At 35.8% G+C, this 56,115-nt stretch carries 65 protein-coding genes (2 of these 65 cut by a window edge); 57 read left to right on the plus strand and 8 right to left on the minus strand.

The window, feature by feature from the left end:
* The 3 genes in view from Q0X52_RS01215 to hemE are tightly spaced (at most 15 nt apart) and all read left to right on the plus strand, a layout consistent with a single transcriptional unit that may run on beyond the window.
* Window positions 1-509: the 3' portion of a hypothetical protein gene (locus tag Q0X52_RS01215; RefSeq protein ID WP_297573787.1), read on the plus strand. 220 nt of this gene lie to the left of the window's left edge; only the last 509 of its 729 coding nucleotides appear in the window; its start codon lies beyond the left edge, outside the window; it ends in the stop codon at window positions 507-509.
* Complete coding sequence (locus Q0X52_RS01220) at window positions 506-1,015, plus strand: YqhA family protein (protein WP_297573789.1); 510 nt, start codon at window positions 506-508, stop codon at window positions 1,013-1,015. The genes Q0X52_RS01215 and Q0X52_RS01220 overlap by 4 nt, the downstream gene beginning before the upstream one ends.
* A 15-nt stretch (window positions 1,016-1,030) precedes the next feature.
* The gene (gene hemE, locus Q0X52_RS01225; protein ID WP_297573792.1) at window positions 1,031-2,053 is read left to right on the plus strand and encodes a uroporphyrinogen decarboxylase; all 1,023 of its coding nucleotides are present in this window, start codon (window positions 1,031-1,033) and stop codon (window positions 2,051-2,053) included.
* 49 nt (window positions 2,054-2,102) lie between these two features.
* Here hemE and sppA read toward each other — a convergent pair whose 3' ends face one another.
* Complete coding sequence (sppA, locus tag Q0X52_RS01230; protein ID WP_297573794.1) at window positions 2,103-2,957, minus strand: signal peptide peptidase SppA; 855 nt, start codon at window positions 2,955-2,957, stop codon at window positions 2,103-2,105.
* Window positions 2,941-4,185 carry an aminofutalosine deaminase family hydrolase gene (locus Q0X52_RS01235; protein ID WP_297573797.1) on the minus strand — a complete coding sequence of 415 codons (1,245 nt, stop codon included), beginning with the start codon at window positions 4,183-4,185 and terminating at the stop codon, window positions 2,941-2,943. Before Q0X52_RS01235 ends, sppA begins: the two co-directional genes overlap by 17 nt.
* Window positions 4,186-4,269: 84 nt before the next feature.
* Here Q0X52_RS01235 and aroQ point away from each other — a divergent pair, with 84 nt between their 5' ends.
* The 6 genes from aroQ (at window position 4,270) to Q0X52_RS01265 (ending at window position 8,997) form a co-directional block, all read left to right on the plus strand.
* Window positions 4,270-4,752, plus strand: coding sequence for a type II 3-dehydroquinate dehydratase (aroQ, locus tag Q0X52_RS01240; RefSeq protein WP_297573799.1), 483 nt, complete (start codon window positions 4,270-4,272; stop codon window positions 4,750-4,752).
* On the plus strand, window positions 4,745-5,767 hold the full coding sequence (locus tag Q0X52_RS01245) for an aminopeptidase P family protein (RefSeq protein ID WP_297573800.1): 1,023 nt from the start codon (window positions 4,745-4,747) through the stop codon (window positions 5,765-5,767). Before aroQ ends, Q0X52_RS01245 begins: the two co-directional genes overlap by 8 nt.
* Before the next feature lie 6 nt (window positions 5,768-5,773).
* Entirely contained in the window at window positions 5,774-6,295 is a 522-nt protein-coding gene (gene folK / locus Q0X52_RS01250; RefSeq protein ID WP_297573802.1) for a 2-amino-4-hydroxy-6-hydroxymethyldihydropteridine diphosphokinase, read from the plus strand.
* Entirely contained in the window at window positions 6,286-6,894 is a 609-nt protein-coding gene (locus Q0X52_RS01255) for a TIGR00730 family Rossman fold protein (RefSeq protein WP_297573808.1), read from the plus strand. Before folK ends, Q0X52_RS01255 begins: the two co-directional genes overlap by 10 nt.
* Window positions 6,891-7,904, plus strand: a complete 1,014-nt coding sequence (gene mnmA, locus Q0X52_RS01260) for a tRNA 2-thiouridine(34) synthase MnmA (protein ID WP_297573810.1) — start codon at window positions 6,891-6,893, stop codon at window positions 7,902-7,904. The genes Q0X52_RS01255 and mnmA overlap by 4 nt, the downstream gene beginning before the upstream one ends.
* 163 nt (window positions 7,905-8,067) lie before the next feature.
* Window positions 8,068-8,997: a ribose-phosphate pyrophosphokinase gene (locus Q0X52_RS01265; protein ID WP_297573812.1), complete on the plus strand. Its 930-nt coding sequence runs from the start codon at window positions 8,068-8,070 to the stop codon at window positions 8,995-8,997.
* Between the two features lie 192 nt (window positions 8,998-9,189).
* On the opposite strand, the gene yedE is transcribed toward Q0X52_RS01265, so the two are convergent.
* The 3 genes from yedE to nadC all read right to left on the minus strand — a co-directional run bounded on the left by yedE (window position 9,190) and on the right by nadC (window position 11,678).
* On the minus strand, window positions 9,190-10,254 hold the full coding sequence (gene yedE / locus Q0X52_RS01270) for a YedE family putative selenium transporter (RefSeq protein WP_297573815.1): 1,065 nt from the start codon (window positions 10,252-10,254) through the stop codon (window positions 9,190-9,192).
* Window positions 10,255-10,319: 65 nt separating this feature from the next.
* A complete protein-coding gene (locus Q0X52_RS01275; protein ID WP_297573817.1) occupies window positions 10,320-10,853 on the minus strand; it encodes a hypothetical protein in 534 nt (177 codons plus the stop codon).
* Entirely contained in the window at window positions 10,854-11,678 is an 825-nt protein-coding gene (nadC, locus tag Q0X52_RS01280; protein WP_297573819.1) for a carboxylating nicotinate-nucleotide diphosphorylase, read from the minus strand.
* Window positions 11,679-11,834: 156 nt separating this feature from the next.
* On the opposite strand from nadC, the gene Q0X52_RS01285 reads away from it, so the two are divergent.
* The 26 genes from Q0X52_RS01285 (at window position 11,835) to Q0X52_RS01410 (ending at window position 30,784) form a co-directional block, all read left to right on the plus strand.
* Window positions 11,835-12,017, plus strand: a complete 183-nt coding sequence (locus Q0X52_RS01285) for a hypothetical protein (protein WP_297573820.1) — start codon at window positions 11,835-11,837, stop codon at window positions 12,015-12,017.
* A 166-nt stretch (window positions 12,018-12,183) separates the two neighbouring features.
* Window positions 12,184-12,492 (plus strand): 50S ribosomal protein L21, encoded by a 309-nt coding sequence (gene rplU, locus Q0X52_RS01290; protein WP_297573829.1) that lies wholly within the window; start codon window positions 12,184-12,186, stop codon window positions 12,490-12,492.
* Window positions 12,493-12,502: 10 nt separating this feature from the next.
* The gene (gene rpmA / locus Q0X52_RS01295; RefSeq protein WP_297573839.1) at window positions 12,503-12,760 is read left to right on the plus strand and encodes a 50S ribosomal protein L27; all 258 of its coding nucleotides are present in this window, start codon (window positions 12,503-12,505) and stop codon (window positions 12,758-12,760) included.
* A 68-nt stretch (window positions 12,761-12,828) separates the two neighbouring features.
* Window positions 12,829-13,875 (plus strand): GTPase ObgE, encoded by a 1,047-nt coding sequence (gene obgE, locus Q0X52_RS01300; RefSeq protein ID WP_297573841.1) that lies wholly within the window; start codon window positions 12,829-12,831, stop codon window positions 13,873-13,875.
* Window positions 13,876-13,880: 5 nt separating this feature from the next.
* A complete protein-coding gene (gene proB, locus Q0X52_RS01305) occupies window positions 13,881-14,651 on the plus strand; it encodes a glutamate 5-kinase (RefSeq protein ID WP_297573990.1) in 771 nt (256 codons plus the stop codon).
* Window positions 14,652-14,659: 8 nt separating this feature from the next.
* Window positions 14,660-15,589 (plus strand): methionyl-tRNA formyltransferase, encoded by a 930-nt coding sequence (gene fmt / locus Q0X52_RS01310; protein ID WP_297573845.1) that lies wholly within the window; start codon window positions 14,660-14,662, stop codon window positions 15,587-15,589.
* Window positions 15,567-16,196 (plus strand): biotin--[acetyl-CoA-carboxylase] ligase, encoded by a 630-nt coding sequence (locus Q0X52_RS01315; protein ID WP_297573848.1) that lies wholly within the window; start codon window positions 15,567-15,569, stop codon window positions 16,194-16,196. Before fmt ends, Q0X52_RS01315 begins: the two co-directional genes overlap by 23 nt.
* The gene (locus tag Q0X52_RS01320) at window positions 16,193-16,975 is read left to right on the plus strand and encodes an AAA family ATPase (protein WP_297573850.1); all 783 of its coding nucleotides are present in this window, start codon (window positions 16,193-16,195) and stop codon (window positions 16,973-16,975) included. Before Q0X52_RS01315 ends, Q0X52_RS01320 begins: the two co-directional genes overlap by 4 nt.
* Before the next feature lie 4 nt (window positions 16,976-16,979).
* Window positions 16,980-17,852 (plus strand): ParB/RepB/Spo0J family partition protein, encoded by an 873-nt coding sequence (locus Q0X52_RS01325; RefSeq protein WP_297573852.1) that lies wholly within the window; start codon window positions 16,980-16,982, stop codon window positions 17,850-17,852.
* Between the two features lie 70 nt (window positions 17,853-17,922).
* Window positions 17,923-18,354 (plus strand): F0F1 ATP synthase subunit B', encoded by a 432-nt coding sequence (locus Q0X52_RS01330; RefSeq protein WP_297573854.1) that lies wholly within the window; start codon window positions 17,923-17,925, stop codon window positions 18,352-18,354.
* A 2-nt stretch (window positions 18,355-18,356) separates the two neighbouring features.
* Window positions 18,357-18,875, plus strand: coding sequence for a F0F1 ATP synthase subunit B (locus Q0X52_RS01335; RefSeq protein WP_297573856.1), 519 nt, complete (start codon window positions 18,357-18,359; stop codon window positions 18,873-18,875).
* Window positions 18,875-19,405, plus strand: a complete 531-nt coding sequence (locus Q0X52_RS01340) for a F0F1 ATP synthase subunit delta (protein WP_297573857.1) — start codon at window positions 18,875-18,877, stop codon at window positions 19,403-19,405. The genes Q0X52_RS01335 and Q0X52_RS01340 overlap by 1 nt, the downstream gene beginning before the upstream one ends.
* Before the next feature lie 13 nt (window positions 19,406-19,418).
* The gene (gene atpA, locus Q0X52_RS01345) at window positions 19,419-20,933 is read left to right on the plus strand and encodes a F0F1 ATP synthase subunit alpha (RefSeq protein WP_297573859.1); all 1,515 of its coding nucleotides are present in this window, start codon (window positions 19,419-19,421) and stop codon (window positions 20,931-20,933) included.
* Window positions 20,934-20,951: 18 nt separating this feature from the next.
* Window positions 20,952-21,839 carry an ATP synthase F1 subunit gamma gene (gene atpG / locus Q0X52_RS01350; RefSeq protein WP_297573861.1) on the plus strand — a complete coding sequence of 296 codons (888 nt, stop codon included), beginning with the start codon at window positions 20,952-20,954 and terminating at the stop codon, window positions 21,837-21,839.
* 17 nt (window positions 21,840-21,856) lie between these two features.
* Window positions 21,857-23,260, plus strand: a complete 1,404-nt coding sequence (gene atpD, locus Q0X52_RS01355) for a F0F1 ATP synthase subunit beta (RefSeq protein ID WP_297573863.1) — start codon at window positions 21,857-21,859, stop codon at window positions 23,258-23,260.
* Window positions 23,261-23,270: 10 nt separating this feature from the next.
* Window positions 23,271-23,663 (plus strand): ATP synthase F1 subunit epsilon, encoded by a 393-nt coding sequence (gene atpC / locus Q0X52_RS01360; protein ID WP_297573864.1) that lies wholly within the window; start codon window positions 23,271-23,273, stop codon window positions 23,661-23,663.
* Window positions 23,663-24,256 carry a MotA/TolQ/ExbB proton channel family protein gene (locus tag Q0X52_RS01365; RefSeq protein WP_297573866.1) on the plus strand — a complete coding sequence of 198 codons (594 nt, stop codon included), beginning with the start codon at window positions 23,663-23,665 and terminating at the stop codon, window positions 24,254-24,256. Before atpC ends, Q0X52_RS01365 begins: the two co-directional genes overlap by 1 nt.
* The gene (locus Q0X52_RS01370; protein WP_297573868.1) at window positions 24,249-24,632 is read left to right on the plus strand and encodes a biopolymer transporter ExbD; all 384 of its coding nucleotides are present in this window, start codon (window positions 24,249-24,251) and stop codon (window positions 24,630-24,632) included. Before Q0X52_RS01365 ends, Q0X52_RS01370 begins: the two co-directional genes overlap by 8 nt.
* Window positions 24,633-24,634: 2 nt before the next feature.
* On the plus strand, window positions 24,635-25,429 hold the full coding sequence (locus Q0X52_RS01375) for a TonB C-terminal domain-containing protein (protein WP_297573870.1): 795 nt from the start codon (window positions 24,635-24,637) through the stop codon (window positions 25,427-25,429).
* Window positions 25,430-26,635 carry a Tol-Pal system protein TolB gene (gene tolB, locus Q0X52_RS01380; protein ID WP_297573872.1) on the plus strand — a complete coding sequence of 402 codons (1,206 nt, stop codon included), beginning with the start codon at window positions 25,430-25,432 and terminating at the stop codon, window positions 26,633-26,635. It begins immediately after the preceding gene.
* Window positions 26,636-26,679: 44 nt separating this feature from the next.
* Window positions 26,680-27,138, plus strand: a complete 459-nt coding sequence (locus tag Q0X52_RS01385) for an OmpA family protein (RefSeq protein ID WP_297573874.1) — start codon at window positions 26,680-26,682, stop codon at window positions 27,136-27,138.
* A gap of 8 nt (window positions 27,139-27,146) precedes the next feature.
* On the plus strand, window positions 27,147-27,824 hold the full coding sequence (locus tag Q0X52_RS01390) for a hypothetical protein (RefSeq protein WP_297573875.1): 678 nt from the start codon (window positions 27,147-27,149) through the stop codon (window positions 27,822-27,824).
* 62 nt (window positions 27,825-27,886) lie between these two features.
* On the plus strand, window positions 27,887-28,441 hold the full coding sequence (locus tag Q0X52_RS01395) for an FKBP-type peptidyl-prolyl cis-trans isomerase (protein WP_297573877.1): 555 nt from the start codon (window positions 27,887-27,889) through the stop codon (window positions 28,439-28,441).
* Window positions 28,441-29,361, plus strand: coding sequence for an ACP S-malonyltransferase (gene fabD / locus Q0X52_RS01400; protein ID WP_297573879.1), 921 nt, complete (start codon window positions 28,441-28,443; stop codon window positions 29,359-29,361). The genes Q0X52_RS01395 and fabD overlap by 1 nt, the downstream gene beginning before the upstream one ends.
* Window positions 29,358-30,044 carry a 5'-methylthioadenosine/adenosylhomocysteine nucleosidase gene (locus Q0X52_RS01405; RefSeq protein ID WP_297573881.1) on the plus strand — a complete coding sequence of 229 codons (687 nt, stop codon included), beginning with the start codon at window positions 29,358-29,360 and terminating at the stop codon, window positions 30,042-30,044. The genes fabD and Q0X52_RS01405 overlap by 4 nt, the downstream gene beginning before the upstream one ends.
* Before the next feature lie 50 nt (window positions 30,045-30,094).
* Window positions 30,095-30,784 carry a tRNA 2-thiocytidine biosynthesis TtcA family protein gene (locus Q0X52_RS01410; RefSeq protein WP_297573991.1) on the plus strand — a complete coding sequence of 230 codons (690 nt, stop codon included), beginning with the start codon at window positions 30,095-30,097 and terminating at the stop codon, window positions 30,782-30,784.
* On the opposite strand, the gene recO is transcribed toward Q0X52_RS01410, so the two are convergent.
* On the minus strand, window positions 30,765-31,379 hold the full coding sequence (gene recO, locus Q0X52_RS01415; RefSeq protein WP_297573883.1) for a recombination protein RecO: 615 nt from the start codon (window positions 31,377-31,379) through the stop codon (window positions 30,765-30,767). The two genes, Q0X52_RS01410 and recO, sit on opposite strands and share 20 nt — an antisense overlap.
* 128 nt (window positions 31,380-31,507) lie before the next feature.
* Between recO and accD the strand changes: the two genes are divergently transcribed.
* From accD to Q0X52_RS01440, 5 genes are read left to right on the plus strand one after another with little or no spacing between them, the layout of a single operon-like run.
* Window positions 31,508-32,398: an acetyl-CoA carboxylase, carboxyltransferase subunit beta gene (gene accD, locus Q0X52_RS01420; protein WP_297573885.1), complete on the plus strand. Its 891-nt coding sequence runs from the start codon at window positions 31,508-31,510 to the stop codon at window positions 32,396-32,398.
* Window positions 32,388-32,834, plus strand: a complete 447-nt coding sequence (locus Q0X52_RS01425) for a 23S rRNA (pseudouridine(1915)-N(3))-methyltransferase RlmH (protein ID WP_297573887.1) — start codon at window positions 32,388-32,390, stop codon at window positions 32,832-32,834. The genes accD and Q0X52_RS01425 overlap by 11 nt, the downstream gene beginning before the upstream one ends.
* 11 nt (window positions 32,835-32,845) lie before the next feature.
* A complete protein-coding gene (gene dksA / locus Q0X52_RS01430) occupies window positions 32,846-33,199 on the plus strand; it encodes an RNA polymerase-binding protein DksA (RefSeq protein WP_297573889.1) in 354 nt (117 codons plus the stop codon).
* A 10-nt stretch (window positions 33,200-33,209) separates the two neighbouring features.
* Entirely contained in the window at window positions 33,210-34,208 is a 999-nt protein-coding gene (locus tag Q0X52_RS01435; RefSeq protein WP_297573891.1) for a LapA family protein, read from the plus strand.
* Entirely contained in the window at window positions 34,208-35,191 is a 984-nt protein-coding gene (locus Q0X52_RS01440) for a tRNA-dihydrouridine synthase (protein WP_297573894.1), read from the plus strand. The genes Q0X52_RS01435 and Q0X52_RS01440 overlap by 1 nt, the downstream gene beginning before the upstream one ends.
* 475 nt (window positions 35,192-35,666) lie before the next feature.
* Here the strand turns inward: Q0X52_RS01440 and bamA are convergent, their stop codons facing one another.
* The gene (bamA, locus tag Q0X52_RS01445; RefSeq protein ID WP_297573897.1) at window positions 35,667-37,916 is read right to left on the minus strand and encodes an outer membrane protein assembly factor BamA; all 2,250 of its coding nucleotides are present in this window, start codon (window positions 37,914-37,916) and stop codon (window positions 35,667-35,669) included.
* Window positions 37,917-37,999: 83 nt separating this feature from the next.
* Here bamA and Q0X52_RS01450 point away from each other — a divergent pair, with 83 nt between their 5' ends.
* The 13 genes from Q0X52_RS01450 to Q0X52_RS01510 all read left to right on the plus strand — a co-directional run bounded on the left by Q0X52_RS01450 (window position 38,000) and on the right by Q0X52_RS01510 (window position 50,881).
* On the plus strand, window positions 38,000-38,827 hold the full coding sequence (locus Q0X52_RS01450) for a prephenate dehydrogenase (protein ID WP_297573900.1): 828 nt from the start codon (window positions 38,000-38,002) through the stop codon (window positions 38,825-38,827).
* Between the two features lie 58 nt (window positions 38,828-38,885).
* A complete protein-coding gene (locus tag Q0X52_RS01455; RefSeq protein WP_297573903.1) occupies window positions 38,886-40,265 on the plus strand; it encodes a M23 family metallopeptidase in 1,380 nt (459 codons plus the stop codon).
* Between the two features lie 65 nt (window positions 40,266-40,330).
* Complete coding sequence (gene lpxC / locus Q0X52_RS01460; RefSeq protein ID WP_297573906.1) at window positions 40,331-41,221, plus strand: UDP-3-O-acyl-N-acetylglucosamine deacetylase; 891 nt, start codon at window positions 40,331-40,333, stop codon at window positions 41,219-41,221.
* The gene (locus Q0X52_RS01465) at window positions 41,202-41,678 is read left to right on the plus strand and encodes a glycoprotease (protein WP_297573909.1); all 477 of its coding nucleotides are present in this window, start codon (window positions 41,202-41,204) and stop codon (window positions 41,676-41,678) included. Before lpxC ends, Q0X52_RS01465 begins: the two co-directional genes overlap by 20 nt.
* A gap of 8 nt (window positions 41,679-41,686) precedes the next feature.
* On the plus strand, window positions 41,687-42,574 hold the full coding sequence (gene thrB / locus Q0X52_RS01470; protein ID WP_297573912.1) for a homoserine kinase: 888 nt from the start codon (window positions 41,687-41,689) through the stop codon (window positions 42,572-42,574).
* 16 nt (window positions 42,575-42,590) lie between these two features.
* Window positions 42,591-42,845 (plus strand): DUF448 domain-containing protein, encoded by a 255-nt coding sequence (locus tag Q0X52_RS01475; RefSeq protein ID WP_297573915.1) that lies wholly within the window; start codon window positions 42,591-42,593, stop codon window positions 42,843-42,845.
* Window positions 42,838-45,516, plus strand: a complete 2,679-nt coding sequence (gene infB / locus Q0X52_RS01480; protein ID WP_297573918.1) for a translation initiation factor IF-2 — start codon at window positions 42,838-42,840, stop codon at window positions 45,514-45,516. The genes Q0X52_RS01475 and infB overlap by 8 nt, the downstream gene beginning before the upstream one ends.
* Window positions 45,513-45,890 carry a 30S ribosome-binding factor RbfA gene (gene rbfA, locus Q0X52_RS01485; protein ID WP_297573920.1) on the plus strand — a complete coding sequence of 126 codons (378 nt, stop codon included), beginning with the start codon at window positions 45,513-45,515 and terminating at the stop codon, window positions 45,888-45,890. The genes infB and rbfA overlap by 4 nt, the downstream gene beginning before the upstream one ends.
* Window positions 45,890-46,306 (plus strand): ribosome maturation factor RimP, encoded by a 417-nt coding sequence (gene rimP / locus Q0X52_RS01490; protein WP_297573994.1) that lies wholly within the window; start codon window positions 45,890-45,892, stop codon window positions 46,304-46,306. Before rbfA ends, rimP begins: the two co-directional genes overlap by 1 nt.
* Window positions 46,307-46,325: 19 nt before the next feature.
* Window positions 46,326-47,384: a bifunctional diaminohydroxyphosphoribosylaminopyrimidine deaminase/5-amino-6-(5-phosphoribosylamino)uracil reductase RibD gene (gene ribD / locus Q0X52_RS01495; protein WP_297573923.1), complete on the plus strand. Its 1,059-nt coding sequence runs from the start codon at window positions 46,326-46,328 to the stop codon at window positions 47,382-47,384.
* Window positions 47,385-47,542: 158 nt separating this feature from the next.
* Entirely contained in the window at window positions 47,543-49,018 is a 1,476-nt protein-coding gene (locus Q0X52_RS01500) for a DASS family sodium-coupled anion symporter (protein ID WP_367173569.1), read from the plus strand.
* A gap of 77 nt (window positions 49,019-49,095) precedes the next feature.
* On the plus strand, window positions 49,096-49,740 hold the full coding sequence (locus Q0X52_RS01505) for an HAD family phosphatase (protein WP_297573926.1): 645 nt from the start codon (window positions 49,096-49,098) through the stop codon (window positions 49,738-49,740).
* A gap of 982 nt (window positions 49,741-50,722) precedes the next feature.
* The gene (locus Q0X52_RS01510; RefSeq protein ID WP_297573927.1) at window positions 50,723-50,881 is read left to right on the plus strand and encodes a hypothetical protein; all 159 of its coding nucleotides are present in this window, start codon (window positions 50,723-50,725) and stop codon (window positions 50,879-50,881) included.
* Window positions 50,882-51,664: 783 nt separating this feature from the next.
* Here the strand turns inward: Q0X52_RS01510 and Q0X52_RS01515 are convergent.
* A complete protein-coding gene (locus Q0X52_RS01515) occupies window positions 51,665-52,264 on the minus strand; it encodes a hypothetical protein (protein WP_297573930.1) in 600 nt (199 codons plus the stop codon).
* Between the two features lie 222 nt (window positions 52,265-52,486).
* On the opposite strand from Q0X52_RS01515, the gene petA reads away from it, so the two are divergent.
* The 4 genes in view from petA to Q0X52_RS01535 are tightly spaced (at most 36 nt apart) and all read left to right on the plus strand, a layout consistent with a single transcriptional unit that may run on beyond the window.
* A complete protein-coding gene (petA, locus tag Q0X52_RS01520; RefSeq protein WP_297573933.1) occupies window positions 52,487-52,993 on the plus strand; it encodes a ubiquinol-cytochrome c reductase iron-sulfur subunit in 507 nt (168 codons plus the stop codon).
* 10 nt (window positions 52,994-53,003) lie between these two features.
* Complete coding sequence (locus Q0X52_RS01525) at window positions 53,004-54,266, plus strand: cytochrome bc complex cytochrome b subunit (protein WP_297573936.1); 1,263 nt, start codon at window positions 53,004-53,006, stop codon at window positions 54,264-54,266.
* Window positions 54,266-55,336, plus strand: a complete 1,071-nt coding sequence (locus tag Q0X52_RS01530; RefSeq protein ID WP_297573938.1) for a c-type cytochrome — start codon at window positions 54,266-54,268, stop codon at window positions 55,334-55,336. The genes Q0X52_RS01525 and Q0X52_RS01530 overlap by 1 nt, the downstream gene beginning before the upstream one ends.
* 36 nt (window positions 55,337-55,372) lie before the next feature.
* A protein-coding gene (locus tag Q0X52_RS01535; RefSeq protein WP_297573941.1) for a CorA family divalent cation transporter crosses the window boundary here: on the plus strand, window positions 55,373-56,115 show its 5' portion. Its footprint extends 46 nt past the window's final position; only the first 743 of its 789 coding nucleotides appear in the window; its start codon is at window positions 55,373-55,375; its stop codon lies off the right edge, out of view.

Consider the following 56,115-nt stretch of genomic DNA (forward strand, 5'->3'; position numbering starts at 1 on the left):
AGTTTAATCTTGATGAGGTCAATGTTAGAAATTTAGATGAGGTTTTTAAGTGTGGCAAGGATAAATTTGGCATATTTGTAGCGTCCAAATTTAGCAATAAATTTAGCGTAAAAAAGCTTAGTAAATTTGAGTATTTGGTGAGTTTGGACGGCATTACCCACTTAGTAAATTTAGAAAAATTAGAGTTTAAAAGCGACGATGAGTATAAGAAATTTGGCTTTGAAAAGATAAAAAGTCTAAATTTAAATACTCTTAGGGCAAGCGGTTTTATAAATATTTTTGAGGATTTTTTAAAGCCCGTTGTTTTTGTTAGAGATATCAATACTTTATTTTATGAAAGTGCTTGTGCGAGCGGAAGTTTGGCAGCTTGTGTTGTTTTAAATTTGATTGGTAAAAAAAGCGAGTTTAGGCTAACTCAGCCAAGCAACAAAGAGCTTTTTGTTGAAATTTACAAAGAGTTTGAGAGGTTTATTGGCTTTAGGATAAGTGGAGAGATTTTAAAAGTATGATTGAGAGAATTTTTGAAAAAGTTCTTTGGAGTTCGAGATTTGTTACAATTTTGCCTGTAATTTTTGGCTTAATTGGCGCCATTATCTGTTTTGTCATCGCAAGTTATGATATCTTAAATGTTATGTTTGGTGCTTGGGAGTACCTTATCAATGGCAACAAAAGCCTAGATTTGCACTCAGATGCCGTTGGCATAATAGTCGGCGCTATCGATCTTTATTTGATGGCTTTGGTTTTGTTTATCTTTAGTTTTGGGATTTATGAGCTTTTTATCTCCGAAATTGAGCCTATGAAGAGTTCAAAACACTCAAAAGTTTTGGAGATAAAGAGCTTAGATCAACTAAAAGATAAGATTGGCAAAGTTATAGTTATGGTGCTTATTGTAAATTTCTTTCAAAGAGTGCTTCACGCCAAATTTGAAACACCACTTGAGATGGGCTACTTAGCGCTATCTATACTAGCACTTTGCATTGGACTTTATTTTCTTCATAAGGGAAGTGAAAATTAAATTTAAGGAGAAGAGATGATATTTGTAGATGCGTGTTTTAAAAAAGATGTTGCCTATACGCCTGTTTGGATGATGAGGCAAGCGGGACGATATCTGCCTGAGTATATGGCAGTAAGGCAAAGCGTTGGTGGCTTTTTAAATTTATGCAAAGATTATAAAAAAGCAAGTGAAGTTACCATTCAACCAGTTGATATTCTTGGTGTTGATGCGGCGATTTTGTTTAGTGATATTTTGGTTATTCCGCTTGAGATGGGAATGAACTTGGAGTTTATCAAGGGCGAGGGACCTGTTTTTAACTCACCTATCAAAACTAAAGCCGATTTAGACAGACTAGATATTGACAAAGCTGTAGATAGGCTAACTTATGTCTATGATACTATCAAGCTAACTAGAGAAAAGCTAGGCAAAGATAAGGCGCTTATTGGTTTTAGTGGCTCACCTTGGACTGTTGCAACCTATATGATTGAGGGAAGTGGCACTAAAAATTATGCAAAGTGCAAGAAGATTTTATATCAAGATCCAGAGTTTTTACATCAAATTTTGGCCAAAGTGACTCAGACAACAAAGCTCTATCTTGAAAGACAGATCAAAAGTGGAGTAAATGCTATCCAGATCTTTGATAGTTGGGCAGCAGCACTTGAAAAAGAGATGTTTTTTGAGTTTTCGTGGAGATATATTATAGAGATAGTCGATTATTTAAAAGAGCGCTATCCAGAGATTCCTATCATAGTTTTTCCGAAAGGAATTGGCTCTTATCTAGATAAGATAGATGGCAATTTTGATGTTTTTGGAGTTGATTGGGGCACACCTATTGAGCTTACAAGAGATATTTTAGGAGATAGATATACACTACAGGGCAACATGGAGCCTTGCAGACTTTATAGCAAAGAGGCTACAAAAGAGGCAGTTGAGAGGATTTTAAAGAGTATGAAGGGGCATCATCATATATTCAATTTAGGTCACGGCATACTTCCAGATGTTCCAGTTGCCAATGCTAAATACTTTATAAAGCTAGTTCAAGAGAGTTCAAAAAGATAATTTAAAAAGATAGATGGAGAGCAAAGACCATCTATCTTTCAAATTTAATTTATCTTGCATTTAACATAAAAAATGAGACTATTTTACTTGAGATATTTTTACTAAGTAGCCCAACCAAGCGGTCAATCATTGGCTCTTTTTGCCATATTGGGCTCTCTACGCCACTTAACTCTTCAACTCTGCTTTTAACATCACTATAAGTTGCAACGCCGTCTATTAGCTTAAGAGTTTTGGCGTCATCTGCCAAAAAGACCCGTGCATTTGCCCATTCATCCTTTTTGTTGATATCTAAATTTCTAGCCTCTGCCACCTCATTTGTAAAGAGCTCATAGCTTTTATCTGTAAGCTCTTGCACACTTTGTCTCTCCTCTTTTGTCCATTCTCGCATAAAGGTTCCTGCCTGTTTATACTCGCCAGCAGAGACGATTTGCTCTTTTATACCTATCTTGTCTGCTAGCCCTTGTATATTAAAGCCCTGCATAATAACGCCAATAGAGCCGATAAACGCCCCTTTGTTTGCATAAATCTCTTTCGCCCAAACACCACCAAGATAGCTGCCACTTGCCATTGTTCCACTTGCATATGCAACTACAGGCTTTTTTTCATTTAGTCTTTTTATCGCCATAGCAATCTCAAAACTAGGCGAAAGTCCGCCACCAGGACTATCGATAAAAAGTAGCACCCCTTTTATATTGTCATTTTTGTAGAGAGTTTCAGCCGCTTGCAAAAACTCTTCACTATCCAGTATCGCATCTTTTAAATCTAGCCTTGCAAGGTTTGCGGTACTTTGCTCATCTTTTGGAGCTATTATGACGCTAACAGCGATGGCGATTATACAAACAATCAAAAAAAACTTGATAATAGACTTTAGGATATCTGCAAAAAACTTAATTATACTTTTCATTATTTTCCTTTTTATATATAAGCTCTCCACCAACAAAGACCGCTTTTGCCTCTTTGTTTTGGAGTATTAATTGTAGCGGAATTTGCTCTTTGTTGTATGGTTTAAAGCCCTTAAAGATAGCAAAATCAGCTAAATTTCGCTCTTTTATCTCACCATTTTTTATTCCTAGCGCCTTTGCTGCGTTTTTGGTTGAGGCAAGTATTAGCAGTTTTGCAAGCCAAACTACATCAAACTCCTTAAATATCAAAAGATTTGCTCTAAGTTCATCTAGCAAGTTTAAGCTTATATTTGAACTAAGCCCATCAGTACCGATTGTGAAATTTAGCTTGGCTTTTAAGAGCTTTTTTAAAGAGAGTGATTTTTGACTAAGAAGTCTATTTGAAAAAGCGCAGTGAGTTACCGAGTGGCTGTCTTTATCAAAAATCCCAAAGTTATCTACCCAGACGCAGTGGGTAAAAAGAGTCTTAACACCATAAAAAAGCTCTACAAACTCATCTTTTGTAAAGTCGCTTTTTGGCTCTTTTGTGAAATTTAAGAGCCATTTTTTAAAGCCACCATCTCCTTTTTGGAGCCATATTTTTTCATCTTTGCTCTCAAGATAGTGTGCGGATAAAACTAAGTTGTTTTCTTTGGCAAAGCTAACTGCCCTTTTTACCAACTCTTTGCTAGTTGAGTAGGGCGCATGAATTGCAATTGATGGCATAAAAGTCTTGCTTTGATGTGCTGCTGCCATCTCATATCGCCTCATTCCATCATCCCAGCTCTTTTCTACACTATTTTTATTGGCACCTAAAATCTCATTAAAATAGACAACTCTTGCTAAGCTCTCTTTGCAAGGTTTAAGGTCAAGGCCTGCGCTTGAGATGGCGCCAATTGTCCCAACTCCGCTTTTTATAATGTTTTTTATGGCATTTTGAACTATCGCTTCATTTGAGTTTGCAAAAAGAGTCTCTCTGTTTTCAATGACACTTTTTACCCACGGCAAAAAACTACCATAGTTTAGAGTTGTTGAGTTGGCACTAAACTCAAGATGAGTGTGAAGGTTGCTAAGTGCGGGCATAGCGATATCATTTTCAAACTCATAAATTTCACTCTTTGGAAATTTCTCTTTTAACTTTTCAAAATCCCCAACCTCTTTTATCTCTTCGTCAAAGGCAACAGCGCTGTTTTCTAATATGCTAAATTTATCATCACAAAGTAGCAAATAACGGGCTTTTAATATCTTCATTTTCGCTCCTAATTTCAAATTGTAGCAAAAATTTAGTTAAATTAAAGTATAATAAAAGTTTAAATTTATTACAAGAGGTGCAAGATGAAGATAATGGTAATTCAAGGTCCAAATTTAAATATGTTGGGTCATAGAGAGCCAAATTTATATGGCAATATGACGCTTGAAGAGATTCATGCGCAGATGAAAAATGCAGCAGAGCAAAACAATGTAGAGATTGAGTTTTTTCAAAGCAACTATGAGGGCGAAATTGTAGATAAAATTCAAGAGTGTTTAGGAACAGCAGATGGCATCATCATCAATCCAGCCGCCTATGCACACAGCTCTATTGCCATAAGAGATGCAGTGCTTGCAGTTGGAATCCCAACTATTGAGATACATATTACAAACATTGCAAGAAGAGATGAGTTTAGACAAAAAAGTCTTATCGCGCCAGTTACAGCAGGACAAATCAGCGGTTTTGGGCCAGTTGGATATCATTTAGCACTCATTGGAATGTTTCAAATTTTTGAGCAGATCAAAATAATCAAGGCTAGAAGCCAAGAGCAAAAAGCAGCAGATGAATAACTACATAGTGCAAGATGAGGGCGCACTTTACTATGAGTGTGGCTATAGTTGTGATAATGGACTTTTTCTAAAGTTAGATGGCAAAAAGTTTTTTATCACAGATAAAAGATATAGCATAGAAGCTAGGAGTTTTTTTAAAGATATAGAAGTTGTAGAGATAAAAAACAGTCTTATTGATGAGGCCGCTACTCTTCTTAAAAAAACAGCTGTAGATAAAATCATCTTTGATCCATATGACTTTAGTTATGGTGACTTTTCCAAGCTAAAAGAGCTAAATTTAGAGTTTATCTCAAAGCCGCACTACTCAAAACAAAAGCGCATTATAAAGAGAAAAGATGAGATTGCTCTTTTGAAAAAGGCGGCTAAATTTGGCGCCGATGCATTTGATGAGTTTGCCGCATTTATAAAAAATGGCAACTCTTTTAGCGAAGAGGAACTATTTTTTAACGCCGAGATTATCTTAAAGCAAAGAGGTGCTTTGGGACTTTCATTTAGTCCAATAGTTGCTATCAACGAAAACGCAGCCAAAGCTCACGCACTACCAACTAAAAAGTCTCTTAAATTTGGCGACCTACTTTTGTTTGATGCTGGAGTTAAGTATAAAAGATACTGTTCAGATAGAACAAGAACTGCCTTTTGTGATGAGAATTTAAACTTTTCTAAAGAGCAGAAATTTAAAAGTGCCAAAAAACAAGAAATTTATGAGATAGTAAAAGAGGCGCAAATTGCCGCGATAAAGAGCATTAAGCCAGGAGTTTTGGCCTTGGATGTAGATAGGGTGGCAAGAGAGTTTATCAAAAAAGCAGGTTATGAAAAGGAGTTTTTTCATAGCACAGGACATGGCGTTGGCATAGATATACATGAGTTTCCATTTATTTCGCCAAGTAGCAAAACTATCCTAAAAGAGGGAATGGTCTTTAGTGTGGAGCCAGGGATTTATTTGGAGGGTGAGTTTGGAGTGCGCATAGAAGATGTGGTTGTTGTGACAAAAGAGGGTTGTGAGGTTTTTAGTTAAGTTTGTATGAATACTAAGTTTTTAAAAAATGATTTTATTTTTTTGCAAGATGCTATAAAACTTATCAAAAGTAGCTTTTTTCCGCGTAAATTTAGAGATGACAAGGGCTTTTATAGAGAGTTTTTTTTGGTTGGAGTTGGCGGAAATTTAAATAATGTAAAAAAAAATTTTGAAAAGTTAGTTTTTGAGTTGAACAAAGATAGAAGATTTGGACTTATCGCCTCATCGCCAATACTCTTAAACAAGCCATTTGGCTACACAAATCAGCCAAATTTCTATAATGCGGTTTTATTGCTAGTAACATCAAAAAGCCCAAAAGAGACTTTGAAGATAATGCAGCACTATGAGAAGAAATTTAAAAGAAAAAGAGAATTTCCAAATGCACCACGCACTCTAGACTTGGATATTTTGTATTTTGATAATCTAAATTTAGATGATGAGCGGTTAGTTTTGCCACATCCTGGAGTAGAAAAGAGAGTAAGCACAATAGTTCCAATAGGTTTGATGAAGGAGAGAGGATGGATCTAAAACAAATTTTAAAAGAGATTAGAAACACAAAAATAGCGATGAACTTGCCAAAAAAGTCTGTGACTATTTTTGGTTCAGCTAGGCTAAAAGAGGATAGTCCTTACTTTGAGAAAGCCTACCTGCTTGCAAAAAGATTGGCAGATGCGGGCTATACTATAGTTACTGGCGGGGGTGGCGGCATAATGCTTGCTAGCAACAAAGGGGCCTTTAGCTCCAACAAAGAGCAAAGTGTTGGCTTTAATATCATCTTGCCAAGAGAGCAAAAGGTCAATGACTACGTAACTACTTCGCTACTTTTTTCAAGACTTGAGATAAGAAAGGTAGCACTTATTGAAAAATCTAGCCATTTTGTCGTCTTTCCTGGCGGTTATGGGACATTGGATGAGCTTTTTGAGATATTGGTTTTGGTACAGACCAAGTTAAAAAAGGCCGATATTTATCTCTATGGAACTGCATTTTTTAGCCCTTTGGTGGATTTTATAAAAAACTCACTTCTAGAAGAGAGGGTCATCTCCAAAGAGGATCTCAATCTTTTTTGCCTAACAGATGAGATTGATGAGATTTTTAATGGCATTGTAAATGGGAGCCAAAAGAGTTGAAAGTGTTAGTAGCAATGAGCGGCGGTATCGACTCAACAGTCTGTGTAAAACTCCTAAAAGAGGCGGGACACGAGGTCGTTGGCTGCTATATGAAGCTTCATCAAAAAGAGGGCTATCATGAAAAAAATATAAAAAACGTCGAGCTTGTAGGAAAGTTTTTTGGGATAAAAACTACTGTTTTGGACTTGGAAGATGAGTTTAAAAAGTTTGTTTATGACCCTTTTGTAAATATCTACAAAGAGGGCAAGACACCAAATCCCTGTGTTTATTGTAACAAAAAGATAAAGCTTGGAGCACTTTTGAACTATGCTTTGGAAAATGGCTTTGAGCGCCTTGCAACAGGGCATTATGCAAGAGTAGAAAATGGACTTATAAAGGCTGCCAAAGATGAGAGTAAAGATCAGAGCTATTTTTTGGCAAACATCGATAAAAGCGCTATTTCACATATGATTTTTCCACTTGGCAATCTATATAAAAAAGAGATAAGAGAGATGATTGGTGGGTATTGTGAGCTTTTGGATATCACTAGTCAAAAGGAGAGCAGCGAGATCTGTTTTGTTGAAAATAGCTATATTGAGATATTAAACAGGCACTTTAATACCCAAAAACCAGGTCTTGTCAAAGACACAAATGGCAACATCATAGGCACTCACAAAGGTTATATGCACTACACCATAGGCAAAAGACGGGGCTTTACTCTAAATTGTGCGCATGAGCCACACTACATATTGGAGATAAATGCGCAAAATAACGAGCTAATAGTTGGCACAAAAGAGGAGCTTCGTGTGAGTGAGTTTCATATCTCAAATTTAAACACTTTTACTAAACTTAGTAGCAAATTTAACGCCTTTGTAAAGATAAGGTATAAAAGTCCTATGCTTATGGCAACAGTTGATAAAGAGGAGCTAAAGGTTAGTTTAAAAGAGCCAGTATATGGAGTTGCTAAAGGTCAGCTTGCAGTATTTTATGATGAAGAAAAGAGAGTTTTAGCAAGTGGTTTTATAGCCTAAATTTCATCTGTTTTGATGAAAAGGTGGCTAAATTTCATTAAGTTTTTGGTGCTTGCTAACTCATTTTAAACTTATGTTGAAATTTAATAATACTAAGAATTTAAATAGTGCTTAAATATAAATTTGCTACCATACTACTAGAAATTATTTTAAAAGGTTATCTATGCGTGGTTATAAGATATTTTCAGGTAGCGCCAATGTCGAGTTTTCAAAGAAAATCTCAAAATATCTCTCACTTCCTTTAAGTGACTGTTCTATAAGACGTTTTAGCGATGGTGAGATAAGCTTTCAAATAGGCGAAAGTGTAAGAGGCAAAGATGTTTTTGTCATCCAGCCAACCTGCGCTCCGACCGATAGCAATCTTATGGAGCTTCTTATTATGAGTGACGCTCTAAAAAGAAGTTCAGCCAACTCAATTACAGCTATAATTCCCTATTTTGGTTATGCAAGACAGGATAGAAAAGCGGCTCCAAGAGTGCCAATTACTGCAAAACTTGTTGCAAATATGATTCAAACTGCCGGTGTTGATAGAGTTGTGACGATGGATCTACATGCAGGGCAAATTCAGGGCTTTTTTGATGTTCCTGTTGATAACCTTTATGGCTCCATCATCTTTACAGACTATTTTAAAGCCAAAAATTTAACCAACCCAATAATAGCAAGTCCCGATGTAGGCGGAGTTGCAAGAGCTAGAAGTTTTGCAAAAAAACTTGGTCTTGATATGGTCATAGTTGATAAGCGCCGAGAAGAGGCAAATAAGAGCGAAGTTATGAATGTAATAGGCGATGTAAAAGGCAAAGATGTCATTCTTATAGATGATATGATAGACACAGCAGGCACCATTGTAAAGGCAGCCGCTGCATTTAAAGAGAGAGGCGCTACAAGCGTTATGGCCTACTGCACTCACGCAGTTCTTAGTGGAAAGGCTTATGAAAACATTCAAAATGAGGCGTTAGATGAGCTTATAGTGACCGATACAATTCCACTAAAAAGCCCAAATGATAAGATAAAGGTCATAAGCGTGGCTCCGCTTTTTGGTGAAGTGATACGCAGAGTTTATCACGATGAGAGTGTAAATAGTCTTTTTGTTTAAAATCGACTATTTAGACTTGGAACTCAAATTTAAGGTCTAAATTTGACTCTTAAATTTGACTATTCAGCCTAAAAGTTTAAATTTGACACTCCAAACGACTCTTAAATTTGAAGATTAAATTTGGCTATTAATAACTGCTTTTTTAAATTTGAGCCTTAAGTTTAATTTAGGTGGCTTTTTTGCCACCATAAGTTAAACTCTCTTTTTGTTAGTTAAACCTGCAAATATACAAAACGCAAAGCCCGCAATCAAAGCATACGGCGCAAAAGAGCTTGCTCCTGCTCCTGAACTTGCAAGGCTAAAGTTGTGTGCGATACTGCCGCCTGCCATCATTCCTATTATGAAGATGGATGAGCCAAGGTTGCCACTTCCCATATTTACAAGATGTTTGCCAGGGCAGCCTTGAGAGAGCGAAAAGCAAAATCCAGCAAGCATCATTCCAAGAAAATTCCAGACAAACTCATTGTGAGCTATCGGCTGATTGGTAAATCCCAAGTGATATTGTGAAAGTGCCAAATTTGCGATAGTTGCTCCAACTATGATGGCGATAACTCCACCAAACATCGCATACTCCCTATCGGCTATTTTTGCAAAGGCACCAACACTGCAAAACTTAGATTTTCTCATGACAATACCAATCAAAACTCCGCCCGCCAAAGCTATCCAAATCGGCGCATGTTGTGAGCCCGGACCTTTTATGGAGCTAAATAAAGCGCCATTTTCTCCAACCTTTAGCCCAAAAACCAAAGCAAGCAGCAAAAGCAAAGAGATGGCTATCGGGATGGCTGACATCGCTTTGTTTGACTCAGTCTCATCGGCAAGTGTATATCCAAATCTCTTTTTACAAAACCTGCCACAATAGACACCGCATACCAGTCCCACAACTCCCGCAATTGCACTCATATCGCCGCCACCCAAACGAAGAAATGCTCTCCAAGGGCATCCAAGGAAGATAAGGCAGCCAATCATCGCAAAAACTCCCAAGAAAAAGAGCAAAAATGGACTTGAGGTGTTTTGGCTTTTATAATCTTTTGTCCAAAAAAGCGAGCACAAAAGCCCACCAACTATAAGCCCAATAATCTCTGGGCGAAGATATTGCACAACAGCTGCTCTGTGAAAACCAAGCGCACCAGCACTATCTCTTAAAAAGCAAGCGGCGCAAACTCCCATGTTTCCAGGATTGCCAAAATGGACCAAAAAGGCTGCTACCACTCCTAAAGTAACGCCTGAAACTATGTTTGAAGTAAATTTATTCATTTTTTACCTTTTAAATGTGTAAGTCAAACTGACTTCTAAAGATATTAATATCGTTGAAATTTAAACTAGTTGCACTCCTCTATCGCTGTGCTTAAGTTTTTAACATAACCGCCATTGTCAGTCTTTAGAACTCTATCGCAGCACTTAGTTAGCGGTATCGTTCTGCAACTTGAGGCATCGCACTCCTCTTTATACTCTCCTGTAGCTTTGCAACTCTTCCAAACATACTCATTTGGACCTTTTGAGTTTGGCTCGCCCCAAGCTTCGATGATGGCTGTTATGTGATATAGCCCATTTTTTGGTGGAAGTACAACTCTCTTTGCAGGCTTGGTAGGATTTTGCAACTCTTTATAGAGTCTATCTACCTCTTTGCTTTGGTTACTCTCACTGTTTTGGCTCTCTTCATCGTTTATAGATATCTCATCATCAAGGATTAGAGTTATCTCATCGCTTTGAGGTGGCGGTGTAGGTGAGATTTTTTGTGTAGTTTTTTGAGAGGTCATATTTGGTGCCTCGTTGCCAAGATTCCAGTTAGAAACTCCACAACCGCTAAAAAGCACAATAGTTGCTCCTAAAAGCAGAAATTTAAGCTCTTTCATCTACTCCTCCACTATCTTTATCGAATAATCAATCCAAGTTGCTTTGTAGATGCTACTTCCCGTGCTTATGGCATCAACTCCGCTTAGCCCATACTCTCTAGCAGTTTTTACTGTAATGTTGCCAGTGCCCTCTATAAGGATCTCTTTATGATGAGCATCTCTATATGCAACTACCTCTTTTAACTCTTTTGGACTCATATGGTCGCACATTACGATATCTGCTCCACTTTTCATAAATTTTTTAGCATCTTCTATATTGTCGCACTCAATCTCGATATTTGCAGTAAATGGCATCTTTTTTCTTATATTTTTTATGAAAAGCTCCAAGTCATCTATCCCTTTTAGGTGCGATTCTTGGATTAGCAAACAGTCGTCAAGTCCCATTCTGTGGTTGGTTCCACCACCACATCTTACAGCGTATTTATCTATCTCTCTAAGGCCAGGATGAGTTTTTCTAGTATCCAAAAGCACCACATCAAGCCCATCTAATTCATCTATAAATTCCCTTGTTTTGGTTGCTATACCACTTATATGTTGTATGAAATTTACCAGTGTTCTTTCAACTCTAAGAAGTTTTAAAAGAGTAGTTTGCAAATGGCAGATAACTTCGCCCTCTTTTACTCTATCGCCATCTTTTACATAGAGTTTTAGCTTGATATTTTTATATTTGCAAAGTTTTTTTACTACTTTTTCTCCGCCAAAAACAGAGTCTTGTTTGCAGATGATAGCGGCTTTTACCTTTTTGTTTTTTGCTTCCAAAGCAAACAAATCGCCTCTTCTGATATCTTCATGCAATGCTCTTTTGATTGTTGATTTCAAAAACATTAAAATCCTCCATAAATTTATTGTCAATTTTACATCAAATAAATTAATAAAACTTTAAATTTCATATGGAGCTTTTATCAACTTTTGGCAAATTGATGTTAAGATATAGTTATATCATTTTAAGGAGAAAAAATTTATTTTGCTCTTTTGACTTCTGTGCTTTGTAGTGCAGTTTTAAGTGCCCAGAGTGCCAAAGAGCTTATAAGTACAGCTAAAGACTTTGGCTTGGTTGCAATCCCTAGCGACACAGCAAAGCTAGAGCAGCTCATCAAAGAGCACTCACCTGACTACGACGCCTTTCCTACAGCAAAGGAGAGAGTAGAGTTTAAAAAGTTTTAGCTCTTATAAATTTAAGAGCTAAAACAGTTTTTAAATTTAGCTCACTTTAAAATATATTAGTTATAATTACAGCTTATCACGGGCCAAAATAGCTTTTAAATCCCTAAGTATCTAGGTATCTAGCTTTGGGTGCTTTTTGGTTACTACCAAAATAAAGGAAAGTTTGATGTATGCAGTTATCAAACATGGCGGCAAACAATATAGAGTAAGTAAGGGAGACTCTCTTAGACTTGATAGATTTGATGCCAAAGTTGGAGATAGTATCGACATTGATGAGGTTTTGGCCTTAAGTGGAGATAGTATAAAGGTAGGTGCGCCATATGTTAAGGGTGCAAAAGTTGTCTTAAAAGTCGTTGAGATTGGCAGAGATAAAAAGGTTATCATCTTTAAAAAACGAAGAAGAAAAGACTCAAAGTTAAAACGTGGCTTTAGAAGAGCATTTACACGTGTTATAGTAGAAGATATTGTAGGTTAAAGGAGAATTTATGGCACACAAAAAAGGTCAAGGTTCAACCCAAAATAATCGCGATAGTATTGGTCGTAGGTTAGGTGTTAAGAAATTTGGTGGTGAGTTTGTAAGAGCAGGAAATATCATTGTTCGTCAAAGAGGCAGCGCAACTCATGCAGGAGAGAATGTTGGTATGGGTAGAGATCACACTATTTTTGCTCTGATAGATGGCTTTGTTAAATTTGAAAGGTTTGACAAAACAAGAAAAAAAGTATCCGTATATCCAGCACAATAACTTCAATTAGTTGCCATATTTTGGCAACTTCACTCCTTGGCTAAGCTTTTAGCTATTAAAGGGAAAATATGTTTATAGATAGTGTAAAATTTAGTGTCAAAGCAGGCAAAGGCGGAGCTGGTTGCTCAAGCTTTAGAAGAGAGAAGTATGTTCCACTTGGCGGACCTGATGGTGGCGATGGAGGGGACGGTGGCGATGTCTATATAAAGGCTTGCAACAATACTCACACACTCTCTTTTTATAAAGGAAAAAGAGTTTTAAGTGCCAAAAATGGCGATGGTGGAAAAGGTAAAAAGATGAATGGTAAAAGAGGCGAAGACCTCTATCTTATAGTTCCACCAGGCACAGCAGTTTATGATGAAGAAAAGGGCGAGTTTTTATTTGATCTTTTGGAAGATGGAGAGTGCAAACTTTTTTTAAAAGGTGGCAAAGGCGGACTTGGAAATGTTCATTTTAAAAGCTCTACCAACCAACGTCCAGACTATGCTCAAAAAGGGCTTGAGGGCGAGAAAAAAAAGATAAGATTAGAGCTCAAGCTGATTGCAGATGTTGGGCTAGCAGGTTTTCCAAATGTTGGTAAATCGACTCTTATATCAACCATATCCAATGCAAAACCAGAAGTTGCAAACTACGAATTTACAACGCTTGCTCCGCATTTGGGATATGTTGAAGTTGATGAGTATAGTAGTTTTGTGATGGCCGATATTCCAGGGATTATTAAGGGCGCAAGTAGCGGTCGTGGGCTTGGACTTAAGTTTTTAAAGCATATTGAAAGAACCAAGCTGATACTTTTTGTTTTGGATTTGGCGGGTCATAGGGATCTAAAAGAGCAGTTTAAGGTGCTAAGAGATGAGTTGAGCTCATATTTTAATAACACAGAAAATAACAAAAATAGAGCCTTTGCCATAGTTTTTAGCAGGGTTGATGCAACCAATAAAGATCTAAATTTGGAGCTTGAGGAGTTTTGCAAAGAATTTGACTTTGAAAAAAAGCAAGAGATTGCAACTTATGACAAAAGTAAGCCGTTTTTTGTCCTTCCAATCTCATCTGCTACAAACTACAACATAAAAGAGCTCAAATTTATGATTTTAGAGCTTTTAAGAGTGTTAAAATGAGAGAGATAAAAAAAGTTGTCATCAAGGTCGGCTCTCACGTCATTAGTGATGAGGATAAGATTTGCAGGCAAAGAGTTGAAAATCTTTGTCAATTTGTGGCCGATCTATTGAAGCTCTATGAGGTAATTTTTGTAAGCTCAGGTGCGATAAACTCAGGAAGTATCAAAAGTCACATACCAAAAAACAGCATAACCAACCGCCAAATTTTAGCCTCTATTGGACAGCCATATCTTATGGGAATTTACAACGAAATCTTATCACGTCATAACATCATCTCAGGGCAGATTTTACTAACTGCGGCAGATTTTGACTCAAGAAAAAGAACAAATTATGCTAAAAATGTCATAGAGGGACTTTGCTCTTATGGAGTTTTGCCTATCATCAACGAAAATGACGCAACGGGCGTAGAAGAGATAGTTTTTGGTGACAATGATAGGCTAAGCGCAAGTGTAGCGCACTATTGTAATGCCGATATATTGGTTATTTTAAGCGATATTGATGGATATTATGATGATGATCCACGCCTTAATAAAGATGCCAAACTCAAATTATATGTAGATAAGATTGATGAGTCTGAGTTAGAGGCAACACCAAAAGCTGGGACCAAATTTGGCACTGGCGGGATAGTTACCAAGCTAAAGGCGGCAAATTTTTTACTACAAAACAATCAAGCTATGTTTTTAACTAATGGTTTTGATCTAACTGTTGCAAGAGAATTTTTGCTAAATGGCAGACAGATTGGCGGCACACTTTTTAGCAAAAATAGCTTTTTTTAGGATGAGAAATGAAGATAGTTTTTATGGGGACGCCACATTACGCAACTGTTATTCTTGATAGAATTTTGCAAGAAAATATTGAAGTAATGGCACTTTTTACGCAGCCAGATAGAGCTGTTGGCAGAAGACAAACTCTAACTCCACCAGATGTTAAAAAATATATCCTAGAAAAAGAGCTTGATATTGAAATTTACCAGCCAACCACTCTAAGGGATGAGAAAATTTATAGAAATTTAACCAACCTAAATCCCGATTTTATCGTTGTTGCAGCCTATGGACAGATTTTGCCAAAGGAGATTTTGGATATTTGTCCATGTATAAATTTACACGCCTCTATTTTGCCAAAATACAGAGGTGCAAGCCCTATACAAAGTGCTATTTTAAATGGCGATAAAATTGGCGGTGTTACAGCTATGAAGATGGATATTGGTCTTGATGATGGCGATATGCTAGCCTTTAGTTTTGATGATATAGAGGGACTAAACTCAAGTGAGCTGTTTGTGAAATTTAGCCAAATGGCGGCCTCTCTTATCATAGAAGTTTTGAAAAACTACGACAAAATAGCTCCTTTGAAACAACTTGACGCCTTGAGTTCAAAATGTCCAAAAATTAAAAAAGAGGATGGACTTGTCAAATTTAGCGATGATGTAGATGAGGTTATGGCGAAATTTAGAGCCTTTTATCCGTGGCCTGGAGTATTTTTAGAAAACAATACAAAATTATTGCAGATTGCAAAGGCTGCAAACAAAAGTAGCAGCAGCTATGGAAAGATAACCAAAATATCAAAAGAGAGCTTTAGTGTTGGCTTTAGCAGCGGAGATATAGAGATTTTTAAGCTTCAAGAGAGTGGCAAAAAACCACTTTTGGCAAGAGATTTTATAAATGGAAAGCGACTCAAAGAGGGCGATCGTTTTGATGAAAATATTTTATCTAAATGAGTGCAGTTCAACTCAAGATGTTACAAAAGAGTATCTAAAAAACAGAAAACCACCATTTGGTATAGTTGCAAAAAAACAAAGCAGAGGTGTTGGAAGTAGAGGAAATAGTTGGCAAAGCGATGAGGGCAATCTTTACTTTTCATTTTGTATCGAGCAAAGCGCACTTGCCAAAGATATACCACTTGCCTCTACAAGTATCTATTTTGCCTATTTGTTAAAGGAGTTTTTATCAGAAAGAGGCTCTCAAATTTGGCTTAAGTGGCCAAATGATCTTTTTATCGGTGATAAAAAAATTGGTGGAGTTATAACTTCTAAGATGAAAGATATTTTGATTTGTGGAGTTGGTATAAATTTATTAAACCCGCCACTAAATGCCCAAAAATTGGATATAAAAATTACTATAGAAGAGATTGTTGATGGTTTTTGCAAAAAATTGAAATTTAAACCTTTATGGAAAGAGATTTTAAGTAAATTTTTGCTAGACTTTGAGAAGTCAAAAAAATTTAGCTCGCACATAGATGGAAATTTATCAAGCCTTCAAGAGGCGACTTTATGTGACGATGGAGCTATTTTGATAAATAATAAAAAGGTGTATAGTTTAAGATGAGCGAGATTATTACCATTGCAAACCAAAAAGGTGGAGTTGGCAAGACTACAACAGCTATAAATTTAGCTGCATCTTTATCGATGATGGGCAAAAATGTCCTTATAATAGATCTAGATCCACAGGCAAATGCAACTACTGGACTTGGATTTAACAGAAGCGATTATGAGTTTAATGTCTATCATGTTTTTACAGGTAGAAAAAGATTTTCTGAAATTATTTTAAAATCAGAGCTTGAAAATCTCTCTATAGCGCCATCAAACATCGCTCTAGTTGGGATTGAGCAAGAATTCTCCAATCAAGCCAAAGATTTTAAACTTATCCTAAAAAGCAAACTTGCCGAGATAGAAGGCAAATATGATTTTATCATCATAGACTCGCCACCAGCACTTGGAAATATCACTGTAAATGCACTTGCAGCAAGCCATAGCGTGATAGTTCCTATCCAATGCGAGTTTTTTGCACTTGAGGGAATGGCACTTATCTTAAATACTATAAAGATTATTAAGCAAACTATCAATCCAAAGCTCACGATAAAGGGCTTTTTACCTACTATGTATAGCGCGCAAAACAATCTTTCAAAAGAGACAGTTCTAAATTTGAAGCAGCATTTTGAAAACAAGCTTTTTAAGAGCGACGATATGGAATATGGCTTTGTTGTGATTCCTAGAAATGTCAAGTTAGCCGAGTCACCAAGTTTTGGCAAACCTATAAATTTGTATGATTCAAAGTCTATCGGTTGTCAAGCATATCAAAGTCTAGCTAACTCAATAATGGAGTGATGTTGTGGCAAAAGTTAAAAAAGCAAGACTAGGAAGAGGGCTTGATGCGATACTTGGAGATGTTGAGAGTGCCTATGCAAGGGAGTTAGAGAGTGGAAATGAAGATTTGGTTTTGGAGATTCCAGTAGAAAAAGTCAAACCCAATCCCTATCAGCCAAGAGCTGTCTTTGACAAAGAGGCGCTAGAGGAGTTAGCACAATCCATCAAGCGACACGGACTTATACAGCCTATCATCGTAATAAAAAAAGATGATGATTTTCAACTAATTGCGGGCGAGAGAAGACTGAGAGCTACAAAGCTTTTGGAACAGCCTACTATTAAAGCTATCGTTGCTGATATTGAGTCAAGCAGCTTAAGAGAGTTGGCTTTGATTGAAAATATCCAAAGAGAAGACCTTAATCCATTAGAGCTTGCAAAGTCCTATAAAGAGCTGATAGATGAGTATAAGATCACTCAAGAAGAGCTATCAAATATCATCAAAAAGTCAAGATCGCAGATTACAAATACCCTAAGAATCCTACTTCTAACAGAGGAGAGCAAAAAAGCACTACTTGAAAACAAAATCTCACAGGGCCATGCAAAGGTCATGGTTGGTCTTGATAGCGAAGATGAGATAAAGATTTTAAATACAATTATAGGTCAAAAGTTAAATGTTAGGCAGACTGAAGAGTTAATACAAAAAATCAAGTCAAAAAATAGTGAGAAATTTAAAAGTCCGAAAAAAGATGATAAAAACAGAGATGAGTTTGCAAAAGAGCTTGGCGAGTTTAGAGATGTTTTAAATAAATTTGGAAAGATAAAAATCAATCAAAATCGATTAACTATTGAATTTAAAGATCTTTCTACTATAAAAGATTTTAAAGAGCTCTTTTGTTAATGTTTAAATTTATAAAATTTAAATAAAAATTAGATAGAATGACGAATTAATCAAAATAAAAGGAGGGTTGATGCTTGATATAAGTTTTCCAATATTTGTAGTGACTATAATTGTATTTTTACTCTTGATAGCCTACCTAAACGCAAAACTATATAAGCCACTTATCGCATTTATGGATAAAAGAGAAGCGGCTATAGCAAGCGACGAAAAGGCTGCTGATGAAAATTTAGCTCAAATTGGCGAAAACAAAGAGCAGATTGCCGCCATCATTGCAAAAGCAAGAGATGAGGCAGGAAAGTTGAAAGCCAATGCTATTGAAGAGATAAATAGCCAGAGTCAAAAAGAGATCTCAGAGAAAAAAGAGAGATTAGAGAGCGAAATGGCACTCTTTAGAAAAGAGCTAGAAGATGAAAAAGAGGAGCTTAAGAAAAATTTAATGGCTAGAGTTCCAGAGTTTAAAAATAGCCTAAAAGACTCACTTTCAAAAAGTGTTGGGAGATAATTATGTTTAAAAGAATTTTACTGTTATTGACATTTTTACCAATATTTATCCTAGCTGACACTCCAGAGATGAGTGGCAATTTTGATATCGTTCCGCGAACTGTGAATTTTTTGATATTTTTTGGAATTTTATTTTACTTTTTAAAGAATATCGCTAAAAAGGCATATAATGATAGAATTAATGGAATAATCTCAAGACTTGAGACCATTGAAACAAAGTTAGAAGACTCTAAAGAGAAGAAAAAACAGTCAATAAAAGATCTAGAGCTTGCAAAAAGCAGAGCGGTTGAGTTGGTTGAGATTGCTAAAAAAGAGATAGAGCTCTTAAAACAAAAATCACTACAAGATATCAAATATGAGATAGGATCGTTAGAAAAAAGCTTTGAAGAGCAAAAAGAGTTTTCTAAAAAACGTATCACCAAAGATGTTGTAAAAGATGTCTTAAATGAAGTTTTTGAAGACAAAAGTATCCAGCTTGAACAAAAAGAGCTTATTGATATTGTAGAAAAAAGGGTTAGCTAATGTCTATTTTAGTATCTAAACGCTATGTAAAAGCTATTTTAGAGAGCTTTGAGGGAAAAGATTTTGATGAGTTGGTGGGTCTTTTGGACTTCATAACAGAGGCATTTAAAGATAAAGAGTTTAAAAGTCTTCTATCTTCGCCACTTATAAGCAGTAGCCAAAAGAATAAGCTTTTTTTATCACTTTATAGTGGAAAAAACAAAAAGATTTTAAATTTCTTAAATTTATTGCTTGAAAATGGCAGAATCTTAATAATACCTGATATCTTAAATGGACTAAAAACATCTATATTATCAAAGTCCAACGAATATAGTGGCATAGTCTATTCTAGCAAAGAGCTAACTGAGAGCGAGCTTAAAAGCTTAGAGAAAAAGTTTTCAAAGAAATTTAACTCTAAGATAGATTTTGCTTACAAAAAAAGCGATATTGATGGTATAAAAGTTGATATAGAAGAGCTTGGTATAGAGGTAAATTTTTCTCTAGATAAGCTTAAGACAAAAATGAGTGATTATATATTAAAAGCAATTTAAAAGGAGAGTAATAGTGAGTGCTAAAATAAAAGCAGATGAGATAAGCAGCATAATCAAACAAAAGATTGAAGAGTTTGATATAGGTGTTGAGATCGAAGAGACTGGCAAGATTGTCTCAGTTGCAGATGGAGTTGCTGGTGTTTATGGTCTTAAAAATGTCATGGCAAATGAGATGGTTGAGTTTGAAAATGGCACACAAGGCATCGCTTTAAACCTAGAAGAAAATAGTGTTGGTGTCGTAATCTTGGGCGAGACTTCAGGCATTGTTGAAGGCGGTAGTGTAAAAAGACTTTCAAAACTCTTTAGAGTTCCAGTTGGAGATGCAATGATAGGTAGAGTTGTCAATGCTTTGGGTGAACCAATAGATGGCAAAGGTGCAGTTGAGACAACAAAAACCGCCTTTGTAGAGGAGAAAGCCAAAGGTATCATGGCTAGAAAATCAGTTCATGAGCCACTACAGACTGGTCTTAAAGCTATCGATGCACTAGTTCCGATTGGAAGGGGACAAAGAGAGCTTATCATTGGAGATAGACAGACTGGTAAAACTACAGTTGCTGTAGATACTATCATCAACCAAAAAGGTCAAGATGTTATCTGCATCTATGTAGCTATTGGACAAAAGCAATCCACCGTTGCTCAAACTGTTAAAAAACTTGAAGAGTATGGAGCGATGGATTATACCATAGTAGTTAGCGCAGGAGCTAGCGAAGCGGCCGCACTTCAATATCTTGCACCATATTCTGGATGTACAATGGGTGAGTATTTTAGAGACAATGGCAGACACGCACTTATCATCTATGATGACTTGAGTAAGCACGCAGTTGCATATCGTGAGATGTCTTTGATTCTTCGCCGACCACCAGGACGTGAAGCCTATCCAGGAGATGTTTTCTATCTTCATTCAAGACTACTTGAAAGAGCAAGTAAGCTAAATGATGAGTTAGGTGGCGGTAGCCTTACAGCACTTCCTATCATCGAAACTCAAGCGGGTGACGTTTCAGCCTATATTCCAACAAACGTCATTTCTATTACAGATGGTCAAATTTTCCTTGAGTCAAATTTATTTAACTCAGGTATTCGTCCAGCTATTAATGTTGGATTGTCAGTTTCAAGAGTTGGTGGATCAGCTCAAATAAAAGCTATCAAAAAAGTTTCAGGTACCCTAAGACTAGATCTTGCGCAATATCGCGAACTTCAAGCTTTTGCACAATTTGCAAGTGATTTGGACGAGAGCAGTAGAAAACAACTAGATCGTGGTCAAAGAATGGTTGAGATCTTAAAACAACCACCATATAGCCCACTTCCAGTTGAAAAACAGATAGTAATAATCTTTGCTGGATCCAAAGGATTTTTAGACGATATTCCAGTTGAAGCTATTGGTAAATTTGAATCAGAGTTATATCCATATGTAGAGGCTAAATATCCTGAGATTTTTGAAGAGATAAGAGATAAGAAAAATATAGAAAAAGAGCTTGAAGAGAAGCTAGTAAAAGCTTTAAATGAATTTAAGGCAACATTTTCTGTATAGTTTAAGAAAGTAGAAGAGATGGCAAATTTAAAAGAGATTAAAGCAAAGATTAAAAGTGTTCAAAATACCGAAAAAACAACACGAGCTATGAAGCTTGTCTCTAATGTAAAGCTAAAAAGAGCCAAAGATGCAGCCTATCAATCAAGTGCATACGCCAAAAAGATAGAAGAGGTTATGTCTGAGATTGCAGCAAAATTAAGTGATTCTGATGCATCAAAAGAGACAAATAGCTTTTTTGATATTGATAGAAAGGTAAAGACTGTTGATATCGTCTTTATTACTGCAGATAAGGGATTAGCGGGCGGCTTTAATATAGCCACCATACATACAGTAAGAGAGATGATTGAGAGCTACAAAAATCAAAAGATCAAAGTCAGACTTCGAGCTATTGGCAAGAAAGGCATCGAGTATTTTAGCTTCCAAGGTGTTGAAATTTTTGAAAAATACATCGGAGTTAGCTCATCGCCAAACTATGAAAAGGCCAAAGAGATTATAGATGAGGCGATAGAGGACTATTTATCAGGACTTACAGATAAGATTGTTTTGGTGCATAATGGTTATAAAAATATGATAACTCAAGAGATTCGTGTGCTAAATATGGTTCCTGTAAAAAAACCAGAGGCCATTAGCGATAAAAATGAGTCACTTATGGAGTTTGAGCCATTAAATAGCGCTCATGAAATTTTGGATAAGTTGATAGAAAAATATTTTGAATACAGTATGTATTATGCATTGATTGATAGTTTGGCAGCTGAGCATAGCGCTAGAATGAACGCTATGGAAAATGCCACCAATAATGCACAAGAGAGAGTTAAAGAGCTTAGTTTAGCTTATAACAAAGCAAGACAAAGTTCAATTACCACCGAACTTATTGAGATAATAAGCGGTGTTGAGAGTATGAAATAAATTTAGAAGGAGAGTTGATGAAAGGGGTAATTAGTCAGGTAATGGGGCCAGTCGTTGATGTTGATTTTGCCGATTACCTACCAAAGATTAATGAAGCCATAGAGGTAAATTATGAAGTTGAGGGTCAAAAGCTAAGACTTATCTTAGAGGTAGCTGCCCATTTGGGAGACAACCGCATAAGAGCTATTGCTATGGATATGACAGATGGTTTAAAACGCGGACTTGAGGCTGTAGCATTGGGAGCTCCTATAACAGTTCCAGTTGGCGAGAAAGTTTTGGGAAGAATCTTCAACGTAGTTGGTGATCTTATAGATGAGGGCGAGAGTGAAGACTTTGATAAAAAGTGGTCAATTCATAGAGATCCACCAAATTTTGAAGATCAAAGCACCAAAAGTGAGATTTTTGAGACAGGTATAAAGGTAGTTGATCTTTTGGCTCCTTATGCAAAGGGTGGAAAAGTAGGACTGTTTGGCGGTGCTGGAGTTGGTAAGACTGTTATTATTATGGAGCTTATACACAACGTTGCCTTTAAACATAGTGGATACTCTGTATTTGCAGGAGTTGGCGAGAGAACTAGAGAGGGTAACGACCTTTACAACGAGATGAAAGAGAGCGGTGTTTTAGATAAAGTTGCTCTATGCTATGGTCAGATGAATGAGCCACCAGGAGCAAGAAACAGAATAGCTCTTACAGGTCTTACAATGGCTGAGTATTTTAGAGATGAGATGGGACTTGATGTTTTGATGTTTATTGACAATATCTTTAGATTTTCACAGTCAGGTTCAGAGATGTCAGCACTTCTTGGAAGAATTCCATCAGCTGTTGGATATCAACCAACGCTAGCAAGTGAGATGGGAAAACTTCAAGAGAGAATTACCTCTACTAAAAAAGGCTCAATTACATCAGTTCAAGCTGTTTATGTACCAGCCGATGACCTAACCGACCCAGCTCCTGCAACTGTTTTTGCACACCTTGATGCAACTACAGTTTTGAGCCGTGCAATTGCCGAGAAGGGAATTTATCCAGCTGTTGATCCGCTTGATTCAACATCAAGAATGCTAGACCCTCAAATATTGGGCGAAGAGCATTACAAAGTTGCACGTGGCGTTCAAGCTGTTCTTCAAAAATATAAAGATCTTCAAGATATCATTGCAATTTTGGGTATGGATGAACTTAGTGAAGAGGACAAAGTTGTAGTTGATAGAGCTAGAAAGATAGAGAGATATCTATCTCAACCATTCTTTGTTGCAGAGGTCTTTACTGGAAGTCCGGGCAAATATATAACTCTTGAAGAGACTATCAATGGCTTTAAGGGAATTTTGGAAGGAAAATATGACGATCTTCCAGAAAATGCCTTCTATATGGTTGGAAATATAGACGAAGTTTTGGAAAAAGCAGAAAAATTAAGATCTGCTAAATAAGGATTTGATAATGGACAAAACATTTAAGCTAGAGATTGTAACACCGATTGGTATGATATTTTCAGGCAATGTCAAATCAGCACAATTTCCAGGAAGCGAGGGCGAGCTTGGAGTACTTCCAGGCCACGCCTCTTTAATAACTCTATTAAGCACTGGAACTATCGATATAACTGATGATAAAGACAATCAAGAGGTTGTAGCAATTAACTGGGGCTATCTTAAGATTGAAGAGAAGAAGACCACAGTCTTAGCAGATGGCGCTGTCTATGTAGGTGGAAATAGCGATAGCGTTATTGAAGAGTCGCTAAAAAAGGCAAAAGAGTTAGTATCCTCTATGGGAAGCGAAAGTGCCGCTTATGTTGCTACTATAGCCAAAATAGATAGTGCGGCAAGGTCAAAATAGTGGGATTTTTTGATCCTTTTATAGCTTGGTTTATAAATAGCATATTTATAACCAAGCTTGTTATTTTTTGGCTTTTAGTCTATTTTATTGTAACTTTCACTATCTTTTTCTCAAGAAATTTGGGACTATCCATTTGGATACAGAGAGAGCAAAAGGCACTACGCTCCTATCTTATGGGGACAAATTTAGAATCAGTTAGCTCATCACTACAAAAATGTATCAAAGCAGATGTCAAAAAAGAGCAACTTCAAATTTGTGCAAGTATTGCTCAAAAAGAGGCCACTAGAGGACTTACATGGCTTTCTATCATAGCCTCCACTTCGCCGTTTATCGGTCTTTTTGGAACAGTTATCTCTATACTTGTTACATTTAGCAAACTTGGAAGTGGCAACTCAAGCCTTGCAGTTATTGCTCCAGCTATCTCAGAGGCACTTATTGCTACTGGTGTTGGTATCTTTGTTGCAATACCTGCCTACACATTTCATCTTCTTATAAAAAGAAAAGCACACGAGCTTGTTGATATTATAGATAGAGAGGTTGATATCGTAGTTTTAAGCAGCTCTTTTAAAAAAGCAGATAGCGCTGATGTATGATTTTGATGAAAAACCAGAGTTAAACATCACGCCACTTGTCGATGTTATGTTGGTTTTGCTTGCTATCTTAATGGTTGCAATGCCTACAATTATCTATGATGAGCTTATAAATTTACCAGATGGCTCCAAAACAGTGGTTAGCCAAACAAAAGACCAAAGAACTATAAGGATAGATATCAACAAAAGAATCTATCTTGATGGCGCTTCAATGAGCTTTGAAGAGTTTAAAGACAACTTCATACAAAAAAACATCAACAAAAATGACCCTATCTATATCAAAGCGGATAAAAAGTTGCTTTATGAAGATGTTATGAAACTCATTGCAATGATTAAAGAGTTAGGATATCTAAAAATTTCACTCCAAACTGCAGGGTAGTTATGAAAAGCATTCGTTTTTTTGAGATTCCTGCCTTTTTTATCTCACTTTTTTTAACATTTTTAATTGTTTTATCTATTGGCTATTGTGTCAAAGAGATTGGTAAGGTGTTGCAAAATGTCCAATATACAGATGATAAAAATGCCTACATAACAATTTATTCAGATGAAGATGATGATACCAATTCTAAAACAAAGGGCAAAGAGCAGACAAAGAAAAGCAGAGGTGAAAAAACGGAGAAAAAAATTACCTCTAGAAAGGCAAGTTCTAAGAGCAACAACAATCAAAAAGCTCAAAGTTTTGCCACAGAAGTTACGAAAAATGAGCCAGAAGATGAAGAGATAAATTTAAATAAACTCTACAAAGATGCTTTGCAAAGCAATAGACAAAGTGATAAAGAAAATGTTCAAAAGGGTGATAACATAGATGATGAGAGTAGCGATATTGGAGATAATATTCCAGATGATAAAAAAGGAAAAACTCAAAGAACGGGTGTATATAACAAATTTATAGGTGGAGTTAATGGAAAGCTAACGAGGCTTTGGGAAAGAAGTGGAGTTAGTGGCAAAGATTTTGCTCTTGTAGAGATTATGATAGATCAAAATGGCAATCTTAAAGTTACAGTTATAGAGCCATCATACAATAGATACTTCAATCAGAAATTTAGAGCATATATAGAGATAATAGAAAATCAAAAATTCCCTATCCCTCCATATAAAGAGTTTATCGGTACAAATGGTCTATATATCCATAAGTATCGATTTGAGGGTGGCGGAAAAATTACAATGGAGAATTAAATGAGAAGAATTTTACTTTTTTTAATGGTTTTTAGTTTTGCTTTTTCAGAAGATATCACAACTATAAAAAGTATTGGTGAAGTTGTTTTACCAAAGATAGCAGTTGTTGACCAGTCAAATTTAACAGACAAAAGATTACAAAACAAGATAAATAAAATCGTCATTGGAGATCTAAGAGTTACGGCGGTTTTTGATGTAGTTGATAAGATAGAAGATGAGCTAGGGTTTATCTTTAAATATAGTGTGCAAGAAGATGGGCTAGAGCTTTCAATGCAGGTAGATGTCTATAGTATACAAGAGAATAAAAACATCCTCTCTCAAGCTTTTTTACTGCAAGATAGAAGCCGCTTTCCATTTTTGGTGCATGAAGCAGTTGCCTTTGTCTCAAAAGAGCTTGTCTATACAGATGTTGATTGGATGAAGGATATGATTATCTTTTCAAGATATGTAAGCCAAAAAGAGAGCGAGATATTGGTCTGTGACTATACTTTGAGTTATCAAAAGGTAGTTATTAGAGGTGGTTTAAATATCTTTCCAAAATGGAGCGATCACACCAAAAAAGAGTTTTACTATACATCCTATTTAGGCATTCATCCAACGCTTATAAGATATGACATGCAAAGTGGCAAGGCCTATAAGATTTTGGAAGGAAGAGGGATGTTAATTGCTTCAGATGTTAGTAAAGATGGCAAAAAAGTTCTTTTAACCAACGCACCAAATGATCAGCCAGATATCTATCTATACGACCTTACAACAAAATCTATCAAAAAAATCACAGACTATTTGGGCATAGATGTAAGTGGCAATTTTATTGACGATGAAAAGAGAGTGGCCTTTGTAAGCGATAGATTGGGATATCCAAATATTTTTGCCGTAGATAGTGATGGGAGTGGAGCTGTAGCACAACTTGTCTATCATGGCAGAAGAAACAAATCAATCACCACGCACAAAAACTTCATGGCATATGCCAGTAGAGATGGAGTTGGAGAGTTTAATATCTACATAATGTCAACAAAAAGCGATTATATCAGACAGCTAACAGCGGGTGGCAAAAATGACTTTCCTAGATTTTCACATGATGGCGGAACAATTCTCTATATAAAAGAGGCGGCAGGACAGAGCGCAATAGGAGTTATTCGCATAAATGAGAACAGAAGTTTTCACTTTCCGTTAAATTTAGGAAAAATCCAGTCATTGGATTGGTAAATTTGTGGTATAATCAAAATACATTTTAATTAAAGAGGTGAAAAATGAAAAAATTACTTTTAACATCAGTTGCTGTTGCAGCATTAGTTTTCTCAGGATGTAGCAAAAAAACTCCTGAAGTAGATAGAACAATGTCAGAAGGCATGACAACAGCTGAGCAAATTCAAAAAAGTGTTCAAACAGTTTATTTTGACTTTGATAAATTTAGCATTAGAGCAGACCAAAAGGGTGCTATAGTTGCTAATGCAGCTTTGTTAAAGAAAGATGCAGCTTCAGCATTGACTCTAAAAGTTGAGGGAAACTGCGACGAGTGGGGAACAGACGAGTATAACTATGCACTTGGTCTAAAAAGAGCAAAAGCTGTTAAAGATGCACTTGTAAAAGAGGGTGTTAAAGCTGATAGAATTTCAGTTGTAAGCTATGGCGAGAGCAACAAAGTTTGCACAGATAGAACTGAAGCTTGCGATGCTAACAACAGACGCGCTGAGCTAAAAATCGACTAAATTTCAAATTGATTAAATTTAGATTTGTAGCGACATTTTTTGTCGCTACCTTTTTAACAGCTGGTGAGATATCAGTTTTTGATGCAGGAGATACCTCTAGCAGTGAGCCTTATGGACTTACAGCCAACGAAGAGGTTATTTTGCAAAACAAAAGAGATATTGACTCTCTTGCATCAAAAGTTGAGATGCAGCAAGAGGCAATTGATGGCTTAAGAAGCGTCATCGAGAGTCAAAACGAAACTATACTAACTCTTAAAGGCAAAATTGCCGATATTGAGCTGATACTTAAATCAAAACAATTTAGCAAAAAAACTACAAAGTTGGACTTTTCTACTAAAAAACCATCAGTTATCTTAAAAGAGTCTATGGAGCTTTTCAACCAAAAAAAATACAGCGATGCAAAAAAAGGCTATCTTGAGCTTATAAAAAGAGGTCAAGAGAGAGATAAGGCATATTTTATGTTGGGTCAGATAGATTTTGTAAATAGAGCCTATAGCAACGCTTTAGCCAATTACAAAGAGAGCGCAGCACTAAACGACAATGCCTATCATATGCCAGCACTGCTACTAAATTCTGCAAAGAGTCTTGAAGCACTTAACGACAAGAAAAATGCAGATAAATTTTATTCAATCTTAAAAAAACGCTTTCCAGAGAGTAACGAAGCAAAATCCATTAAAAATAGGTAAGAAATAATTTATACTTTTTAGATACAATTATGCTCTTATATCAAATTTAATGGGAGAAAATCATGTCTAAAAATAGAGTAATCTCAATGTATTATGAGCTTAAGGACAAGGATAGTGGCGAGCTTTTGGAGAGTAACTTCAATGTTGAGCCTATCAAATTTATAACCGGTCTTGGTCATGTTTTGCAAAAACTTGAAGATGAGGTTGCAGGTTTGAAAGATGGCGAAGAGAGAGTTATTTACATAACTCCTAGTGAAGGCGTTGGTGAATATGATCCAAATGCAGTTAAAATTATTGAAAAAGAGCAGTTTGCAGGCATTGACTTAACAGAGGGCATGGAGCTTTTGGGCGAGGGCGAAGATGGCAGCACTGCAAGAGTGATAGTAAAAGAGATTAGAGATAATGATGTAGTTATCGACTTTAATCCACCATTTGCAGGTGTCAATATGGAATTTAAAGTAAAAGTTGTAGAAAATAGAGCAGCAACTAAAGATGAGATTGAAAGTGGAGTTGTTGAGGGCGCACATAGTTGTTGTTGTGGCGATCACGAAGCAGATGATTGTTGCCAGCACGACAAACATGAGCATGAGCACAAATGTTGCGGAGGTCATCACTAATGTTAAAAATTGCCTTTTTGTTTCCAGGGCAAGGTTCTCAAAAGATTGGAATGGGCGAGGAATTTTATCTAAATTTCAATAGTTCAAAAAAGTTGTTAGATGATGCCAAAAAAGAGCTTGATATCGACTTTAACGAGCTTTTGTTTCGCCCAAACGAAAAGTTATCCCAGTCAGAATTTACTCAACCAGCAATTGTTTTAAACTCACTTATGAGCTACAAAGCGCTTATGGAGGAGTTGGAGTTTGATCCGCTTTTTTGCATAGGCCACTCACTTGGCGAGTTTAGTGCACTTTGTGTTAGTGGAGCATTTAGCTACATTGACGCGCTAAAGATTGTAAATTTAAGAGGCAAATTTATGCAAGAAGAGTGCGATGGCAAGGACTACGGCATGATGGTTGTTTTGGGACTAGATGACCTTGCAATTAAAGATATTATAAAAGAGAGAGAGTTTGTCTATGCTGCAAATTTCAACTGCGACGGACAGATTGTTTTGGCGGGCAAAAAGAGCAACCTTGATCTTCTTTTGCCACTCTTAAAAGAGGCGGGTGCAAAAAAGGCGATGATGCTTGATATGAGTGTTATTAGTCACTGCCCACTGCTAAAAGATGCCGCACTTAAACTTTATGATGCGCTACTTAAATTTAAGATAGCCCAAAGTTTTAATCCAGTCATTTCCAATGTCACAGCCAAACCTTATGATAACAAAAAAGAGGCGCTAGAGCTTTTAAAAAAACAATTAACTAGCCCAGTTTTATATGCAAAGTCCATAGAGGATAACGAAGATAGAGTTGATGCCTTTGTAGAGTTTGGAAGTGGAGTTTTGAAGGGGATAAACAGAAGAGTTACCAAAAAACCAACATTTAGTATAGTTGATTTAAAAAGTCTAGAACAGACAGTTAGCGAGTTGAAAAAATTATGAAAATAGCAATCTTAAGTGCGATGCAAGAAGAGCTTACTCCTATACTTGCTACGCTCAAAAACTACACAAAAGAGGAGTTTGCCAAAAACAATTTCTATTTTGCAAACTATTGTGGCAAAGAGTTGGTGCTTGCCTATTCAAAGATTGGCAAGGTCAATGCCGCTTTAACTGCAACTTTACTTATAGAAAAATTTGGATGCCAAAAACTTCTTTTTACAGGAGTTGCGGGAGCTATCAAAAAAGAGCTAAAGATAAAAGATCTTATCTATGCATCATCGCTAGTTCAGCACGATCTTGATATCACTGCTTTTGGTCATCCTTTGGGCTTTGTTCCAGGTGGAGCTGTTTTTGTAAAAAGCTCAAATGAGCTAAACAAAATTGCAAAAAATGTTGCAAAAGATTTAGATATCAAGCTAGATAGCGGCATAGTTGCTACAGGCGATCAATTTATCTGCAACAAAGATCACAAAGAGAAGCTTTCAAAGATGTTTGGTGCAAGTGCAGTTGAGATGGAGGGAGCAAGTGTTGCTGTAGTTTGTGACGCACTAAAGATTCCATTTTTTGTCTTGCGAAGCATAAGTGATAGCTCAGGAGATAATGCACATATTGATTTTGATGCATTTTTGGAAGAATCAGCAAGGATAAGCGCTAAATTTATACTCAACATGGTCGAACATCTGTGATAAGCAAGAAAATATTGCGTAAAGTTGGCCAAACAAATGCCAAATATAAGATGTTTAAAGAGGGCGATAGGATTTTGCTAGGTTTGAGTGGCGGAAAAGATAGCTTGTTACTAGCACATATTCTAAAGCATTTTCAAAGTGTTAGTCCATATAAGTGGAGTTTTAAGGCGGTAACTCTTAGTTATGGCATTGGTGAGGACTTTAGTTTTTTGATAGAGCATTGCAAAGAGCATGGTATCGCTCATGAGATAATTGAAAGCAAAATTTACGAGATATCCAAAGAAAAAGCTAGAGAAAACTCATCTGTTTGTAGTCTTTGCTCACGCCTTAGAAGAGGCTTTCTTTATAGTTATGCTCTAGAGAATGGATTTAATAAACTAGCCATTGGCCATCATTTAGATGATGCAGCTGAGAGTTTTTTTATGAACTTTATCTACAATGGCGCACTTAGAACACTTGCACCAACTTATCTTTCAAGTAGAGATGTAGAGATTATTAGACCGCTTATTTTGGTTAGAGAAAGACAGATAATTGAGTGGGCTAAAAAAAACAACCTAAAACTAATGAGCGAGGAGTTTTGTCCTGCCAAAAAACTTCCCAACAAAAATCCACACGCAAGAAACAGCGCCAAAGAGCTGTTAAAGTCTTTAGAGACCAACAACCCAAATCTCTTTAAAAGCCTAGAAGCCGCCTTTAACAATATCCACTTAGATACCTTTTTTAAAGTCCCTGAAGCATAGTTAGATAGAGTGACTCTATCTCTTCATCTTCTAAATTTATGCTAGATTTGTTCTCATAAAGATAGAGCAGATCTTGTCTTTTGAGGCCCTTTTTATCTATACAGCTCTCATGTGCTGGCAAGTAGGCTCTAGCAAGAGCAATAGCGCCCTCTATCTCTCTATCACAGATAAAGCAAATTGGTTTTTTATGAAGTCGCCCCTCAAGCTCTAGGAGTTTGACATAAGACTCAACCATCACTCTTTTTGGATTTTGTTTAAATAGTTTTTTTGTAGCCTCTTCTAAGATGATAAAATAGCCCTCATCAAGACTTTCAACATCTTTTAAGTGGCTATACAGAAGTTTTATGAAGTCCTGCCATATAAGCTCTCTTTGTCTATCTAGTAGCCAAGCAAATCCAAGATGCATAACACCTCTTAATCTAGGTAGAAAATTTGGATTTTGCTCCAGCTCAAAGTCGATTTTATGCCCCAACAAAATACTTGAGTGCCTCGCCCCATAAAATCTATAGCTATCTATTAGCCTATTTTGCGTAAGTATCGAGACTATACAGTCCTCATCTCTTACCTTTGTAACTCTTAAAATATATCCTTGCATTTAAAAATTATACTATTTTTGTTTTTAATCTACCTTTTTAGCTAGAAAAATGGAGTTGAAATTTAACAACTGCTTATAATATTAGAAAATATTAGCTATAATTTCATAATTTTTGTTTGGGGGAGAGGATGAATTTCGGTAACATTTTTTCAAAGATTAGAAGAAAACAAGCAGATCCAAGCGAAGCTCCAAAACATTGGGTTAAGTGTCCAAAATGTAGCTCACTTATCTATCACAAAGAGGTTGAGGCATGTTTTAATGTCTGTCCAAAGTGCGGTTATCACATAAGATTGAGCGCTGATAATAGAATTAAACTTATATGCGATGAGGGGACTTTTGTAGAGTGTGACACCAATCTTGAGCCAGTAGATCCACTCAAATTTGTCGATAAAAAGTCATATAAGAAAAGAATTCAAGAGGGTTTTGAAAAGACAGGAAGACAGAGCTCAGTTATTAGTGGTGAAGGGGAACTTGACGGTAGGAAAATACAGCTTGTTGTCTTTGACTTTGCCTTTATGGGTGGCTCACTTGCCTCTGTAGAGGGAGAAAAAATAGTAAGAGCCATAAAACGAGCAATAGATAAAAAAGAGCCACTCATCATAGTAAGTGCAAGCGGTGGCGCTAGAATGCAGGAAAGCACCTACTCTTTGATGCAGATGAGCAAGACTTCAGCAGCTCTTAAAGAGCTTTCAAATGCCAAAATACCATATATTTCTATCTTAACAGATCCAACTATGGGCGGAGTAAGTGCCTCTTTTGCATGGCTTGGAGATATCATCATAGCAGAGCCAGGTGCGCTTATTGGTTTTGCGGGACAAAGAGTGATAAAGCAAACTATCGGCGCTGATTTGCCAGAGGGCTTTCAAAGGTCTGAGTTTTTGTTGGAGCATGGCTTGATAGATAGCATTGTAGAGAGATCAAAGCAAAGAAAGTTTCTAATAGACATTTTAAATTTGCTTTGTGATAATAAAAAAGAGCCGGTAGAAGAGCGCGAAGATATAGTAGAAAATGCAAATTAAGGTCTATTGTATTGAGAAAAAAGAGAGTGAGTTTAAAGAGGAGATAGAGAGGTATATCCAGATGTCTAGACGTTTTGCTACTCTTTTTGACTTTACTCTTTATAATAACAAGATTGAAAAAGCCAACTCAAAAGATAGCGCACAGTCAATGTATGACGAGCTTTATTTAGATAAGCTCGATGGATACAATATAGCTCTTGATGAAAAGGGTAAATTATTGGATAGCTTTGAGTTTGCAAAGCTTTTTGACTCAAGACAGAGAGTAAATTTTTTTATAGGTGGAGCTTATGGGCTTAGCGACAAATTTAAACAAAAGGTAGATAGCATAATAAGTCTAACTCCATTAACAATGGCGCACAAAGTTGCCAAACTTGTTCTTTATGAGCAAATTTATAGAGCTCTTACCATAAGAGCTAACCATCCATATCACAAATAGAAGGATAATATTTGACAAAGCAAGAATTAAAAGAGTTAAAAATCACACTTACAAAGAGAAGAGAGCAGATAATCAAAAATTTAGATGGCATTAGCAAAGATCTTATTGATCTTCAAGGTCTTACTTCAAGTGATGAGTTTGATGTGGCAAGTATCAATACAGATTCAAATTTAGAATACTCACTCTCTGCAAAACAAAAATCAGAATTAAAAGCGATAGATGAGGCACTCTCAAGGATAGATGACGGGCGATATGGGGTGTGTGAGATGTGCGAAGATGAGATAACCTTAGCAAGACTTAAGGTCAATCCAAGCACTAAACTTTGCATAACTTGCAAAGAGATAGTTGAAAAAAACAACAAATAAAGGAAATATTTTGAAAATAAAACAGTTCATTGCCTATTCGATTATATATATAGGAGTTATTGGAGTTTTGGTCTTTATGAATGTAAGTGGCAATTTTGAAATGAAGCTTTTTGGGCTTAGTTTAAATTTGCCTATTGCTATCTGGTTTATTGCACCGCTTTTCATATATGCAGTTGTAAGTATCATACATATCTCATACTATAGTTTTGGGCTATATCTTCAAAGAAGAGCTATAAGAAGGGACTCTTCTTTGTATGATGAGTTTGCAAGAGAGATATTGTTGGGCTTTGAGAGCAATAAAGATTTTAAAAGCGATCTTTTTGAAAATCCAAGCAAGATTACCAAATTTCTATCACCATGGACTACTAACTATGAGCCAAATATTGATGAGACGCCATTAAAAGAGGCTGTTGAGATTGTAAAAGCGATAAAAAATGGCGAATATGTTGATCTTAAAAAACTTAAAATCTCAAAAGAGAGCAAAATTTATATAACAAATGAGCTAAATAGACTAAAGAGCGATGAGAACTATTACAAAGAGCTTTTAAATGACAAAAAGTTACAAAATGCTCTCTTAAAAGAGAAGGCATGTAGGCAACTTTTACAAAAAGGCAGCTTTTTGGAGATAAAAAAAGAGCTAAATTTGACAAATGATGAGGATATTTTGTTTGTAATAAGAAGATATTTAGACGAAAAAGAGTTTGAAGTCTCAAGAGAAGATCTCTATCTGTTGATGTTACAAGGCAAATTTGAAGCTAAGCAGTATATCGAGCTTGCAAAAGAGCTATCAAAAAAGATAGAGCCAGACAACCTAATAACAATATTTGATAGACTCAAAGCAGAAAAAGAGCTTGCAAAAGAGGCCTATATGTATCTTTTATATGAGTTTGGAATGATAGACAAATTAAGAGAGATAGTAAATTTCAGCGATAGTGAGTGCGATAAATTTAAAACACTTCTCTTTTTAAGAGATAGCGGCAAAAGCATTCCGATTTCTTATTTTTATTAATGATTGACTTTAACGCCAACCCTCTTTTTCTAGCCCCTCTTGCAGGATATTCTGATATTGCTTTAAGAGGTGTTGTGAAAAAGTTTTGTTGCGATGTAACAACTAGCGAAATGATAAGTGCAAATGCTCTTGCTCTTGGCAACAAAAAAACCTTAAAAATGCTAGAGAAAAATAGTAGCGAAACCCCTTATATCGTCCAGATTATGGGCGGGGATGAAGAGATGATTAAAAGGGCAGTTTTGCTTCTAAATGAGATTGATGGTATCGATGGTATTGATCTAAATTGCGGCTGTCCCGTGCCAAAGGTAGTTAAACAGGGCGCTGGTTCAGCACTCCTTCTAAACTATGACAAGTTAAAAAAAGTGGTAGAAACCATCAAAAGATACTCCAACAAAAGATATACAAGCGTAAAAGTTAGGCTAGGTTTTGACAAAAAAGAGCCAGATAAAATCATAGAAGCGCTCAATGAGTTTGAGCTAAGTTACATCTGTATGCATGCACGTACAAGAAGTGGCGGATATAGCTCTAAAGTGGATTATGAGTGCATAAAAATAGCAAAAGAGCTTTGCAAGACAAAACTCATAGCAAATGGCGACATAGACAAAAGTAATGCCGCTTATGTCAAAGAGTACACAAAAGCCGATGGACTTATGATTGGGCGGGCATCTATTGGTCAACCGTGGATTTTCTATGAGATAAAAAATGGTAAAAATGTTAGCAAAGAGCTAAAAAATAAAATCATCTTATATCACTATGATGAGATGTTAAAATACTATGGCAAAAGCGCCGTTGCTATCTTTAGAAAACACCTACATCGCTACTCCAAAGGGCTTGAGGGCGCTGCTTTGTTTAGAGATGAGATAAACAAAATCCAAGATGAAAAGAGTTTGAGAGAGGCAATTAACTCCTTTTTTAGCAGTGCAAATTTAGCCACTCAAGCTCTCAATGAGCCACCTGCTTCTGAAATTAAGACTTTAACCTAACTGCTCAAATTTAGCTCTTTATAAGCATTTAAATTTCAACCGAACTATTTTTAATTGAAATTTAAATTATGAATCGGACATTTAACTCTCAATGAGTCACTTATGAAATTTAAGACTTTGAATTAGATATTTAAATTTCTAATTGAAATTTAGACTATGAATTAGTTACTCAAATTTAGCTTTTTAAATTTCAAATGAGCCACTTGTTTCTGAAATTTAAAACCTTAAACTAATCACCCAAATTTCAGATGAGTTATTTTTTACTTGAAATTTAAATTCTCAATGAGTCACTTATGAAATTTAAGACTTTGAATTAGACATTTAAATTTCAAATTTAAGACTTTAAATTAGCTCTTTAAACTCTCAATGAGCTATTCTTTAATTGAAATTTAAGAATTAAAACTAGCCACTCAAACTCTCAATGAGCCACTCACTTCTGAAATTTAAGACCTTAAACTACTGCTTTTAGGGCCCATTAAAAGGTCTGTCCTATAGTAAATTCAAATCTATTAATATCATCATACTCTTTATAATTAAGCGGTTTAGACCAGTAGAACTTTAGCATTCCAACAGGAGTTATCCATTCTATGCCAGCTCCAAGGCTAGATCTTTTCTCTTCTGTGAATGACTTCTCGCCTATCATTCCATAGTCGTAGTAGGCTATTCCTCTTAATTTTATCCTATCTATTATAGGAATGCTAAGTTCAAAAGAGTTGTTGAAGCTCTGTTTGCCACCAACATCTACATATTTACAACCTGCACGTCCTAGGCAGTAGAGTTTTTTTGGTACGCTTCTGCCCTCATATCCTCTAATTGTGTCAAGTCCACCCAAAAAGAGCTTTTCGTTTGTAGGAAGTTTGCTACTATCTTCGTTGAAAATATAGCCAAAATCAGCTCTATATCTAAAGATAAAATCCCAATCTATATACTCTCTCAAGCCAAAAAACCACTTAAAGCCAAGATCTGCTTGTGAGTATTGTATGCTTCCCCCAAGCCCATTGTAGGTAAAGGAGCCATCTACTATCATTCCACTACGCGGCATTAGATAGTCATCTGTAGTGTTATAGACTATTCGTGGTACTATGGAGTGTTTGGTGTTTTTGCCATTTCTATATCCTGCTGCCTTATAAAACGCATCAACGCCCTTTACATCGGACTTTTCATAAAGATAGCTAATATAGCCGTTAGTAACTCTTCCAAGTTTTCGCCCAACTGTCACTCGCCCACCATAAGAGTTGACCTCATAATCCCTCCAGTCATATTTTTGAGCATAAACTCTTCCGCTTAGACTATATTCTGAGTCAAATACTCTAGGATTTGTAAGACCAATACTTCCATTTAGCCTCTGTTTGCTTCTATCGACTGTAAGATCGCCTATCATTCCACTACCAAAAATATTTCTCTCACTAACTCCAGCACTTATCAAAAATCCATCCGAACTGCCATATCCTATACCGCCAGTTATACTTCCAGTTGGCGCCTCTTTGATCCTTGCTATGAGATCCATCTGTGTGTTTGAGACCGGCTTTTCCTCCACCTCAACATCTTCAAAATAGCCAGTTCTTTTTAGTGCATTTATGGAGTCTGTGAGGTTTGTTTTGTTATAAAGCTCGCCCTCTGTTAGGTAAAACTCTCTTCTTACAACTCTATCTTTGGTTTTTTCATTGCCAATTACAGTGATATCTCTTATATAGATTTTCTCTCCAGGTTCTACTTCATAGAGTATCTCTACTCTGTTTTTACCAGCAACAGGGCTGATGTGTGGAGTGATTTGTGCATAAGCATAGCCTTTATCAGCCACAATAAAACTAAGTGTATTGATATCTTGTCTTAAGCGCTGTATGTTTGCCCAATTGCCCTTTTTTAGTCTAAATTTGGAGATGATTTTCTTTTTGTCTAGCTCCAAAAAGGCAGGCGCTTTTATATCGATACTCTCTACTTTGTATCTAGCGCCCTCATCTATGTAGTAGGTAAGTTCTGCTGTATAGTTATCTCTATAGACATTTAGGTATGGAGTTGAGACATTTACATCAAGATAGCCCTTTTTTCTATACTCCTCTTTGATAGCTTCAATATCTTTTGCAAGTTCAAATGGCTTTAGTTTTCCATCGTGAAAGCCTATCATCCAGCCAAATAACTCTCTTTGTTTGTTTGCTAAATTTGACTCAAGTCTGCTAAAAGAAAAGACCTTTCTTCCTAAGAAATTTAACTTTTTGATAAGGACATTTTCGCCTCTATTGACAATTACATTTACTCTTATGGAGCTATTTTTATCATCTAGGGCTGTTGTTTTAAACTCAGAAGTTGTGTCAAAGTAGCTTTTTTGTTGATAGTAGTTTTTGATACTATCTCTTGCCAAAGAGACAGCAAAATCATCATAAAATTGACCTTGGTTGATACCTACTATCTTTTCCATATGATCTCTATCATTTGAGGCAACACCGTCAATATCAAGCTTTGCAATAATTGGTTTTTCGCTTAGATGGATAGTTAAGTGCCCACTGTTTTCTTCAACATAGGCGTTATTAAAGTAACCTTGTGCAAAGAGCTTTAAGATGGCTCTATTAATTCTTTCGTCGTCTATCTCATCGCCAACCTTTAAATTTGCTATCTCCATAGCACTAAGTGGCGATAGTTGGTTTAGACCTGTAAAATTTATTGATTTGATCTTTGTTGCAAAAAGCATTGAAGAAAGTATTGTTAAAAATAGAAATAATCTACCCATTCCCTTACCTAAAATAAAAATAATTGTCTATAATATCATAAAAAATTAACAAATTATAAAAATTACAAAGGTTAAAAGAGAAAATGAAGATAGCAATTATTGGTCTTGGATTGATTGGTGGCTCACTTGGACTTTCACTAAAAAGCATGAAGTTGGTAGATAATATAGTTGGCTATGATATAAGCAAACAAAACGAAGAGTTGGCTCTCTCGCTTGGGCTTGTTGAAGAGATTGTCACTTTCCAAGAGGCAAAAAAGTGCGACATTATCTTTTTGGCAATTCCTGTTGATGCTATCATAGAGACACTACAAAAACTAACCGATATCGACAAAAACAGCACTATCATAGATCTTGGAAGCACAAAAGAGGAGATATTAAAAAGTTGCCCAGCTTGTATTAGACCAAATTTAGTAGCAGCACACCCAATGGCAGGAACTGAAAACTCAGGTCCTAAAGCTGCCTTTAAAGAGCTACTTAAAAACGCCGTAGTTGTTATCTGCGAAGATGAAAAAACTGATAAATATCATCTAAAAAGAGCTATTGAAATCTTTTCAAATGCGGGCATGAAGATAGTCTTTATGAATGCACAAAATCACGATCATCACGCAGCTTTCATCTCCCACCTTCCACACGTTATTAGCTTTTCTTTGGTAAATAGTGTCCTAAAAGAGGAAGATACCAAAAACATCATAAATTTAGCCGGAGGAAGCTTTTCTGATATGAGTAGAATTTCCAAATCATCTCCTGTTATGTGGAGTGAGATTTTTAAACAAAACAGACAAAATGTTTTAAGCTCTATTGCAATTTTTAAAAATGAGCTAGAGTTTTGCGAAAAGCTCATAAAAGAGGAGAGGTGGCAAGAGCTTAATGATTGGATTGTAGAGGCTAGAAAGATACGTGAGATTCTTTGATTTATAGCCTGTTTATTAAGAGTGCCTATAATCTAAAAAATTACAAAAAAGAGGGAATATGAGAAGAGATGAGAGATCTGGTTTGAAAATTTTTGCTGTTTTGGCTCTACTTGGTGCTATTTGCGTTGGCATTTTCTATCTTTATAACTCGCCTTATTTAGAGCAAAATCCACCAAAAATAGGGCTTGAAGAGCAGGTTTATTGGAATTTACAAGATCCATTTGAAGTTGAGATAAGCGATGATAGCGGTATAAAAGAGATTGCTATCTACTTAGAAACAGAGGGCAAAAAAGAGCTGCTTTCACAGATACGACCTACAACTTCTACAACTCATCAAATTCTAAAGATAGCTCTACCAAAAAGTATGATTTTAAACAAAAATTTAGACTACAAAATAACCTTTGAGGTAAGAGATATTAGTTTTTGGAACTTTTTTATGGGCAATAAAACAAAGGATTCTTTTAAGATAGTTATAGATGATGAAAGACCAAAGATACAGTTTCTTACCAACTCATACTCCATCAAAAGAGGCGGCTCGGCAGCTGTTGTCTTTAGTGTTAGTGATGAGCATTTAAAAGAGCTTTATATACAGACAGATAGCGGCGATAAATTTGAAGTAAAACCATTTGTAAAAGAGGGATATTATGCTGCCATAGTTGCATGGCCAGCCAACAAAAATAGCTACGCAGCCTATGTAGTTGCCAAAGACAAGGCACTCAATGAGTCAAAAAGACGGATAAGATACTATGTAGATAATAGAAAGTTTAAAGACTCAACTATAGCTTTGAATGACCGCTTCATAAATGGCAAGATAAGCGACTTGGTTGAAATTTATGCAAAAGAGCCATCTTCGTTAGTTGGAACAGAGCGCTTTAAATTTGTAAATGAGACTTTAAGAGCTAAAAACGAAGAGCTTATAAGAGAAAAAAGTGGCTTTATAAAAGAGAGTTCTTTAGATCCAAATTTCAAACTCTCGCCATTTATGCCTTTGAGAGGTTCGCGCGTAGTGGCTGGTTTTGGTGATCATCGTTACTACACATATAACAAAAAACCAGTAAGCGAGTCTTGGCATCTAGGGCTTGATGTTGCAAGTTTTGTAAATGCAGATATTGCCATAAGTAACGACGGCGAAGTGCTATTTGTAGGAGATAATGGCATCTATGGAAATACCATTTTAGTCTATCATGGCTTTGGTATATCAAGTCTATATGCACACTGTAGCGCCATTGGAGTAAGCAGTGGAGATAATGTTAAAGATGGCGATATTATTGGCAAGACAGGCAACAGCGGACTTGCTTTTGGAGATCATCTACACTTTGGAGTTATTGTGCAAGGTTATGAGGTAAATCCTTTTGAGTGGATGGATAAAAAATGGATGGAAGAGAACATCTATAAGGTCTTTAAAAGAGGCAAAGAGATTATTGATGTAACAAAATAATTTTTATCTACTATAAAGTTATAAAGAGATAAAATTACAAACTTAAAAGCTTTAAGGAAATAGTTTTGAATCAAACCACAATAGCAAAATCAGTTCAAGGAGTTGGCATAGGTCTTCACAAAGGCGAGCCTATAAATTTGACTTTAGAGCCACTTGATGCTGACCTTGGAATAGTTTTTTATAGAAAAGATCTAGATTTAACTATCAAAGCCGACACAAATAGCGTCATAAACACTCAGATGGCAACAGTTATTGGCGATACAAATGGCAATTACATATCTACAATAGAACATCTCTTAAGCGCCATTAGTAGTTATGGTATCGACAATATCCGCATAGTTTTAGACGCCAATGAAGTTCCTGTTATGGACGGAAGTGCCATTGGATTTTGTATGATGCTTGATGAGGCGGGTATTAATTTTCTTGATGCAACTAAAAAAGCCATAGTTATAAAAAACAGAGTTGAGGTAAGAGAGGGCAATAAATTTGCAAGAGTTGAGCCTAGCAATAACCCCAAATTTAACTTCACGATAGAGTTTGATAACCCCATTATTGGCAGACAGAGCTACAACTTTGAGTTTGGCAAACAAAACTACCTCAAAGAGATAGCAAGAGCTAGAACTTTTGGATTTTTGAAAGATGTTCAGATGTTAAGAGCAAAAAACTTAGCTCTTGGCGGAAGCTTGGAAAATGCAGTTATCCTTGATGATAGCAAGATTTTAAATCCCGAAGGGCTAAGATTTGAGAATGAATTTGTTAGACATAAAATTTTAGATGCTATTGGGGATTTGGCACTTATGGGTGCGCCGCTACTTTGCAACTACACCTCATTTGCTGGAAGTCATCATCTAAACCATCTCCTAACAAAGGCGATTTTAAGCGATTCTAAAAATTATGAGATTGTAAAACTTGATAGCAAAGAGATAGCAAGAGAGTTTGCTAAAGTTTTTGCATAAAGAGGCTGCCATTAAAACAGTTAAACTACTCTTCATACCTCAGTCAAAGCCCATATTAGTAGGCGTTTATGAGAACTCATCGCTTATTGAAGAGATAAAAGGTGATGATATTGCTAGCGACTTTATCCCAAAAACTCTAAAACTTCTTAGTGACAAATACAAAATTTCATCCATCATCTATGCAAATGGACCTGGCAGTTTTACAGGGATAAAGGTGGCCTATATCGCTCTTAGAGTCTTTGCTTTGGCAAGAGATATTGAGATGTTTGCAGTAAGTGGATTTGAGCTAAATTCGCACCAACCAATAAGGGCCAATAACAAATTTAGCTTTGTTCAAAAAGATGGTGAGATCATTTTGGCAAAAGCTACACCTGGAGTTTTTAAATTGCCTCCAAATTTATCAACTCTAAAACTAAATGATGATATACTACCAAATTACATTATTGATGCTGTTTAGGAGAGAGATTGAAGATAAAGATCCCCGCAACAAGTGCAAATTTAGGTCCTGGATTTGACTCTTTAGGAGTTGCTTTAAAACTATATAATGAGGTAAATATAAAAAAACAGAAATTTACCTCTATCACAATAAAAGGCGAAAATATCCCACGCTATTTTTACTCAAAAAGAAACTATTTTATAAAGGTTTTTGACGAGACCTACAAGAAGCTAACAGGGACAAAAGAGAACTTTAAATTTGAGTTTATCAACAACATTCCATTTTCAAGAGGGCTAGGAAGTAGCTCGGCTGTTATTGTAGGCGCCATTGCCTCAGCTTATGAGATGGCAGGATTTTATCCCAAAAAAGAGACGATACTAAATGAGGCTTTAGTCTATGAAAGCCACCCAGACAACATTTCACCTGCTGTTTATGGAGGCTTTGTTACAAGTGTAGTTGAAAAAAATAGTGTAATCTCAAATAAAAGTTTTATAAAAGATGATATAAAAGCAGTCGTTGTCATACCAAATGTCACAATGCAGACCAAAAAGTCAAGAGCAGCGCTTTCAAAGCTTCACAAAACAAGCGATGTTGTCTCAAATTTAAGCGGAGCAGCGTTTATCACCTCTTGCTTTTTTAGCTATGACTATGAAAGACTTAAATTTGGATCCAAAGATAGGCTTCACGAAGAGATTAGGATGAAAAACCTACCTGAACTTTTTAAAGTAAGAGAGCTTGCCTACAAAAATGGTGCGCTTCTTAGCACACTTTCTGGAAGCGGCTCCTCTTTTTTAAATATTGTCTATAAAAACGATGCAAAATCGCTACAAAAGATACTTAGAGATAATTTTGGGGAATTTAGAGTTGAGATTTTTGACTTTGATAATGAAGGTTTTGATATAATAGAGGCTAATTAAAAGAGAATTGGCATAGATGAGTTATAAAAATAGTAAGATACCAAGTAGAATGTGTGTCATTTGTAAAAAAAGAGAGCCTCAAAAAGAGCTAAATAGATATCAAGCTACTAATGGCGCCATTACGAAAGAGATAAAAGATGGTAGAAGTTTTTACATCTGCAATCTCTGTCTTAACAATTTTGATGAAAAGAAATTTAGAAAAATATTGAGTAAATTTATATTTAAAGAAACTACCACTAAAGAACTAAAGGAGATGTTAATAGATGGCTAATGTCCGTATTTATGAGATAGCAACAGAGCTAGGCTACAGCAGTAAAGAGATTATACAAAAGGCTCAAGAGATGGGACTTAAAAAGATTAAATCGGCTAGTAATGCTGTAAGTAACGAGGAGGCTGCTGCTATATATGACTATGTGCAAACGGGAGCTGCTCCTAAAAAATCCAAATCAAAAACTACCAAAAAAGAAAAACCTGAGAAAATCATCAAAAAGACAGATGTTGAGGCAAAAGAGGAAAAGGTGGAGAAGATTATCGATGAGATAAGTGGCAAGACTAGCAAAAAAGAGGCAAAGGTTGAGAATAAAAAAGTGATAGAAGAAAAAACTACTGCAAAAATTAGCGAGCCAAAACCACAACCAAAGATGGTAGAAAAGATAAAAGAAAAACCAGTAGAAATGGCAAAAGAAAAAGATATCCGGCCAAAAGAGAGCCAAACAACTCCTCCATTTGCACAAAAAAGGCGTGGTATTGTCATCGTAAAAAGAAGAGATGAGCAAGAGCCACAACCTCAAGCCAAAAGCCAGAGCAAAAAAACACAAAGTGAGCCAACTACCATAAAAAATATTGGACTTGAGACTATCTTTTCTAACGCTGAGGCAAATTTAAAACGCAAGAAAAAAGAGAAAAAACAGCCACCTGTTACAAAACGAGAGAACGCTACTAAGATGGAGATACTCTCTGATAGAGAGATATCAGATAGAGATTTGGAAGATGATGATATTGTAGTTTTACCTGATTTTACCGATACTAAAATCAAAGTAGAGAAAAAAGAGCCTAAAAAACAGCTAAATATATTGAAAGGCTCACAAAGCAAAGCCTTTAGTAACATAGATGGCGGCATTAGTAGAACTGTTAGAAAAAGACCAAAGAGAGTTCAAAAAGAGCAGCCAAAAGAGCAGCCAGTCTCTATAGAGATACCAAAAGATATAAGAGTTTATGAGTTTGCACAAAAGCTAAATAAGCAGTCAAGCGAGATTATCCAAAAGCTCTTTTTACTAGGAATGCTTACCACCAAAAATGACTTTTTGGATGAAGATGCTATAGAGATTTTGGCCGATGAGTTTAAGGTGGATATAAAGATAGTTGATGAGACCAAAGAGTTTGACTATGTAACAATGTATGATGAGACAAAGGAAGATCCAAAAGATCTTGTTGTAAAGGCCCCTGTAATTACCATTATGGGACACGTAGATCATGGAAAGACAAGTTTGCTTGACTATATAAGAAATTCACGTGTAGCAACAGGCGAAGCGGGCGGCATTACGCAACATGTTGGCGCCTACATGGTAAATAAAAATGGACGAAATATAACTTTTATTGACACTCCTGGACACGAAGCCTTTACCTCAATGAGAGCAAGAGGCGCTGGAGTTACTGATATAGTTATCATAATTGTAGCAGCTGATGATGGTGTAAAACCTCAGACCAAAGAGGCAGTTGCTCATGCCAAAGCAGCCGGTGTTCCTATAATAATTGCAATCAACAAAATGGACAAAGAAAACGCCAATCCAGATCTAGTAAAAACTGGGCTTAGCGAGTTGGATATTATGCCTGTTGAATGGGGTGGAAACTATGAATTTGTGCCAATATCTGCCAAAACTGGACAAGGTATTGATGAGCTTCTTGAAATAGTTCTTTTGCAAGCTGATATTTTGGAGCTAAAAGCCAACCCAAAAAGAGCGGCAAAAGCAACTGTTATTGAAGGCTCACTTCAAAAAGGACGAGGCCCTGTAGCAACTGTCATAGTAGAAAATGGAACTTTAAGAGTTGGAGATACAGTAGTTGCAGGTGTCGCATATGGAAAGATAAGAGCAATTACTGACGATAAGCAAAGTCCTATGCAAAAAATTGCACCGGGCGAGTGTGGCGTTGTTGTGGGACTTAGCGATGTACCAGAGGCAGGCGATACTCTTATTGCAGTAAATAGCGATAAAGAGGCAAGAGAGTATGCCAAAAAAAGACATGATTATTTAAGGCAGATAGAGCTATCAAAGAGCACAAAGGTAACCATTGACGAACTTAGCCAAAAGATAAAAGAGGGCGAGTTAAAAAGCCTTAGTGTTGTCTTGAAAGCCGATGTACAAGGAACTCTTGAGGCACTTAAAACTAGCTTAGAAAAGCTCAAAAACGAAGAGATAAAGGTAGATATCATTCATAGCGGCGTTGGTGGCATTACGCAAAATGACGTAGATCTTGCAAGTGCTAGCCAAAACTGCATGATACTAGGCTTTAATGTAAGACCAATAGGCGAAGTTAGAGAGAGAGCCAAAGAGAGAGGCGTTGAGATTAAGACCTATAGCGTTATTTACTCTTTGATTGATGATGTTAAAAACATTTTAAGCGGACTTATGAGCCCTATAATCCATCAAGAAGAGCTTGGACAAGCCGAGATTAGAGAGGTTATCAACGTCCCAAGGATAGGTCAAATAGCTGGATGTATGGTAACTGATGGCGTTATTTTAAGAGGGGCAAAGATAAGAGTTATTAGAGGTGGAGTTGTAGTTTTTGAAGGCAATATAAGCTCACTAAAACGCTTTAAAGATGATGTAAAAGAGGTCGCAAAGGGCTATGAGTGCGGAGTTGGCATAGAGGGTTATAACGATATGCAAGTTGGAGACTACATAGAGAGCTTTAGAGAAAAAGAGGAGAGGGCTCAAATTTGAAAAACCAAGCTGAACTAAGACGTCTTAGAACTTCAAGCATTTTAAAACAACTCATACCTGAAGCGCTCTCAACTCTTGATGATCCAACGCTTTGTGGGCTTTGCATAACAGATGTTGAGTGCAAAAGGGGAAGATATGATGCCTTTATCTATCTTGATAAGATGTTTTTTACAAAAGAGGAACAAGATGAGGTGCTAAGAAAGCTCTCAAAGGTAAAATATTATCTTCAAACATATTGCATGGAGGCTGAAGGTTGGTTTAGAAGTCCTATTTTTCACTTTAAATTTGATGAGTCACTTGAACATCAAAACAAAATGGATGAGCTTTTTTCAAAGGCGCAAAAAGAGCTTGAGCGAGCAAAAGGGGAAGAGTGATGGATTTGGAAGCTTTGTTAAAAGAGTGCGGTGTAGCGCTTTATGATGATGAGGTTGTAGGTGAGCATGGCAGAACTATCTATAGAATTTACATAATGAAGCCAGGTGGGGTAAATTTAGACGACTGTGAAAGGGTAAGTAAACTACTTTCGCCAATCTTTGATGTAAAGCCACCAGTAGATGGCGAATGGGTGTTAGAGGTTAGCAGCCCCGGGCTTGAGCGAAAACTAACCAAAGAGAGCCACTTTCAAAACAGCATAGATGAGCTTGTCAAGATAGAGCTAGAGGAGAAAACAAAGATAAAAGGCAAGATTGTTGGCTTGGTAGATGGCGTGCTTGAACTTTTGGTAGATGAAAAGCCTGTAAAAGTAGAGTTTGACACTATCAAAAAGGCAAAGACATATATAGAGTGGTAGAACAATTTAAGCTACTGTAATGAGTGATGAATTTTATATGAAGCTTGCACTAGATGTAGCTTGGAGATATCAGATACTCACCTATCCAAACCCAGCTGTTGGTGCAGTTGTAGTTGATAAAAATGGCGCTATTTTATCCGTCGCCTCTCATAAAAAGGCAGGATTTTTACATGCTGAACCTAGCGCTATACTAGAGGCGCTTTGTAAGATATCGGCTAAATTTCAAAGCTCTTTTTTAACTTCATACAACGCAAAATTTGGCACAAATTATAGTGATTTCTCTACTAAAAGCTCTCTTTTTAATCCAAATTTCACCTACAAATTTATAGAGCAAAATCACAACAATCTTTTAAAAGATGCAACTATATATGTCACATTGGAGCCTTGCAACCACGTTGGCAAAACCAGCCCTTGTAGCGTTTTGATAAAAAATCTAGGCTTTAAAAGAGTTGTTGTTGGTGTGCTTGACGAAAGTAGCGCAGGTGGCGGTGCTAAATTTCTAAAAGAGAGCAAAATAGAGGTTGATGTTGGCATTTTGCAACAAGAGTGCAGGCTACTTTTGGAGCCATTTTTAAAATGGAGCAGCGGTAATTTTTCATTTTTTAAGCTAGGAGTTAGCCTAAATGGCGTAATTAGCGGCGGAATTATTACTAGCAAAGACTCAAGAGTTTTGGTTCATAAATTTAGAGATGTTATAGAGCTTTTGGCAATTAGTGGCAAAACTGTAAGAGTTGATAGGCCTTTGCTTGATGCAAGGCTAGTTTGCGGTAAAGCTCCCGATGTGCTTATCATCTCAAGGCAACAAAACTTTGATAAAAGCATTCCACTTTTTAATGTTTTGGATAGAAAAGTTAAGATATCAAGCGATCTCTCCTCTATAAAAAGCTCAAATTTAACTATGATAGAGGGTGGTGCAGAGCTTTTGGAGAGTTTAAAAGCGAGCATTGATTTTGTAGTGATTTTTGTATCACCCAAATTTATAAACCACATAAATTTAGCCATAAATTTGGAGTTTGAGCTGCTTTGTTGCTATCAAATTGGAGCTGACCTGTGCCTTTGGCTAAAGATTTTAAGATAATTACTGCATATAAAAATAGTTTAAATTTCAACATCATCAAATAAAAAAAGATTACCATTTGTAATATAGTTGTAAAAATTTAAAGGCAGATATTACAAAAAAGCAACTAAAAAAAGAGATTTTAGTATACTTAAACTATCTTAAATTAAAGGAGAGATATGGCTACTAACTCTGATATTGCACCTAAAGTCACTAGCACTTTTAGCAAAGATGTTAAAAAATCATGGATCATCATCGTATGTGCGGCTCTGCTTGCTTTTGCACTATATGCCATCATGCCTTATGAGCCAAATGTCAAAAAGGGCTTGGCGTTGCTTGTTTTTGCCGCTGTGCTTTGGTTTACGGAGGCTATTCACATAACCATAACAGCTCTGCTTATACCTGCAGTTGCCGTTATCATCGGAATCCATAAGATTGTCGATAAGAAATTCGATCTTATAAATGGCACACTTGTCAATACGGATAGTTTAGAGAGTGTAAAGCTCACCGCTCTTACCATAAAAGACGGGCTTGCTAACTTCTCAAATCCAACCATCTATCTATTTTTTGGTGGATTTGCTTTGGCTACCGCGCTTCACATTCAAAAGCTTGATAGAAAAATTGCTATGAAGCTTATATCGCTTTCTGGCAACCATCTTGGATATGCTGTGCTTTCTATATGTGTAGTTACCGCGCTTCTTTCTATGTGGATTTCCAACACAGCAACAGCTGCTATGATGCTTCCATTAGCTATTGGAATACTTAGTCAGTTGGATCTTGGAAAAGATAGATCAACTTTTGTCTTCGTGCTTTTGTCAATCGCATATAGCGCAAGTATTGGAGGACTTGGTACAATGGTAGGTTCACCACCAAACGCTATAGCTTCAGCTGCATTAAAGCTCGATTTTATCGGTTGGATGAAGATAGGATTGCCTATAATGCTTATCTTGTTTCCTCTAATGTTAATAACACTTTATATCACATTTAGACCAAAACTAAATATGAAGATAAACTTAAATTTAGAAGAAGATGTGCCTTGGACAGGACCTAGAATAGCCACTTTGATAGTATTTTTACTAACTGCCTTTTTGTGGATATTTTCTAAAAAAATCTCAGCCATTATTGGCGTAACTTTAAGTGACGCTCTTATTGCGCTAATGGCTGCTTGCGCCGTTGCCATACTTGGACTTGCCAGCTGGAAAGATATTGCAAAAGGGACTGATTGGGGAGTTTTGTTACTTTTTGGAGGTGGACTTGCTCTTAGTGGGATTTTGCAAGGCTCAGGCGCTTCACTGGTGCTTGGCAAAGAGGTAGCAAGGATTTTTGGAAATACTCCACAATTAGTGATAATTGCTGTGGTTACTATATTTATCATAATTCTTACAGAATTTACTAGCAACACAGCTTCAGCTGCACTTTTGGTGCCTGTTTTTGCAACTATTGCAACAGAGATGGGTATGCCAAAAGAGACTTTGGTTATGGTCATAGGAATTGGTGCATCTTGCGCATTTATGTTACCAGTCGCAACACCTCCAAATGCTATTGTCTTTGGTACGGGCTACATAAGACAAAGAGATATGATGAAGGCTGGATTTTTCCTAGGACTTGTTTGTGTAGCTGTAATTACACTATACGCTCACTTTATATTAGGCTAATATAAACCCCGCTTAGTCGGGGTTTGCCTTAAATTTAAGATAATTTAACCAAATTTAGATCATTTAAAGGATATTAGATGACCTTAAATGTTTTTGACCTAGACAAAACTTTGATAGATGGCGATAGTTACGACCTTTGGCATGAGTATTTGTTAGAAAATGGGATATTGGATGAGAGCTTTATTGCAGAAAATAACAAAATGATAGAGCTATACAACAAAGGCAAGCTCGATATGATAGAGTATCTCAAGTTTTCTCTTACATCTTTAAAGTCTCTCAATCAAAACGAGATTGAAAAGCTCTTGCCACGCTACTTAAAAGAAAAAATCGCCCCAATAATCTATAAAGAGAGCAAGAAATGGATAGATGAGTTAAAGCCAAATTTAATCATCTCAGCAACACCCCAATACATAGTCGCGCCAGTTGCTAAACTACTTGGCGTAAAAGAGTTTATAGGCGTTAGACTAAAGTGCAAAGATGGCTTTTATACAGATGAGTTTATCCCGCCTCTTAGCTACAAAGAGGGCAAAGTTGTCGTTTTGCAAAACTACATAAAAAAGCACAATCTAAAACCAGATAAAATACGCTTCTTTACAGACTCCATAAATGACATCGCACTTTGTAAATTTGTAGATGAGGCAATTTGTGTAAATCCTGATGAAAAATTAAGAAAAGAGGCTTTGCAAAATGGTTGGCAAATCTTAAATTTAACCCTTTCTTAAGAGCTAAATTTCAAGATATTCCTAACCTCTAAATTTAAGTAAAAGCTATCAAATATGCTTCATAGCTTTTTTTGATTGTGATTTGATTTTGGATTTGATGTAAAAAATGAGAATATTTATATGCGAAATTTAGCCTATTTTATTTTTATCAAGAACTTATTTACCCAAAAAATTTTAAATGAAATATCATCACCATTTACATCAAGATCTTGCATTTAAACCTCATTTTTTAAAATAGCGAATACTTTGATATTTTTTTACTTTCTAGGATTTTTACAAATTCTTTAATATCATTTGGTTTAAACATATATTCATTAATGGCTACTGTAAGTCTATATTTTTTAAATCTAAGTCCTAATATTTTAGCTCTAACTGTTCTCATAAAGCAATAATATTTTAGATGATTATAAAAAATTTTTTTAGTAAAAAATTTTCTTTTGACTAGTAAATAATCCTCATAACAAACAACTTCTTTTATATCAAACATACAAAAAACTGGTATGGTATAAAAACTAAAATCAAAAATCCCATTATATTTGGAATGATATTATCTAAAGTCATAAAGATTATGCAGATAAACGCTGTAGCTAAATCCCAAAGAATAGCAAATATGTAGTATAAAATAATTATAAAAGATTTTTTTCTTTGCATTACAAAAATTGGTTTTTCAATGGTATCTTTTTCCACTTTTAATTTCTTTCTATCACAAATTTATAACTTAAAAAATTATAAATATTTTTTGTTACTATTTGATTAAGCTTTATTATCTTTTTTAAATTTCATATGAATATATCTTTTTCATAGTATCAACTTTTAAGTCTATATCAATTACTAATGAAGCAGTGTAAATATAGAAAACGCTATGCCCCTTGGCATTGGAGCCATCTTTTTTAGTGGTAAATAGAATGATATTTAGTATCTAGATAATAAGTGCTTTTTAAGTTAAATATGTTTTTAGATAATAAAGAGAGATGGTTATAATATGTCAAACAATACAAATACAACGATTACAAACATGGAAGAAAAATATAGAAAAAATAAAGAGATTAACGACTTTGGAAATGATACTACAATAAACCATAACCTTACTTTAAAAGATAAAAATTATTACAAAAATGAGAAATATTATAAATATAACTAAAATATCATTTTAAATTAATGTTAAAAAATGTATAATTTTTGTAAAATGAGTCTATGGTGATGTGTTATGGTTAAAAAGATAAGCTTATTTTTTATATTAATACTGGCTGTGTCATTGATTATTATTGTTTGGGTGTATTTCTTGGAATGTAATAGACCAACATCTTTTGTTAAAATGGGTAAGAAATACACTTATTAAGAATAACTTGTGCGCAAATGAACAAGATTGCACGCAGAAAGAATATGTTTTTTATGAAGCTACTAAGGATACCATTTATCTAAACTTTTATACCATTGTAGATAAAAATATTATAGATATAATTTGTCTACATTTTAAAAATAAAAAAAATAATATTGTTTATCATTTTATGAGCTTCCCCATGAATCATATGTAGAGATAATAGGTAGTGGTGTAAAACCAATTAAGAAAAAAGCTTTTTTAAAGATTAATATAAAATGATAAAAAATAAGTAATAATTTTTCAAAGTATAAAGTTTATGCATTGTTATCTAGTGATGCATAAATGAGAATTGCAAAATAGTTACAAAATATTATTGCAAAAAATGGTTTTTACTTCTACGATGAGATGATAAGTTAAAGGTGCCATTGAAAATACTGTTATAGAATTTTAAGTGACTCAGTAGTCAATATAGCAAAAAAGATTATAAATTAAATATCAAATTTAAAAGCTACTCTCATAATTTTTAAGGGAGATAGTTATATTTTAGGTCTGAAATTTATCCTTAAATTTCAGACCTATCTTTTAAATTTGGCTTTAAACTAATTAAAATTTATAGTTATATCCAGCAAAGAACCAGATATTGTCCTCTTCCATTGAACTTGTATCTGAATTTTGGTTATTTTTTACAGTTGATAAAACTGCCTCGCCTTTTGCGCCAAGCTCAAATGAATGATGTTCGCCCACATCATATTTGGCACCAACTTTTGCACCAATGATAAATCCTGGTCCATCTATAGTAAAAACAGTAGGATCGGTATCAACATCGATGTATGAAAGACCTAAATATCCACCAAGAATGGCTTTTAAACCTCCAGTTATGCGTGGTGTATATTCGCCATTTGCCAAAAATTGATGACTTGTCCATGTTACGTCATGATCATAACCGGCGATTTTGATTGTATCTTTGGCTTCTCCAGCATTGATATAACTAAAATAAAATCTAGATGTTTTTAAATCTGCACCTATCTTTAAGCCAAGTGCATTTCTATTTCCCTTTACTTTATCTTCGCTACCAAGATAGAGATTGCTTGGTAGGTCAATAGTTGATTTGCCTCCGCTTGCCTCAACTCCTATGAAAACTCTAGCCATAGCAAATGAGCCAACTAGCATTAGACCAACTAAGACTTTGATAACATTTTGCATAACTGCTCCTTAATTTGATTTAAATTTGACTTGACATTTTATTTACTTTCCATTTAAAAATATCTTAAAAATATCCTAGTTGTTTCTTTTTTATAATAAAATGAATAAATTTAAAAATAACAAAAACAAAAGATTAAGTATCAATAAAATATTAAAACTATTTTATTTTAAAGTTAAAGTTGCTATAATTTCGTGTTAAACATTTTATCACAAAGGAAGGATATGAGCGAACAACAAAAAAGACGTGATTTTATTGGCATGGCTTTTGGCGCAGTTGCTGCTGTTGGCGGTGTCTTTGCACTTGTTGGTATAAAAAGAGGTTGGGATCCTCTTCCAAGTGTTAGGGCAGCCGGCATTACAACTGTAGATCTAACTCCAATAAAACCAGGTCAACTTTACCAAACAGAGTGGAGAAAAAAACCTATCTTTATACTTAAAAAATCAGCCGATATGAAACCATCTGAGAGCAGAGATGCAGTTATAGGCGGCGAGCGATATATCATCTCTGTAGGACTTTGCACACACCTTGGATGTATACCAAGCTATAAAGCTTCTACGCAGGAGTTTATCTGTGCCTGTCATGGTGGCATTTTTGACATTAATGGTATAAATGTCTTTGGACCACCTCCAGCACCACTTGAAATCCCACCATTTAGAGTAGTAGATAATACGACATTAATACTTGGCGAAACTGGTCCAGAGTATGAAAAACTAATGTCTAAAGCGTAAGGAGGTATAGATGTCACAGATTAAAAAATCAAGCAGTCTTGGTGAATGGTTTGAGCAAAGACTTGCAGTTAGCAAGTTTTGGAGAGTGATGGTAAGCGAGTATTGGATACCAAAAAAGATTAACTTCTTATGGGCTATGGGCGTTATTTTGCTTACTCTTTTTATCTTGCTTTTTGTAAGTGGATTGATGCTTGTGATGTATTATAAACCAGACGCAAAACTTGCCTTTGATAGTGTCAATTATACGATTATGCAAGAGGTTGAGTATGGTTGGCTTTGGCGACATATGCATGCTATTGCAGCGTCAGTAACATTTCTTATCATCTATATTCACACATTTACAGCAATTTACTATCGCTCTTATAAAAATGGAAGAGAGATTATATGGGTGAGTGGAATTTTGCTATTTGTTCTCTATTCTGCAGAGGCTTTTAGTGGCTATATGCTTCCTTGGGGACAGATGAGCTACTGGGCAGCGCAAGTTATTACTCAGCTTTTTGGTGGCATTCCTGTTGTTGGAGAGTCTGTTGTTGAGTGGATAAGAGGCGATTATGCGGTTACTGACCCAACTCTTACTAGATTTTTTATGCTACATGTTTGTCTGCTACCTATGGTTTTGATAGCTGTTATTGCACTTCACTTCTATGCACTTAGATTTCCTCATGTAAATAACTTTGATGGTGAAGAGATTGACTTTGAGTTAGAGGGCGAAAAATACCTAGACGGCAAGACAAAAGAGTCAAAAGTTGTTCCATTTTTCCCAGGATTTTTGGCAAAAGACTTTATGTATGTTGCGTTCTTTATGATATTTTTCTTCTATTTGGTAGGCTTTCAATTTAACTTTGCTATAGATCCTATCAACTTTGAGCCGGCAAATCACCTAAAAACACCGCCGCACATCTATCCTGAGTGGTATTTTTTATGGGAGTATGAGATTTTAAGAGGCTTTTTCTTTGATATTGGACCTATCAAAGCATCAGATATTGGACTTGTTGCTTTCGCATTTTCAGCCATTTCATTAGGATTTATTCCTTGGCTTGATAGAAGTGATGTTGTAGCACCTGCGCATGAAAACAGAGCATTTTTTATCTGGTTTTGGGTGTTAATAATCGATATGATAGCTTTAAGTATCTTTGGAAAACTTCCTGCCGATGGTTCAACAATGGGCATGTTAAATACTCACATAGGATTTGTTTTATCGATAGGCTATATACTACTTCTACTAGTAGCACTTCCTGTTATAACAATAGCTGAAAGAAAGAGGAGAGGATAATGAGAGAGCTTAAAATATTTGCGATAGTTGTTTTTTTTATAGCTATTACCTATTGGGGAATTGAACCATATGCACACAGTAAGCTTAACCCTCCTGTTAGCAAACCAAATTATGATTTTGCAGTTGAGGACTTGGATTTTGCTAAGTCAAATTTACAAAAGGCTCAAAAAGAGTTAGAAAAAGCCCAAAAAGGCAAAGATGAGAAGATAATTAGCGGTAAAAAAACAGAGCTAGAGATGGCTAAAAACTCACTTGAGAAGTATGAAGCTTTTTGGAATGAGATAAATAAAGTCGATCTATCAAGTGGAGATGCAGCTGCTGGTGCCGAACTTTTTGATATGGCTGGATGTTCGGGCTGTCACGGCCTTGAAGTAGCTGGTAGACCAGCTATGGTAGATGCATTGACTGCTAGTCAGATGTATGGCGTAAATCCACCTGACCTAAGCAATAGTGGTGCTATATATGATGACAAATATCTTGCAGCTTTGATAAAAGATCCAGTTATGGCTATGAAACTAGACCATAAATTTGATGGAGTTGAAACTTTCCACCCAATGACAGCATTTTTTGGTGCAGGCGGAGACTACAATCAAGAGTTAGCAGATCTAGTTGCCTACTTTAAGAGTATTGCACCTAAAAAGTTAGAAGATAGAGAGGTCTTTATAGAGGCATGCAGCAGATGTCACGATATGAAGTATGATGGCATCAATATGGGTGTTGAACCAAACAATTGGGATGGCAATGAGATGGGACTTAAAGAGTATAAGATCAATCTTGCAAAGTATCAAGGCTTACTACCGCCTGATCTTTCGATAATCATTCGTGCAAAAAGCAAAGATTATCTACACAAGTTTATGAACAATACTCAAAAGATGTTGCCAGGCACTGCAATGCCGCGTGTTGGACTTACTGAAAATTCCGAAAAGCAGATTATAAACTACCTCGAAAGTATTGGAGATAGCAAAAAAGCAGAACGCGAGAGCCTATCTATCAAGATAATGATCTATTTTGCTATACTTGCCGTCTTTGCTACACTTTGGAAGAGAAAAATTTGGTCAGTTTTAGAATAGAGGGATGGCTCACTTTGAGCCATCAACCTTTTGGCTATGGAAAATATACTACAACTAGATAGCTTCCACCTAGAAGATATTGTAAGCAAAAAGCATGGAAGTGCCTTTATAAAAGCAAAAGCTTACGAACTTTTGATAGTGCGACTTTTTAACAAAGTTGGCAAAAAAATCACACCTTTTAACCTAAATTTCGTCATAAAAAATAGAGAATTTTGGCATTTTGCAGAGGATAAATTTACAAAAATAAGCAAAGATGAGCTTTTTGAGATATTGGATAGGCCGATAAATGACATTATGGATAACACCTATACCATATTTGAAAAGGTTGAAAAACTAGAAAATAGATTTTACTCAAAACAAAATCTCATCGGTTTTAACCAAACATGGTTTCTTTATAAAAGTTTGCTAGTCAAAATCCAAAGAATAGCCTCCAAAGCCACCACAGCACTTAGTGATTTTTATAACAGCTCTTGCAAAGATGACGATGCTTTTGCCATAAAAATTGCAGATCTTATAGAACACCTTCAAAGAGTTGCCTCAAATTGTTCCTCTCTACTTGAAAACTTAGACACACTTTACAGTGTCTATTCAACCTATAGCGAAGAGAAACTCCAAAGCAACATTTATCTTTTGACACTCATCTCTGGAATATTTTTGCCACTAAATTTACTCGTTGGCTTTTTTGGAATGAATGTAAGCTCACTCCCATTTACCAATCAAGGCGATGGGCCGGGGGTCTATGTAGTTGTTTTTATAATGACGATAATAGTTTTAATTCT

This window comes from uncultured Campylobacter sp., from assembly GCF_947255105.1.
GTDB lineage: Bacteria > Campylobacterota > Campylobacteria > Campylobacterales > Campylobacteraceae > Campylobacter_B.

Excerpts from the sequence above, each read along its gene's own strand:
- atpG (WP_297573861.1), top strand. The coding sequence starts at position 20,952 with ATGGCAAATTTAAAAGAGATTAAAGCAAAGATTAAAAGTGTTCAAAAT.
- Q0X52_RS01500 (WP_367173569.1), top strand. The coding sequence starts at position 47,543 with ATGGCTACTAACTCTGATATTGCACCTAAAGTCACTAGCACTTTTAGC.
- atpC (WP_297573864.1), top strand. The coding sequence starts at position 23,271 with ATGGACAAAACATTTAAGCTAGAGATTGTAACACCGATTGGTATGATA.
- folK (WP_297573802.1), top strand. The coding sequence starts at position 5,774 with ATGAATACTAAGTTTTTAAAAAATGATTTTATTTTTTTGCAAGATGCT.
- Q0X52_RS01255 (WP_297573808.1), top strand. The coding sequence starts at position 6,286 with ATGGATCTAAAACAAATTTTAAAAGAGATTAGAAACACAAAAATAGCG.
- Q0X52_RS01455 (WP_297573903.1), top strand. The coding sequence starts at position 38,886 with ATGAGAAGAGATGAGAGATCTGGTTTGAAAATTTTTGCTGTTTTGGCT.
- rimP (WP_297573994.1), top strand. The coding sequence starts at position 45,890 with ATGGATTTGGAAGCTTTGTTAAAAGAGTGCGGTGTAGCGCTTTATGAT.
- fabD (WP_297573879.1), top strand. The coding sequence starts at position 28,441 with ATGTTAAAAATTGCCTTTTTGTTTCCAGGGCAAGGTTCTCAAAAGATT.
- atpD (WP_297573863.1), top strand. The coding sequence starts at position 21,857 with ATGAAAGGGGTAATTAGTCAGGTAATGGGGCCAGTCGTTGATGTTGAT.
- hemE (WP_297573792.1), top strand. The coding sequence starts at position 1,031 with ATGATATTTGTAGATGCGTGTTTTAAAAAAGATGTTGCCTATACGCCT.
- Q0X52_RS01515 (WP_297573930.1), bottom strand. The coding sequence starts at position 52,264 with ATGCAAAATGTTATCAAAGTCTTAGTTGGTCTAATGCTAGTTGGCTCA.
- yedE (WP_297573815.1), bottom strand. The coding sequence starts at position 10,254 with ATGAATAAATTTACTTCAAACATAGTTTCAGGCGTTACTTTAGGAGTG.
- Q0X52_RS01265 (WP_297573812.1), top strand. The coding sequence starts at position 8,068 with ATGCGTGGTTATAAGATATTTTCAGGTAGCGCCAATGTCGAGTTTTCA.
- Q0X52_RS01405 (WP_297573881.1), top strand. The coding sequence starts at position 29,358 with ATGAAAATAGCAATCTTAAGTGCGATGCAAGAAGAGCTTACTCCTATA.
- Q0X52_RS01375 (WP_297573870.1), top strand. The coding sequence starts at position 24,635 with ATGAAAAGCATTCGTTTTTTTGAGATTCCTGCCTTTTTTATCTCACTT.
- Q0X52_RS01395 (WP_297573877.1), top strand. The coding sequence starts at position 27,887 with ATGTCTAAAAATAGAGTAATCTCAATGTATTATGAGCTTAAGGACAAG.
- infB (WP_297573918.1), top strand. The coding sequence starts at position 42,838 with ATGGCTAATGTCCGTATTTATGAGATAGCAACAGAGCTAGGCTACAGC.
- rplU (WP_297573829.1), top strand. The coding sequence starts at position 12,184 with ATGTATGCAGTTATCAAACATGGCGGCAAACAATATAGAGTAAGTAAG.
- Q0X52_RS01330 (WP_297573854.1), top strand. The coding sequence starts at position 17,923 with ATGCTTGATATAAGTTTTCCAATATTTGTAGTGACTATAATTGTATTT.
- obgE (WP_297573841.1), top strand. The coding sequence starts at position 12,829 with ATGTTTATAGATAGTGTAAAATTTAGTGTCAAAGCAGGCAAAGGCGGA.
- Q0X52_RS01385 (WP_297573874.1), top strand. The coding sequence starts at position 26,680 with ATGAAAAAATTACTTTTAACATCAGTTGCTGTTGCAGCATTAGTTTTC.
- Q0X52_RS01440 (WP_297573894.1), top strand. The coding sequence starts at position 34,208 with ATGATTGACTTTAACGCCAACCCTCTTTTTCTAGCCCCTCTTGCAGGA.
- Q0X52_RS01275 (WP_297573817.1), bottom strand. The coding sequence starts at position 10,853 with ATGAAAGAGCTTAAATTTCTGCTTTTAGGAGCAACTATTGTGCTTTTT.
- accD (WP_297573885.1), top strand. The coding sequence starts at position 31,508 with ATGAATTTCGGTAACATTTTTTCAAAGATTAGAAGAAAACAAGCAGAT.
- Q0X52_RS01335 (WP_297573856.1), top strand. The coding sequence starts at position 18,357 with ATGTTTAAAAGAATTTTACTGTTATTGACATTTTTACCAATATTTATC.
- Q0X52_RS01475 (WP_297573915.1), top strand. The coding sequence starts at position 42,591 with ATGAGTTATAAAAATAGTAAGATACCAAGTAGAATGTGTGTCATTTGT.
- Q0X52_RS01245 (WP_297573800.1), top strand. The coding sequence starts at position 4,745 with ATGAATAACTACATAGTGCAAGATGAGGGCGCACTTTACTATGAGTGT.
- sppA (WP_297573794.1), bottom strand. The coding sequence starts at position 2,957 with ATGAAAAGTATAATTAAGTTTTTTGCAGATATCCTAAAGTCTATTATC.
- Q0X52_RS01425 (WP_297573887.1), top strand. The coding sequence starts at position 32,388 with ATGCAAATTAAGGTCTATTGTATTGAGAAAAAAGAGAGTGAGTTTAAA.
- Q0X52_RS01320 (WP_297573850.1), top strand. The coding sequence starts at position 16,193 with ATGAGCGAGATTATTACCATTGCAAACCAAAAAGGTGGAGTTGGCAAG.
- aroQ (WP_297573799.1), top strand. The coding sequence starts at position 4,270 with ATGAAGATAATGGTAATTCAAGGTCCAAATTTAAATATGTTGGGTCAT.
- bamA (WP_297573897.1), bottom strand. The coding sequence starts at position 37,916 with ATGGGTAGATTATTTCTATTTTTAACAATACTTTCTTCAATGCTTTTT.
- Q0X52_RS01505 (WP_297573926.1), top strand. The coding sequence starts at position 49,096 with ATGACCTTAAATGTTTTTGACCTAGACAAAACTTTGATAGATGGCGAT.
- nadC (WP_297573819.1), bottom strand. The coding sequence starts at position 11,678 with ATGTTTTTGAAATCAACAATCAAAAGAGCATTGCATGAAGATATCAGA.
- Q0X52_RS01235 (WP_297573797.1), bottom strand. The coding sequence starts at position 4,185 with ATGAAGATATTAAAAGCCCGTTATTTGCTACTTTGTGATGATAAATTT.
- ribD (WP_297573923.1), top strand. The coding sequence starts at position 46,326 with ATGAGTGATGAATTTTATATGAAGCTTGCACTAGATGTAGCTTGGAGA.
- Q0X52_RS01450 (WP_297573900.1), top strand. The coding sequence starts at position 38,000 with ATGAAGATAGCAATTATTGGTCTTGGATTGATTGGTGGCTCACTTGGA.
- Q0X52_RS01220 (WP_297573789.1), top strand. The coding sequence starts at position 506 with ATGATTGAGAGAATTTTTGAAAAAGTTCTTTGGAGTTCGAGATTTGTT.
- petA (WP_297573933.1), top strand. The coding sequence starts at position 52,487 with ATGAGCGAACAACAAAAAAGACGTGATTTTATTGGCATGGCTTTTGGC.
- tolB (WP_297573872.1), top strand. The coding sequence starts at position 25,430 with ATGAGAAGAATTTTACTTTTTTTAATGGTTTTTAGTTTTGCTTTTTCA.
- Q0X52_RS01530 (WP_297573938.1), top strand. The coding sequence starts at position 54,266 with ATGAGAGAGCTTAAAATATTTGCGATAGTTGTTTTTTTTATAGCTATT.
- Q0X52_RS01340 (WP_297573857.1), top strand. The coding sequence starts at position 18,875 with ATGTCTATTTTAGTATCTAAACGCTATGTAAAAGCTATTTTAGAGAGC.
- Q0X52_RS01510 (WP_297573927.1), top strand. The coding sequence starts at position 50,723 with ATGTCAAACAATACAAATACAACGATTACAAACATGGAAGAAAAATAT.
- rpmA (WP_297573839.1), top strand. The coding sequence starts at position 12,503 with ATGGCACACAAAAAAGGTCAAGGTTCAACCCAAAATAATCGCGATAGT.
- Q0X52_RS01525 (WP_297573936.1), top strand. The coding sequence starts at position 53,004 with ATGTCACAGATTAAAAAATCAAGCAGTCTTGGTGAATGGTTTGAGCAA.
- fmt (WP_297573845.1), top strand. The coding sequence starts at position 14,660 with ATGAAGATAGTTTTTATGGGGACGCCACATTACGCAACTGTTATTCTT.
- Q0X52_RS01370 (WP_297573868.1), top strand. The coding sequence starts at position 24,249 with ATGTATGATTTTGATGAAAAACCAGAGTTAAACATCACGCCACTTGTC.
- Q0X52_RS01410 (WP_297573991.1), top strand. The coding sequence starts at position 30,095 with ATGTTTAAAGAGGGCGATAGGATTTTGCTAGGTTTGAGTGGCGGAAAA.
- Q0X52_RS01315 (WP_297573848.1), top strand. The coding sequence starts at position 15,567 with ATGAAAATATTTTATCTAAATGAGTGCAGTTCAACTCAAGATGTTACA.
- recO (WP_297573883.1), bottom strand. The coding sequence starts at position 31,379 with ATGCAAGGATATATTTTAAGAGTTACAAAGGTAAGAGATGAGGACTGT.